Below are 57,226 nucleotides of genomic sequence, written 5' to 3'. Positions count from 1 at the left end.
ATCTCCCACCACCTCAAGGTCTTGCGCGAGGCGGGATTGCTCGACTGCGAACGACGCGGTACCTGGGTCTACTACTCGGTGATTCCCGCTGCACTGCAACAACTGTCGGCAGTGCTCAACGCTGCGGAGTCCACGGAGGTCATGGCATGAGTACGACGACCGATACTGCCGTAGTCGGCAAGCTCTCCACCCTCGACCGGTTCCTACCCGTGTGGATCGGCGTGGCCATGGTTGTGGGCCTGCTCCTGGGACGCATGATCCCCGGAATGGACGACGCGCTGTCCACCATCTCCATCGACGGCGTCTCGCTCCCCATCGCCATCGGACTGCTGATCATGATGTATCCGGTGCTGGCCAAGGTCCGCTACGACCGCCTCGACACCGTCACCGGAGACAAGCGCCTACTGATCGGATCGCTGGTCCTCAACTGGATCCTCGGTCCGGCCCTGATGTTCGCTCTCGCATGGCTTTTCCTGCCCGATCTACCCGAGTACCGCACCGGGCTCATCATCGTCGGTCTGGCCCGATGCATCGCGATGGTCATCATCTGGAACGACCTCGCCTGCGGCGACCGGGAAGCCGCCGCGGTTCTGGTGGCGATCAACTCGGTGTTCCAGGTTTTCATGTTCGCCATCCTCGGATGGTTCTACCTCTCCGTCCTGCCCGGCTGGCTCGGGTTGGAACAGACGACCATCGAAGCCTCGCCCTGGCAGATCGCGAAATCGGTGCTGATCTTCCTCGGAATCCCGCTGATTGCGGGATTCGCCTCGCGCTTCTTCGGTGAACGCGCCAAGGGCCGCGAGTGGTACGAGGAGAAGTTCATCCCCAGGATTGCCCCGTGGGCGCTCTACGGCCTGCTGTTCACCATCGTCATTCTCTTTGCGCTGCAGGGCGATCAGATCACGTCACAGCCCTTCGACGTGGTGCGTATCGCGCTGCCACTGCTGGTGTACTTCGCGGTGATGTGGGGCGGCGGCTACGCCCTCGGTGCCGCGATGGGTCTGGGCTACGAGCGCACCACCACCCTCGCGTTCACCGCGGCAGGCAACAACTTCGAGCTTGCGATCGCCGTCGCCATCGCGACGTATGGCGCGACATCCGGGCAGGCACTCGCCGGAGTCGTCGGACCACTCATCGAGGTGCCGGTACTGGTCGGCCTCGTCTACGTCTCACTCGCACTGCGTAAACGCTTCGCCCCCAGTACGTCCGCGAACACAGTGACAAAGGAGTCCTGATGTCCGACACCCCCAGCGTGCTCTTCGTCTGCGTCCACAACGCGGGCCGATCTCAGATGGCCGCCGGTTTTCTGGCCCACCTCGCCGGCGACACCGTCGAAGTGCGTTCCGCCGGTAGCGCGCCCGCGGAGACGATCAACTCCGCAGCGGTCGAGGCCATGGCCGAGGTCGGCATCGACATCTCGTCGCAGTCCCCGAAGATTCTGACCTCCGAGGCCGTGGAGACATCCGACGTCGTGATCACCATGGGCTGCGGTGACGCCTGCCCGGTGTTCCCGGGTGTGAGTTACCGCGACTGGGCTCTGGCCGATCCCGCCGGCAAAGGCGTCGAAGCCGTGCGTCCGATTCGTGACGAGATCAAGAGTCGAATCCAAGACTTGATCGCGGAATTGGTTCCAGCGAAGCAGAGTTCGGCGTCATGACGACACCCAGCGTGCTGTTCGTCTGCGTCAAGAACGGCGGCAAGTCTCAGATGGCTGCCGGTCTGATGCGCAAGGCGGCGGGCTATTCGGTGGAGGTGCACTCGGCCGGAACGAAACCGGGCGGCGCCGTCAACGCGCTGTCGGCCGAGTCTCTTCTCGAAGTCGGCGTCGACCTGTCGGGCGAAGCACCCAAGCCCATCGATCCCGATCTTCTCGCCCGTATGGACTACGTCGTCACCCTCGGTGGCGAGGCACACGTGGAACCAGTGGACGGTCCGACGTTCGAGAACTGGAACACCGACGAGCCGTCCGAGCGCGGTATCGACGGCATCGAACGCATGCGTCTGGTCCGTGACGATATTGCCGCTCGCGTCGAGGAACTCGCATCTCGCATGCGCGGCACTGACGCTTGACTCGAATGAAGTACGACGTGGTGGTGATCGGCGGCGGTCAGGCAGGACTGGCCGCCGGCTACTACCTGCGACGAGCCGGGCTCGACTTCGTCGTTCTCGACGACCAGACGCATGCCGGAGGGTCCTGGCAGGACTACTGGCCGTCGCTGCACCTGTTCTCACCGGCGGAGTACTCGAGACTTCCCGGCTGGCCGATGCCTCCGTGGCTCAACGGTTTTCCACCCGCGTCTCATGTGGTCGACTACTTGCGAGCGTACGAGAAGAAGTACGAACTGCCGGTGCACCGGCCCGTCCGGGTGACGGCCGTGCATCGGGTCCCGGGCGGCTACCGAGTCGACACCGATGGCGAATCGCACAGTGCCACAGCAGTCGTCAACGCGACGGGAACATGGTCTCGGCCCTTCTGGCCGAGCTACCCGGGCATGCGTGAATTCGGTGGGACCCAACTGCATGCCGCTGACTACCGCACACCGGATCGATTCGTGGGCAAGCGAGTAGGAATCGTCGGGGGCGGAAACTCGGCTGCTCAGATACTTGCCGAGATCTCCACTGTCGCCGATACCTACTGGTACACCAGCCGTGAGCCGAAATTCCTGCCCGACGACGTCGATGGGCGCGTGCTGTTCGATGTCGCCAGCGACCGCGCCCGAGCGCTGGCAGCGGGTGATCCCGATACCGGCGGGGTCGCAGTCTTGGGCGACATCGTCATGGTCCCGCCGGTGAAGGAGGCCAGGGATCGCGGAGTCCTGCACGCCCGTCCGATGTTCACGGCGATCACAGCCGACGGCGTGACGGACGGGCATACGACGGAGAAACTGGATGCGATCGTCTGGTGCACCGGCTTTCGGCCCGCGCTGCGGCATCTGCAACCGCTACACCTGCACACCGACGGACCTCGGATCACGTTGGAAGACAATCATATTCGCAGCGAGTCGACCCTGATGTTCCTCGGGTACGGCGACTGGACCGGGCCGGCGTCGGCAACGCTCATCGGCGTCGGCCGTACCGCACGCGCAGCAATGGACACTCTCGCTCGACGAGGAAAGGTAGATCAGTCATGAACGAATACCCCGTAGTAGTGATCGGCGCAGGACCCATCGGTCTCGCCGCCGCAGCGCATCTGACCGAAACCGGCTCTGCCGTGGTCGTTCTCGAACGCGGGCCGTCCGCAGGCTCGGCAGTGTCCGAGTGGAATCACGTGCGATTGTTCTCCCCCTGGTCCGAGGTCGTCGACCCCGCTGCGGCCCGGTTGCTCGAGCCCACCGGCTGGACTGCACCGGACGGTGACACCTATGCCACCGGTCGCGAATGGGTGGAGCGGTACCTCGCACCCCTCGCCGCCGTTCTCGGCGACGCCGTCCGAGTCGACTCCGAGGTGGTCGGCGTCGCCCGCCGCGGACGCGACCGCGTGGTCGACGCCGGCCGCGACACCGAACCGCTGTCGGTGCACATCCGCCACTCCGACGGCAGCGAGGAACGCATCCTCGCCCGCGCTGTCGTCGACGCGTCGGGCACCTGGGGATCACCGAATCCACTGGGCAGCGAGGGACTTCCGGCCATCGGCGAGAAGGCCGCTGCGGACCGGATCGACTACCGGGTCCCCGATCTGACCGATCCGGCCATTCGCGCCCAGTTCGCGGGCAAGCACACCGTCATCGCCGGCAGTGGACACTCCGCCTTGACCGCCATCATCACCTTCGCCGAACTCGCCGCGGAGGAACCAGGAACGACGCTCACCTGGGCCGTGCGCCGAGGAGTCACCGCCGATGTGTTCGGCGGAGGGGAAGCGGACGAGCTCGCTGCTCGCGGCGCACTCGGCCAACGCGCCAAGAAGGCCGTCGACGACGGCTTCCTCACCGTGCAATCCGGATTCCGCACCGACACCGTTGCGGTCGACGGTGACCGGCTGACACTCGTCGGCGACACCGGCGCTCGCATAGAGCGCGTCGACCGAGTCGTGGCGTTGACCGGATTCCGCCCGGACCTGTCGTGGCTGTCCGAGGTTCGCCTCGATCTCGATCCCACCCTGCAGGCACCCAAGTTCGTCGCAGAGTTGGTGGACCCCAACATGCATTCGTGTGGATCGGTGTCACCGCACGGAGTCGAAGAACTCACCCAACCGGAGCCCGGCTTCTACCTGGTGGGCATGAAGAGCTACGGCCGCGCGCCGACGTTCCTCGCGATGACCGGATACGAGCAGGTTCGCAGCATCGCAGCCGAACTCGCAGGCGACCACGAGGGCGCACGGAAGGTCGAGCTGACGCTGCCCGACACCGGTGTCTGCGGCGGCGCGGGCCTGTTCGACGAGCCCGACGCCCCGTCGTCCGGTGGCTGCTGCGGTGCCCCTGCTGCACCGGAGTTGATCACTCTCGGGTCGCCGTCGAGCAAGTAGCGAACAGGTGACCTGACTGTCAGCCGAAGGCCTGATACCCCAGCCATCCGGAGAGACCGAGCCCCAGAATTCCGACCGCAATACGCAGAATGATCGGCGAGATCACCTTGACCGTCGGCGGCCCGCAGGCACCGCCGACGAAGCAGCCGATCGCCAGGGCAAGCGCGGCCCACCAGTGCACCTGGCCGGAGAACGAGAAGATGATGGCGGCAATGAGATTGGCGATGCCGAGGAAGAAACTCTTCAGAACGCTTGCGCGCCAGAAAGTATCCGAGGTGCAGATCAGCGCCAGCGCAAGGAAGATGACACCGGCCCCGGCACCGAAGTAGCCACCGTAGATCGCGACCGCGAACAGCGCCAACGGATAGAGCGTCGGAAACTGTCTGCCGCCGGACAGCTTTCGGATACGCGGCTGCAGCAGTAGCGCGATGGCTGCCATCGCCACCAGGAACGGTACGACCACCTCGAACGAACCGTCCGGCGTAGTGAGCAACAGAATCGCACCGGTGGTACCGCCCAGCGCGGAGTAGATCGCATAGCGAACCAGCTGCTTGCCGTCCTTGGCGAGCTCGGCCGAGGAACTCGCCGTCGCCCCGACACCGGCCGCGACCAACGCGACCGTGTTCGTCACGTTCGCAGACACCGCAGGCAAACCCACCGCAAGCAGAGCAGGATAGGACACCAGCGACGCGAGCCCGGTGACGAACCCGATGAGCCCGGCGAAGAACCCGGCCACCACCAGAAGTCCGAAATCGAGCACCGTCACCGAACAAAGCTACCGCGCCTAACGATCCGGCCTGCACCGCAGGGCTTACTCGACGGGGTTCGCCATCTCCTGCAGCAACCGGCTCGTCATACGCACTGCCTGGTCTCCGCCGTCCGCGTCTTCGATGTACACCGCGAATGCAACGTCACCACTGGTGGCGAGCACGAAGCGATCGTCGCCACTCTCACCGGCGAATCCCTGCACACCGTCGAAGGTGTCGAGACCGCTACTGCTCGACGAGTCGGCGAGTATGCCGCGCAACCGGTTTGCCGCATCCGACCCGATTGCCTCGGACTCCCGATTTGCGACGGCGGTCTGACCGGCGACGATCGTCGGAGTCGGAGCGCTGCCCCGAGAGATCGCGGCCGCCATCTGCGCGAGCCCGAACGGAGTCACCGTCGCCTCGTCGGCGGAGGCGGTGGACACGGTCCTGATGCCGTCGATCGCGCTGCGACTGTCGGCGGGAGTTCCTGTGTAGGCGTCGAGTCCGGGCATCGAGTAGTTGATACCGAGACCCAACCTCGCAGCTGCATCTTCGGCGCTGTCGTCACCGCGATCGGACTGCACGGCCCGGACGAGTTCCGACGCGGTGCCGGCCGGGTAGGAGCCCCCGAAGACGACGTCGCCCTGTTCGTTCGCGTAACTGTTCTGTGCCGCAGCGAGAATCGCGCCGGTCGAGGTGGACAGGGCAACGATCGACGCCGACGACCCCGCCATGACGACCGCGTTCTCGGCTGCGAGTTGAACTCGCGGATCGAGCGTCGCGTGCAGGTCAGGACCGGCGGGTCCCTGGAAGCCGACACGGCGTTCGCCGGTTCCGTCGGCGGTGTAGGTGTCGACGGCCCAGCCTGCGGTGGCGTCGCGTCCTTCCTGCCAGGCGCTTCGCAACGAGTCGAGCACGGGTGAGGTGATCCGACGGTCGTCGACGATGAGCTTGGGTTGCGGAGAAACCACCACGCCCGGAACGGCGCGCAGGTCGTCTTCGAGGACGGCGAAATCGTCGTCGCGCAAGGTCACTGCGGTGATCGGTGCACCGCCGGCCGAATCGAGTTCGGCCAGCATCGATTCGGAGGTGATCAGCGGTGCCACGACGTCGATGACGTCCGCGAGTTGCGCAGTGGACGCCGCCGGATCGCTCGTCTGTGCCGGGTCGAGGGAGATGGCGTTGATGGTGCGCTCGCTCATCAGTACGTTGTTCGCGGCGTCGAAGATCAGCGGCGGAGCGGCGTCGGTCCTGGTGTATCGGACCGACCCTCCCGAGGTGAGGTCGGGGACGAGGGTGGCCGGATCCCACGCGATTCGCCAGCCGACACTGAGCTTCTTGGTCGAGCCCTGAGCGCTGTACTTCCAGTCCTTGCCCTCACCGAAATTCCATGCGGACGCGAGAGTGAAGTAGCCGCTCTCGTCGGAGAGGTCCATGTACTGGGTCAGGTCGAAATCGCCGGTGGACGTGCCCTGGGCCGACAAGCCGTCGAACATCTGGTTCAGCGCGGCCGTCGCGGCATTCGGGTAGGTCGTCAGCGCGGCAGCGGCAGCGACGTCTCGGTTGTCCAGGGCATCGACGAACTTCGAGACCAGCACCTCGGCCTCGCTCGGTGGGCGATCGACCATCCAGAACACTGCCGAGACCGTCAACGTCGCCGATGCTGCAACGGCGACGAGGTAGCGACCGCGGACCTTGCGCGGGCCACGACGGGCACGACTCATAGAACTCATGAGTCACAATATTCACTGTAGTCACACGAGTAACAAGCACGGGATTCATACGAGCCGGTCACGATTGGGATACGCCCCGGTCGGTTTCGGCCTCTACTAGCGCAGAAAACGACCCGCAGCCTCGACGGCAGGCGTCGAACTGCCCGCATCGTTCACGAACACCGCGAACGCGAGATCACCGGAGATCCCGACGAACCAGCCGTGGGCTCCTTCGTTGTTCGCGCCGAATTCGGCGGTGCCGGTCTTGCCGAGCAGCCCGGGAATGTCGTTCAGTGACGTGGCCGTGCCGCCGGTGATCGTCTCGCGCATCATGGTCTTGATCTGCTCGGTGACCTGCGGGTCCACCGCTGCCGGCTGCATGTTTCCCACTCCGGGCTCACCGGCGACGACCGTCGGTGGGCGCAATCCGTTGTTGGCGATCGACGACGCGACCAGCGCCATTCCGAACGGCGACGCGGTCACCTGACCCTGACCGATGGCTGATTCGACCCGCTGCGCGGGGGTGTCGGCCGAGGGCACCGAACCGGTGACGGTCGTCAGACCGGGGGTGACGTAGTCGACGCCGAGGCCGTACTGCGCGGCCGCGTCGGTCAGTCCGTTCGGCGGGAGTGCCACACCGAGGCGACCCATCGTCGTGTTGCAGGACTTGGCGAAGGCGGTGTGCAGCGGCACGTCGCCGAGATCGAAATTGTCGTCGTTCGGGATCTGCCTGCCCTCGATGTTCTCGGTCGCCGGGCACGGCAGCACGGTATCGGGGGTGACGGCACCGGACTGCAGTGCAGCCGAGGTGGTCACCGTCTTGAACGTCGACCCCGGCGGGTACAGACCGGTGAGAGCGATCGGGCCCTCGGCATCCGCGGCGGCATTCTGCGCCACGGCGAGAACCGCCCCCGTCGACGGCCGAAGCGCAACGATGGCCGACTGCTGCGGCAACGACGCGAGGGCATTCTCGGCTTTGAGCTGCAGTGCCGAATCCAGGGTGGTCGCGATGTCGTCTCCGGTTCCGGCGTCGCGGCCGGCAAGCGGGGTGATGGAGCCGTCCGCTGCAACGGCCTGCACAGCCCATCCCCGATTGGCTGCCTGCTCCTGCTCCCACAGAGTCGTCAGGTCGTTGAGGACCGGCGAAACGAGATTCCGGTCGGTGGCGAGCAGCCGCGTCTGCGGAGCCAGCGTGACGCCGGGGACGGTCGCGAGCTGAGCACCGATGGGATCGATGTCCGCCTGACGAAGCAACACGATGGTCGCCGAGTTACCCTGCGCTGCAGCGACAGTCGATGTGACGTACTCGGCCGTGATACCCGGGACGACGGATCCGACGAGGTTCGCGACAGCCACGGGATCGGCCGTCGCATCGGCGTTGACAAGGGTGACTACTTGCTGCGACATCAGCTCGACGCCGTTTCCGTCGAAGATGCGCGGCGCGACGAGCGCGTCGGTAGGAGTGAAACGCACCGACGAGTCGGCCGTCAGGCCCGGCACCAACATCGCCGGATCCCAGGTGATCTTCCAGCCCTGCTCGGTTTCCGCCGCTGTCGCAGAGGTCGTGTAGTTCCATTCCTTCGGCTCACCGTCGGGTTCGGCGGTGCCGTCGGTGGTCGTCGAGAAGCGCCAGCCGGCATTCAATGTGAACGTGCCCGCATCCTCGTTGGCGTCGACTGCCTCGAAATCGGGAGTTGCCGTCACCGTACCGCCGGCCGAAAGCCCGTCGTACAGCCCGGTGAGCGCTGCCGTCGCGCCGGCCGGATCGGTGGTCAACGCGGCAGCCTGATCGATATTCGCGCTGTTGACCGCGTCCGCGAACTGCTCGGCGACGGTCTGCGGCTGATCGGGCCCACTCTGACCACAGGCGGCGAGCACCAATGCCAGTACGGACACGATTGCGGCCAGAGTCGTCGGTCTTGTCGAAGTGCGCACGGGATCGATCATGCCCCAGGGCGTCCGCGAAACACTGGTGGCGCGATCCCTGAATGAGGTGTAATTATGTAATCAGTCTTACAAACACCTACTCGGGAGCTCACATGAAACCCAACGGACGCTCGTTCGGTCGCCCCGGCGGCTGGCAGCACGCAGACATTCCGGACGCCACCGACGCCGCCGAGTGGTTCGGTGGCCGACTCCCGGACACCTGGTTCGACGGTGCCGCCTCGGTCGAGGTCGACCGAGAGGAGATCGTCGTCGTCGGGACATTGCCTGTGGAGCAGGACAGTTCACCCGCAGCCAACGAGGGCCGCATCGCGCGATTCCGGGAAACGACCCGCGGCGACCGCATGCAGATCGCCGACGAGGCCGAGAAGCGATACGGACGCAAGGTCGCCTGGGGAGTGCGAACCGGATCCGACGTGGTCCTGTTCACCCACCTCGCAGTACCGGTCATGACGCGCCTTCGTCAGCCCGAGCGTCGCGTCCTGGACACCCTCGTCGACGCCGGCGTCGCTCGTTCCAGGGCCGACGCCCTGGCCTGGGCTGTGAAGCTCGTCGGCGAGCACACCCAGGAGTGGCTGGACGAACTGCGGGGCGCCATGACGACGGTCGACGAGCTACGCAAGAAGGGCCCGTCGGTTTAATTCGCTTGCGTACTCGTCGGGTTCGGGGTTAGCGTGGCCTTCGCCTTGTCGCCCACAGATTCGGAGAGGCCATTGCTCTTCCAGAGGTTCTAGACGCCTGCAGATCCATCGCACGCACACCTTTGGAGCAACCATGCCTCATTCGTCATCACTGTCCATCTCGAACCTGAGCTTCACATGGCCGGACGGCGACCCCGTGTTCGACGCCATGTCGGCCATCTTCCCCAGCGGCTCAACAGGTCTCATCGGTTCCAACGGTGCGGGAAAGTCGACGCTCCTGCGATTGCTCGCCGGGGAATTGACACCACAACTCGGTTCCGTCTCGATACCGGGCGTACTCGGCTACCTGCGCCAGGACGTCGCACTGGACCCCGACCTGCCCGTCGATCGGGTACTGGCCATCGATTCGGTGCGAAAAGCATTGCATCGCATAGAGTCCGGATCCTCCACCGAGGACGACTTCGCAATCGTCGGGTCGGCGTGGGACGTCGAGGAGCGCGCTCTGGCACTGCTGGACAAGCTCGGCCTGGGCAGCATCGTCGGCTCCCTGGACGATCTGGATCGCCGCGTCGGCACCCTGTCGGGCGGCGAGACGATACTGCTCGCTCTCACCGCACAACTGCTCGCCCAACCCGACGTACTGCTGCTCGACGAACCGACCAACAACCTCGATCACGCTGCGCGAGAACGCTTGTACACGGCGGTCGACGGCTACGCGGGTGTGCTGATCGTGTGCACTCACGATCTCGAGCTGCTCGAACGCGTCGACTCCATCGCCGAGGTGCGGGCCGAGCGCAGCGGAGTCTCGCGGCTGCGCATGTTCGGCGGCAACTATCAGCACTATCGCTCGGTCGTCGACGCGGAACAGGAGGCCGCACGGGCGACCGTCCGTGATGCCAAGAACGACGTCCGCAAGCAGGAACGCGAATTGATCGACACCCGAATCAAACTCGACAGACGCCAGCGATTCGGGAAGAAGATGGAAGAGCAGAAGCGCGTACCTCCGATCCTTGCGGGCCGACGCAAGCGGGCTGCCCAGGAATCGGCAGGCAAACTTCGCGGGACGCAGAGCGACCGCGTCGACGACGCCCGATCGTCACTGTCGGCCGCCGAGGATCTCCTGCGCGACGACCGCGAGATACGCGTCGACCTCCCGGCGACGAAAGTTCATGCGGGACAGGTCGTTCTCGATCAACCCGAGCTCAGCATCGTCGGTCCCGAGCGCATCGCGCTGACCGGACCGAACGGGAGCGGCAAGACCACCCTGTTGCGGGCTCTGGACGCCACCGGGGCAGAGGTGCCGTGGAAGTATCTGCCGCAGCGACTCGACGTCTTCGACGAATCCCGCACCGTCGCCGAGAACGTATCCGATGTCGCCCCACAGGCCACCGCCGAACAGATCCGAGGCCAACTCGCCCGCTTCCTGTTCCGCGGATCCGACGCCGACGCCGTCGTCGCGAGCCTCTCCGGTGGCGAACGACTGCGGGCCGCACTGGCACGAATTCTGCTGGCGGAGCCGGCTCCGAAACTACTGATGCTCGACGAGCCGACCAACAACCTCGACATCACCAGCCGACAACACCTCATCGACGCCCTCGGAAAATTCGAGGGTGCGCTGATCATCGCAAGCCACGATCGACCGTTCCTCGACGCCATCGCCCCCACCCGCACCATCGACCTCACCCCGACCGCCGAGCCTCCCGAGTCCGCCGAAGAAGCGCCCGCCCGTAGGGAGTCAATGTGACGTTCAGTGGCCTTTGTGGGGGTCAATGTCACGTTGAGTGGACTTCAAAGGCAAGAATCGCGGGGTGGAGTACGCCTCGAATGCAGACGATGGAACACGGATCGCGTACACGGTGGTGGGGTCCGGGCCGCCGTTGTTGATGGTGCACGGCAGTTTTCTCACGCACACGATCTGGCGGACGTTCGGCTATGTGAAGGCGCTGCGCGGCAGTCGGCGGTTGATTCTGATCGACAGTCGTGGGCACGGCCGCAGCGAGAAGCCCCATTCTCCCGACGCCTATGCGATGGGCACTATCGTCGGCGATCTGACGGCGGTGCTCGATGCGGTGGGGGTCGATACCGTCGATTACCTCGGGTATTCGTTCGGGGCTCGGGCGGGGTTGGCGTTGACGGCTGCCGCTCCCGAGCGAGTGCGATCATTGGCCGTCGGCGGCGGTAGTCACGGCGCTCAGGCAGGCGCGTTCGATCGCCTGTTCTTCCCCGGATGCGCCGATGTGTTGGAGCAGCGCGGCATGGACGGATTTCTCGAGGTCTGGACCAGCCACCGCATGTTCCCGATCGACGCGGGTACCCGAGCGGTGTTCTCCACCAACGATGCCCAGGCCATGGCCGCGTACATCCGAGCCTCCGACGGCGATCCCGGCCTACCGGACGAGGCATTGCAACGATTCACCCAACCGTCGCTGTTCTACGTCGGCAGTCAGGACGGCACCAGGCTCGACGACACCCGAGCTGCCGCGGCGCTGGTACCGAACTCCGAGCTGCATGTCATCCGCGGATTCGACCACGCGACAACGATGGCGGCGTCCACTGAAGTGCTCGGCGTCCTCGAACGGTTCTGGGACAGGTGACGTCAGCGCCCACAATTCGCCTCGAGAATCGGAATCCCGCCTCACGCAGCACATAGTGGACAGCCACATCACCTCTTCAGCGCAGGAAACTGGTCGTCGCGCCACTCGGTCTCCAGCGGTCCGACCGCCGCGTCCTCGCGAGCGCGCAGTTCCACTCGACGGATCTTGCCGGAGATCGTTTTCGGTAGCTCGAAGAACTCGATTCGGCGCACACGCAGGAACGGTGCCAGGTGCTCGCGGGCGTACTTCAGGATTTCGAATGCAGTGTCCTCGTTGGGTTCCCAGCCCGACGCCAGTGCCACGTACGCCTTCGGAACGGCCAGTCGCGTCTCGTCCGGGGCCGGCACCACTGCGGCTTCGGCAACGGCGGGGTGTTCGATCAGCACGCTTTCGAGCTCGAACGGGGAGATCTTGTAGTCCGAGGCCTTGAACACGTCGTCGGTGCGGCCGACGTAGGTGATGTAGCCCTCGGAGTCCCGTGATGCCACGTCGCCGGTGTGGTAGTACCCGTCGGCCATGACGGCGGCGTTGCGTTCGGGGTCACCGAGATAGCCGGTCATCAGGTTGAACGGCTTCTGGGCCAGGTCGAGGCAGATCTCGCCCTCGTCGGCGAGTTCGCCGGTGGTGGGGTCGACGATCACCACCGGAACGCCCGGCAGCGGCCTCCCCATCGAGCCGGACTTGAGTACCGCACCCGGCGTATTGGCAACCAGCGCAGTGGTTTCCGTCTGACCGAACCCGTCGCGGATGTTCAGGCCCCACTCCTGTTGGACCCGCGAGATCACCTCCGGGTTGAGCGGCTCACCGGCTCCGATGGCCTCGCGTAGCGAACCACCGCCACCGGCGAGATCGGCTTGAATCAGCATGCGCCACACCGTCGGCGGCGCGCAGAACGTCGTCACCTCGGCCCGTCGGATCTGTTCGAGCAACGCTTTCGCGTCGAATCTGCCGTAGTTGTAGATGAAGATGGTCGCCTCGGCGATCCACGGGGCGAAGAAGCAACTCCACGCGTGCTTGGCCCACCCGGGCGAGCTGATGTTCAGGTGTACGTCGCCCGGGCGCAGCCCGAGGAAGTACATGGTGCTCAGATGCCCTACGGGGTAGGAGATCTGTGTGTGCTCGACGAGCTTGGGCTTGCTGGTGGTACCGGAGGTGAAGTACATGAGAAGGCGGTCGGTGGGAGCCGTCACGGACTCGAACGGTACGGCCTCGACGGAGCGAGCCTCGGCATAGTCCACCCAACCATCACACGCGGACGTGGCGATACGCAGATAGTCACCGGGGACGTCATCGAATTTGCCGGTATCCGAGGGGTTCACGATCACTGCGCGTGCATTGCCGCGTACGACGCGATCGGTCAGATCTGCGGATCCGATGGCAGTGGTGGTCGGCATCAGGACCGCGCCCAGCTTCATCACGGCGAGCATCGCTTCCCACAGCTCCACCTGGTTGCCGAGCATCAGGATCACCGAGTCGCCGCGGCCGATTCCCTGCTGCTCGAGCCAGCGCGCAACTTGGTCGGAGCGACGAGCGATGTCGTCGAAGCTGTACTTGGCCTCGCTGCCGTCCTCCTCGACTATCCACAGCGCGGTGCCATCGTTGCCTCGCGCGATCGCATCGAACCAATCGATCGCCCAGTTGAACGTCTCACCGAACGACGGCCATTCGAAAGATGCCACTGCACGGTCGTACTCGCCGTAGGCGTCGAGTAGTAGATTGCGTGCATTCTTGAATGCCGTGTGTGCCGATTCGGCCATGTTTCCTCCTGCGCGTGTGATGCCCATCACCACCAAGCTAGGGGACGCGCACGGCCTCTCGCTACCCCCGAACGGGGGTGCGACGTCGGCTACCCTCGGTCACCGTGGCCATCAGATACTTCGCGATCGCATGTGCTCTGGGGATAGTCCACGCCGCGTTTTCCGGCTATTGGGCCGCAGGTGGGCGGTGGATGCTCAGCTCCGTCGGTTCTTTCGCAACAGAATGGGTCGACACCGAACCGCAGACCGCGAAGACGGCACTGCTGGCACTTGCGCTGGTCAAACTCGGCGCAGCAATTCTTCCCGCTCTCGCGTACATGAACCGGCCGCGCCTGGCAGCACAGAACCGGACCCGGCTGCCGTCGTCGATCCTCGGCATATCCTGGCCCGGCTCTGTGCTGCTGATCCTGTGGGGCGGAGCGTCGTTCGTCGGCGCGGTGATCGGCCTGATCGCCTCGGACGAGAACCGAAGCGTCAAGTACGGGCACCTGTTCTTCGACGGCATCTTCTTGCTCTGGGGTGCCGCGCTTCTGACGGCACTGATCCTCTCCCGGAAAGCCCCGTACCGACCGCGCTAGATGCGCTCCCCCGTTTCCGGGTGGAAGAGGTGGATCGCACCGTCGAGGCGCGTCAGGCCGATGCTTTCACCGATCCTCGCCGGGGCACGCACTGCCGAACGCGCAACCAACGACACCGGTCCGCCGTCGAGTCCCTTGACCTTCGGGTCGTCGAGGTGCGCGTAGACGTAGGACTCGCTGCCCAGCTCCTCGATGAGATCGACCTTGCCCTCGAAGCCCTCGCCGCCGCCGTGGACGATGCCGAGGTTCTCGGGCCGCATTCCGATGGTGACCTCGTCGATACCCAGGCTCGCGAGCTTGGTCAGCTCGTCGCGCTCGAGCGGGAGCAGGAACTTACCGATCTGGACGCCACCGGAGCCGATGGGTACCGTCATCAGGTTCATTGCCGGGGACCCGATGAATCCTGCGACGAACGCGTTGACAGGATTGTCGTACAGGTCTGTGGGAGAGGCGAACTGCTGCAGCTTGCCACCGCGCAGCACCGCGACGCGGTCGCCCATCGTCATGGCCTCGACCTGATCGTGGGTGACGTAGACCGTCGTGGTGCCGAGCCTGCGCTGCAACGCCGCGATCTGCGTACGAGTCTGCACCCGCAGCTTGGCGTCGAGGTTGGACAGCGGCTCGTCCATGCAGAACACCTGCGGCTCACGAACGATGGCCCGGCCCATGGCAACTCGCTGACGCTGGCCGCCCGAGAGCTTGCCGGGCTTGCGGTCGAGGTACTCCGTGAGATCGAGCAGACGGGCCGCTTCCGCGACGCGCGCCTGACGCTTCTCGAGGCTCACTCCGCGCATCTTGAGCGCGAAACCCATGTTCTCCCCGACGGTCTTGTTGGGGTAGAGCGCGTAGTTCTGGAAGACCATGGCGATGTCGCGGTCCTTGGACGGAACGCCCACCATGTTCTTGCCGCCGATTTCGATTGCGCCACCGTCGATCTCCTCGAGACCGGCGAGCATACGCAGGGCGGTCGACTTGCCGGAGCCGGACGGTCCGACCAGGACGACGAACTCGCCGTCCTCGATCTCGAGGTCGAGGGAATCGACGGCGAGCGAATCGGCACCTTCGTAGACGCAGGATGCCTTCTTGTACGTGATTGCAGCCATGAGACTTTCTCCTATTTGATGGCGCCGAAGGACAGGCCGCGCACGAGCTTGTTCTGCGCGAACCATCCGGCAAGGACGACGGGGAGTGCTGCGAACGTCGCAGCGGCGGAGAGCTGGGCCCAGTACAGGCCCTGGCCGGTGATGAATCCGACGAGGTACACCGGAATCGTCTGGGCCTGAACAGCAGTGAGATTGACCGCGAAGAAGAACTCGTTCCACGAGAAGATCACGCAGATCAACGACGTCGCCGCGATACCGGGAGAGACGAGCGGCAGGATCACCTCGCGGACCGACGTCCACAACGACGCACCGTCCATACTGGCGGCTTCGAGCAGTTCCGACGGCACCTCCATGAAGAACGAGCGCATCATCCACACGGCGATCGGCAGATTCATCGCGGTGTAGAGGATCACCAGTGCCCAGATGTTGTCGAGCATGCCGATGTCACCGACGATGACGTACAGCGGAACGATGACGGCCACGACTGGCAGCATCTTGGTGGAGATGAAGAAGAACAGCACGTCCTGGGTCTTCTTGACGGGCCGCAGTGACAAGGCGAACGCTGCCGGAACACCCAGCAGCAGAACGAGAATCGTCGAGACGATCGTCGCGAACGCCGAGTTCAGCAGGGTCGTACCGATACCACTGTCGAGCACACCCCGGTACTGATCGAGGGTGGGGGTGAAGATCAGCTTCGGCGGGTTGGAGTACGCATCGGCCTCCTGCTTGAAGCCGGTGATCACCATCCAGAGCACCGGGAAGAAGAATGCGATACCGGCCACCCAGGCGACGAAGGACCAGATCGTGCCCGGGCCCCATTTGCTCTTCTTGCGAATTTCCTGCCCGTCGGAGGTCTGCGCGACGGCCTTCTTCTTGCTCGTGGTTGCCGTGCTCATCACGCCGCCTCCTCGTTTGCGCTGAAGCTCTTGAAGATCAATCTCAGCGCCAGAGTGCTGAGGACGATGGTTGCCACCACGGTGACGACGCCCATGGCCGCGGCTTGACCGATATCGAAGCCGAGGAAGGCACGTTGGTAGATGTAGAACGGGAGGTTGGCCGACGCGACTCCCGGTCCACCGGAGGTCATCATGTAGACGGCGTCGAAGGTGTTGACGAGGTAGATGGCACCGAGAACCGTGCCCAGTTCGATGAACCGGCGCAGGTGCGGCAACGTCAGCTCACGGAAGAGCTTGAACGGGCCTGCCCCATCGACGCGTGCGGCCTCGGCGATGTCCTTGGGCATGGACTGCAACCCGGCGAGAATCAGCAGCATCATGAACGGCGTCCACTGCCACACCAGGTTCGTCATGACCGCGGCCAGCGGGAACCGCGAAACCCAGTCGATCTCACCGACTCCGAACGGACTCAGAGCGAAGTTGATCAGACCGAAGACGGGATCGAACATCGTCGTCTTCCAGATCAGCGCACCGGCGACCGGGGTGACAAGGAACGGGGTGATCAGCAGTGTACGGATCAGACTGCGCCCGATGAACTTTCGATCGAGCAGCAGCGCGAGGGCGAGACCCAGGACCACCGAGATGATCACGGTTCCGACGATCATGATCACGGTGTTCATCGCGACCTCGCGGAACTGGCTGTCGCGGAAGACGTCGATGTAGTTGTTCAGGCCGTTGAACTCACGCGAACCCGGACGAACGAGGTTCCAGGACTGCGTCGAGTAGTACAGCGTGAACAGGAACGGGATCTGGGTGACGATGATGGCGAACACCAACGCCGGCAACAGCGGTCCGCGTCGACGCCAGCCCTCGGCCTTGGAGATCGTTCTCGGTCGCGGTACGAACTTCTCCGGTTCGGCCGGAGCCGTCCGTTCTTCGGTGGTGGTCATCCCTGGTCCTCCTGATACGTCTTGCCGACCACTTCGGCGTATTGCTGCGCTTGGTCGAGCGCCTCGTCGACGCTGATCTGTCCGGCGATCGCGGCGCTGATCTGCTGGCTGACCCGGGTACCGAGGTCCTGGAACTCCGGAATGGTCAGGAACTGGACTCCGGTGTACGGAACCGGGTCCACGGTGGGGTTGTTCGGGTCGGCACTGTCGATGGAGTCGAGGGTCAGCTGACCGTAGGCAGCCGCCGCCTCCGCGTACTCGGGAATCTCGTAGGTCGAGAGACGACTTCCGGGAGGCACACGCTCCCAACCGAGTTCGTTTCCGACCTTGTTCAGGTACTCCTTGCTGGTCATCCACGAGACGAACTTCCACGCCTCGTCGGGAGCCTCGCTGGTCTGGGGAATGCCCAGCGCCCAGGAGTACAGCCAACCGTTGTCGCCCTTGGCCGCCGACGGGGCCTTGGCATAACCGATCTGCCCGACGACGTTGCTCGACGACGGATCCTCGAGTACCGAGACAGCCGAGGTGGCGTCGTACCACATTGCCGTGTTGCCCTGTGAGAGTTGCGTTCCGCACTCACTGAAGCCGCTGGTGGCCGCGCCGGCCTGACCGTGTTCACGCACGGTGTCGACGTAGAACTGGACGGCTTCGCGTACCTCGGGACTGTTCAGCTGGGCATTCCAGTTCTCGTCGTACCAGCGGCCGCCGAACGCGTTGATGACCGTGTCGAGCGGCGCGAGCACCTCACCCCAGCCGGGCTTGCCGCGCAGGCAGATTCCGGACAGGCCGGGGCTGTCGAGTGCGGCCGCGGCGTCTGCCACCTGCTGCCACGTCGGCTCCGCCGGCATCGTGATGCCCGCGGCCTCCATCAGATCCTTGCGGTACATCAGGAACGAGGATTCACCGTAGAACGGCACCGAGTACATGCTGCCCTCGTACGACAGCGATTCCTTCAACGTCGGGATGAAGTCGTCCTCGTCGTACCCCGGCGTGGCGTCCGCGTACTCGGAAAGGTTGGTGAGCCAGCCGTTCTCGGCCCACTGCGGGGTCTCGAAGTTGCTGATCATCACCACGTCGAACTCGCCGCCACCCGTCGCGACCGAGGCCGTGATCTTGGCCCGGGCCTCGTTCTCCGACAGCGACACGAACTTCAGATTGATGCCAGGGTTCTCCGCCTCGAACTCGGGCGCAAGCGAAATGGCGTCGGACATCTGTGAATTCGAGACGATCGCGACGGTGATCGTCGTACCGTCACCGTCACCGCCGAACGAGCCGGCGCCGGCACATCCGGACAGCACCAAGGTCGTCGCGAGTGAGCTCGCGACAACCACTTTCGGTAGAACCCTCACTGAAATACCTTTCCATTGGAGGTCGCCGTTGCCGGAGCTTGCGCAACGAGCCAACGTGCACTTTCGATATCGGTGACCAGGATCGAGGCCAGTCCACCCCGCAACGCACCGAGCAGCGCTTCGTGTTTTCGTTTTCCGCCGGTGACGAGCACGGCCCGATCACAGGCCCTGATGGCGTCGAGCCCCACCGACACGGTTCGGCCGGGGAGCGATCCTCCGGTGTCCTTGCCGTCTGCGTCGTAGAACCGTCCGCCGATCTCACCGACCGCACCCAGGCGGCGCAGTTCGTCGAGCACCTCGAGGTCGATGAAGCTGCCCTCGAACAACGTGGTGGACGTGGAAACGGGACCGATGCCGTACATCATCACATCGGCATCGGTCCCGGCCTTGAGGGCACGCGAGATCACGGAATCCTGCTCCAACGCAACCACTGTCGCCTGATCGGCATACAGCGGCGCATTGAGCCTGACGGGTGTCGCCTGCAGGTACGCAGCGCAGCGTCCGAGTGTGTATTCCACACCGGTCTGGTAGTCGGCCGAGGTGATGGAGCCGTCGAGTTGCACCACCGCAGCACATTTGGTGGATCTGGTCTTGAGCGAGCTGGCCACCGCAACCGTTTCGGGCCCCCAGGTGAAGCCGAGAACGTCCTGATCCTTGAGGCGACGCGAGAGCAACGTCGCCGCTGCGCGACCCAGCGACCCGTAGCCTGCGTCCGTGCCGTCGATGACGTCCGATACGACGAGTACCTCGGTCAGCCCGTAGCGAGCCTCGAGTTCACGTTCGACGTCGGCGTGGACGGTGCCCTGCAGATCGTCGGGAACGTTGATCTCGATGGTGACGAGACCCTGGGTGCGGGCACGAGCGACCAGCCGTCCCGCGGTCGGGCGCGAGACGCCGAGCTTCACGGCGATCTCGGCCTGCGTCGCGCCTTCGAGGTGATACATGGTGGCGGCGCGCAGCGCCAAGCGGAGGTCCTCTCCCGAGCGCGGAGACTTCGACCCCGCTGGACCGGATGACGATCCATCCATGTCGCCTCCCCAAGTTGTGAGCAGATGCTCAGCTCGTGTTCATCTGCTCACTAAGCTAACATTAAGGTGTGATCTACACAACACCCCCTCGCCACCAGCGACCCGTGCCACAGTCCATGCAGGCCAGCGTCCTGACCGGAGTGCAGGAGATACGACTCGAAGAACGGCCCGTACCCACGCCCGCGCACGACGAGGTCCTCGTGCAGGTCACAGCAGTCGGGGTGTGCGGTTCCGACGCGCACTACTACCGCGAGGGACACATCGGCGACTACGTGGTCGACGGTCCCCTCGTACTCGGACACGAGGCAGCGGGCGTCATCGTGGCCGTGGGCACCGACGTCTCCGACACCCGCGTCGGGCAGCGCGTGTCCATCGAGCCGCAGCGCCCCGATCCCACCAGCGCTCAGTCTCGCGCCGGCCGCTACAACCTGTGCCCGGCCATGGAGTTCTTCGCGACGCCGCCCATCGACGGAGCGCTCGCGGAGTACGTACTGATCCAATCGACCTTCGCCCACGACGTCCCCGACGACATCTCCGACGAGGCCGCAGCCCTCTTCGAGCCGCTGTCGGTCGGCATCGCATCGGCCCAGAAGGCACGTATCTCCGCGGGATCGAGTGTGCTCATCGCAGGAGCGGGCCCCGTCGGGCTCGTCACCGCTCAGGTCGCGCGCGCATTCGGAGCCACCGAAGTGATCGTCACCGACATCGACGCGTCCCGCCGCGCCAACGCGGCGAAGTTCGGCGCGACTCGCGTCCTCGACCCCACGGCCGAGGACGTGCGCTCCCTGACGGTCGACGCCTTCATCGACGCATCCGGTGCGGCCCGAGCCGTGATCGACGGCATCCACGCGGTCCGACCCGCAGGAACGGTCGTCCTCGTCGGCATGGGCGGATCGGACTACCCGCTGCCGATCTCGCGGATCCAGAACCGAGAATTGCTGCTCACCGGCGTCTTTCGATACGCCAACACATGGCCGATCGCACGCGCGCTGGTGGCGTCGGGCATGGTTGATCTCGACGCGATGGTGACGGCGCGCTTCGGACTCGAGGGCGTCGAGGATGCATTGAACGCCGACAGGCAACCCGGAAGCATCAAAGCCGTAGTGATCCCAGGACTTTCGAAGGAGACGAACGCATGAAGTTGAACTCGCAGAACCTCGCCGACTTCATCGAGGACGTCGCAGTTCCGACGTACGACCGATCCGAGGTGACGGTCGGCATCGTGCATTTCGGTGTCGGCGGCTTCCATCGTGCCCACCAGGCGATGTACATCGACCGTCTGATGCAGCAGGGGCAGGCGCTGGACTGGGGAATCTGCGGCGTCGGCGTACTGCCCGGTGACCGTCGAATGAACGACGTCATGCAGGCACAGGACTGCCTGTACACGTTGGCGCTCAAGCATTCCGACGGCACGTGGGACACCCGCGTCATCGGTTCCATCGTCGAGTACCTGTTCGCACCGGACGACGCCGAGGCCGTGATCGAGAAGATGGCCGCCGACACGACGAAGATCGTCTCGCTCACCATCACCGAAGGTGGCTACAACTTCTCCGCGACGACGGGCGAGTTCGACGCGGACAATCCAGCCATCGTCGCCGACCTCGCCGACGGCGCAGTTCCCGCAACGACATTCGGACTGGTCATCGAGGCGTTGGCTCGGCGCAAGGAGCGCGGCATGACCCCGTTCACCATCATGTCCTGCGACAATATCGAGGGCAACGGTCATATGGCGCAGTCGACGTTCACGACGTTCGCGCGCCTGAAGGACCCGGCGTTGGCCGACTGGATCCAAGCCGAAGGCGCGTTCCCCAATTCGATGGTCGATCGCATCACGCCGGTCACGACACCGGAAGTGAACGAACAGCTTTCGCTTCGATACGCCATCGACGACCAATGGCCCGTCGCGGGCGAGCCGTTCACACAGTGGGTCCTCGAGGACAACTTCACCCTCGGCCGTCCGCCGCTGGAAGAGGTGGGCGTGCAGGTGGTCGAGGATGTCACGCCCTACGAGCTGATGAAGCTGCGGTTGCTCAATGCCAGCCACCAGGCGCTCGCGTACTTCGGCTATCTCAGTGGCTATCGCCTCGTCCACGAGGTGTGCCAGGATTCGCTGTTCGCGGACTTCCTGCTCGCCTACATGGACGAGGAAGCAACCCCGACGCTGCAGCCGGTCCCCGGCATCGATCTGACCGACTACAAGCGGACGTTGATCGAGCGGTTCTCCAACCCCGAGATTCGCGATACCGTCGCCCGCCTGTGTGCCGAGTCCTCGGACCGAATTCCCAAGTGGCTCTTGCCTGTCATCCGCAAGAATCTCGAGACCGGCGGTGACATCACCCGCTCCACCGCAGTGGTGGCCAGTTGGGCTCGCTACGCCGAGGCCGTCGACGAGTCCGGCGAGCCCATCGAGATCGTCGACCAGTTGAAGGATTCACTGGTGCCGATCGCGCAGAGTCAGCGCGAGAACCCCACGGCGTTCATTGCCAACCGCGCGGTGTTCGGGGATCTGATCGACAACGAGCGGTTCGTCGCCGAGTACACGAAACAACTGTCGTCTCTGCAGGAGCACGGAGCACGCGCGACGCTGGAATCGCTCAGGTCGACTCACTGAATCGTTCGGCGTCTCGAACCTGACCGGAGACGATGACGGTATCGCCCGCGCCGATCACCGTGTCGGCCGTGGCGTAGGTGAATCCTTCGCCCTGACGCTTGACCGCGACGACGGTGACACGATGCTTGGTGCGTATCCCGCTTTCGCCCAACTTCTTTCCGATGATGGAGGCGGGCGGAGAGGTCTTGATCATGGCGAAACCGTCGTCGAATTCGATGTAGTCCATCATCCGACCGCGCACCAGGTGGGCGACGCGCTTGCCCATGTCGTGCTCGGGCCGCACCACATGGTGCACGCCGATCTGGGTGAGAATCTTGGCGTGCGCGTTGCTCAGAGCCTTGGCCCAGATCGTCGACATCGACAGATTCACCAGAGCCGATGCGGTGAGCAGGCTGGCTTCGAGATTGGACCCGATGCCCACGACGGCACGGTCGTACTCGTGCACCGACAATTGCCGAAGAGACTCCTCGTCGGTGGTATCGGCCACCACAGCATGCGTCAGACGGTCTGCCACGCGTTGTACTACGGCCTCGTCGCTGTCGATGCCGAGCACCTCGACTCCCTGGCCCATCAGTTCCAGTGCCAGCGACTTGCCGAAGCGGCCGAGCCCGAGAACGACGACGACGTCGGAGGATGGTTTCCTAGCCAATGAACGGCCTTTCCGTGGGGAGCGTGTAACGCCGACCGCGGTCGCGGGCGGCAAGGGCGCTGACCAGAGTGATGGAGCCGATGCGTCCCAGGTACATCAGAACGATCAGGATCACCTGCCCCCACCCGGGCAACTGTGCGGTGATTCCGGTGGACAGGCCCACCGTCGCGAACGCGGAGACGACCTCGAACAGGAGGACGTCGAGGTCGAAGTCCGTGCCCGCCAACAACGCGACGACCGGGAGCATGACCAACGCGACACCGATCAGTGCCACCGTCAACGCCTGACGCTGCACGCGCGCGTCGATCCGACGATCGAACACCGTCACTTCCCGGTCTCCGCGGATCTCGGCCAGGATGACGAATAGAAGGAGCGCGAAGGTGGTGACTTTGATGCCACCCGCCGTGCCGCCGCTGCCGCCGCCGATGAACATCAGGACATCGGTGACCAACAGGGTCGCGTTGTCGACATCGGCGTAGTCGACACTGTTGAATCCTGCGGTTCGAGGCATGACGCCCTGGAACGTCGCGACGAGCATCTTGTCCCAGAAGCCGAATCCACCCAGCGTTCTCGACCACTCGAACAACATCACCACCGTCGGCCCGAGCACCAGAAGAACGCTGGTGACGGTCAAGGTCAGCCGAGTGTGCAGTGACCATCTCTTGCGTGCCCGAACGCCGCCGGCACGTGCGCGGAGGTGGCGGGCGATCTCGAAGAGAACCGGAAATCCGATGCCGCCCAACACGACCGCGATCAACAGTGGAATGCAGATCCACGGATCGGTGGCGAACCCGATCATGTTGTCGCTGAACAGGGCGAAGCCGGCGTTGTTGAACGCGGAGACCGCATGAAAGGTCCCCAGCCAGAGTGCGCGCCCGAGAGGCTCGTCGTATCCGAGAAAGAACCGCGCCGCGAGGGCGAGCGCAACGACGCTCTCGATGATCAGACTGGTACGGAACACCCCGACCACGACGCTTCGGACATCGCCCAGACCCGACGTACGAACCTCCGCAGCCGCATTGAGCCTGCCGCGCAGACCTATTCGATCGGCCAGGACCAGCCCGACGAGGGACGCGATCGTCATGATCCCGAACCCACCGATCTGGATCAGGCCGAGAATCACGCCCTGCCCGAAACCCGACCAGTACACCGGGGTGTCCACCACGATCAGACCCGTCAGACTGACGGCGGAGGTCGACGTGAACAACGACTGCAGGAACCCGGTCTCGCTGCCGGGAACGGTGGCCGCAGGCAGCGACAGCACGCCCGCACCTATCGCAATGGCGAGCGCGAAGCCTGTGGCCATGACCCGGACCGGCGTCGGCCTGAAGATCGCGGCCCATCGCGATGCCTGGTGAGCGTCTGTCACCCGAGAAACAGTACTGTGCACCCCGCGCAGTGGTGTGGCAAAGCCCGCGGGTCGTTCCGCAAGCTCCACTCTCATGAGCCCCGGGCGGCATCCAACCGCACAGTGCCTACGGTACGAGACCCACCCAGTGGTGATCTGCACGTCCCCGGGCCGAACTCGCGCAGGGCGGGTAACGTCGAAAACGAGCTGAAAATCTATTGTTCGATCGCGAAGAAAGACACCTTCATGCCGGACGACGCTGTGCGCGAGCGTTCCTCGCACGAGGCGATTTCCTCTGCCCTTGCCGATGTGAGCGCTGTCCGACCGGTATTCCAACCCGTGGTCGAACTCGGCACCGGAACCGTCCTCGGGTACGAGGCTCTGGCGCGGTGGCCCGAGTGGCCCCAATTGGACCTGGATTCCGTGTTTTCGACGGCCGCAGATCTGGGTGTGGTGGACGATCTCGATTGGGCTTGTCGCACAAGCGCGGTCGACGCAGCACTCGCTGCAGGGATGGCACAGGAACTGTGTTTGTTCGTCAACGTGGAACCCCACACCGCAACCGGACCGACCGACGCCGCCAAGCGCGTGTTCGCATCGGCCGAGGGCCGATTCTCCGTGGTGCTCGAGCTGACAGAGAGGTCACTGCTGGCCGATCCCGCAGTGTTGTTGGCCGTTGTTGCCGACGGTCGGCGGGCAGGATGCCGTATCGCTCTCGACGACATCAGCGTGCATCCGGACACGGTGACCATGCTCGAGTTCGTCGCACCGGACATCATCAAGCTCGACCGTTCGTTGGTCCAGCAAGATCCGAATCGAGCGCAGGCGCGCGTGATCGCCGCGGTACGAGCGCATTCCGAGGCGACCGGGGCGACTGTTCTGGCAGAGGGCATCGAAAACGACGAACACCTCGCCCGCGCCCACTCACTCGGGGCGGTGCTGGGCCAGGGCTGGCTGTTCGGAAAGCCCGGTCCGCTGCCCGAGTCGGTGCGGACGGCACCGGGTGCGCTGTCGATTCTGAGCGAACCCGTTTCGAACTCCGGTCTGGTCCCGAACCTGCCATCGGATCTCTTCGAGCTCGTGGCTCCGTCGATCGGAACCAAAGCCTTCATCCGCGCCATCTCCCGCCAGATCGAGGACTACGCCCGCGATACCAACGATTCGCTGGCCCTCATGTCCACCTTCCAGCATTCCCGATGGTTCAGCCCACCTGTCGCCGAGCAGTACGCCTTGCTGGCCACCAAGCACGCATTCGTCGCGGCCGTCGGCGTCGGCTTGGGAGGGGCACCTGCGCCTGGTGTGCGCGGAGCAGATCTCGATCCCGCGGAGGAGTTCACCCGAGAGTGGACGATCACCGCTGTCGGTCAGCACTATTTCTCGGCGCTCATCGCCCGCGATCTGGGCGACACCGACTGCGCCGACGCGGATCGACGATTCGAGTTCGTGCACACGCACAATCGGCAGCTCGTCGTCGCCGCAGCCAGATCGCTCATGCGCCGCATCATTCCTATGTGACTGCGGCTGGTACCAGCTAGCGCACCACCACCCTCGCCACTGTCCAGGCCCGACCCTGCTCGCTCAACGTGAAGCCCAGTCCCGGACGTGAAGACAGATGCATGCGTCCGTCTCGGGTCTCGAGATTCTCGTCGAACAGCGGGTCCAGCCAATCGAAGTGCTCCACCCACGTCTGCAGTGGATACACCGCCGCGAGGTGCAGATGGATCTCCATGGCGAAGTGCGGGGCGAGTTGCAGATTGTGGTGCTCTGCCAGCGTGGCCAACTTCAGGAATTGCGTGATCCCGCCGATGCGGGGAGCGTCGGGTTGCAGAATGTCGACCGAACCGGCCTCGATGAGGCGGACGTGCTCGCCGACGCTCGCCAGCATCTCTCCCGTTGCGATCGAGGTATCCAGGCTACGAGCGAGCTGGGCATGCCCCTCGGCGTCGTACGCGTCGAGGGGTTCCTCTATCCACACGAGGTCGAATTGCTCCAGGATTCGGCCCATGCGCTGCGCCGTCGGGCGGTCCCACTGCTGATTGGCGTCCACCATCAGCGGGACATCGTCACCGAGGAATTCACGGACCGCGGTGACGCGGGCGATATCGGTACGCCAATCCGGTTGGCCCACTTTCAGTTTGATACCGCCGATGCCGTTGGCCAGGGAGATGGCGGCGTTCTCCATGACCTCCTCGAGGGGAGTGTGCAGAAAACCACCCGAGGTGTTGTACGTCTGCACCGAATCGCGCGCCGAGCCGATCAGTTTCGCCAGCGGCAACCCCGCCCGCTTGGCTTTGAGATCCCACAGCGCGATGTCGATCGCGGCAATCGCCTGCGTCGCAACACCGCTCCGGCCCACCGACGCTCCGGCCCACACGAGCTTGGTCCAGATCTTGCCGATGTCGTTCGGGTCCTCGCCGATGAGAACTGGGGCGATCTCCTGGGCGTGCGCAAATTGGGCGGGCCCGCCGGCGCGCTTGGAGTATCCGAAACCGATTCCCTCATGCCCCTGTTCGGTACGAATCTCGGCGAACAGGAACACCACCTCGGTCATCGCCTTCTGCCTGCCGGTGAGCACCTTGGCGTCGCTGATCGGCTTCTTCAGCGGTAACACGATCGAGGACAGCGTGACTTCGGCGATGCGATCGATACTTGCGACACCGGGAACCAGTGCCATGATTGCCGCATCGGGGGCAGTGAGGCCGCTTGTCGGTTTTTCTGTGGCGATGGTCATCTCGAGCTCCTGGGATCGTCGATTTACTGTGTCTCACAGACTATTTCGACGATCGATGTGGGTCCAACACCAATTATCGACCGATCGATGCCGCCAGAGCATCGATGTTCGACGCGATATCCGCGACCCGTCCCACGAACGTATGATGCGTGACGCCCGACGAGTGGGGCGTCATCAGCACATTGTCGAGATCGCGGAACGGCAACACACTCGGTTCTCCCACGCCGTCCGGCCCGGGGTACTGGTACCAGACATCGATTGCGGCAGCGGCAATCTTGCGGGAAGACAACGCGTCGAACAGTGGCTGCTCCTGTACCAAGGGTCCACGACCGACATTGACGAGTACCCCGTCGCGACCGAGTCTGCTCAGCTCTTCGGCACCGATCATCCCGCGCGTGTGCTCGTTCAGCGGTGCGGAGACCACGAGAACATCCGCGAAATCGGCGAGCCTCGTCAAATCCGCGGCATCCGAGACCCATTGGAGTCCCTCATCCGGAGCTCGCCCGCTTCCGGTGACCGCAGCACCGGTCGCCCCGTAGGCCTGAAACAGCTGCCAGGTTCGCCTGCCGATGTGTCCGAAGCCGACGAAGCCGATGCGGGCACCGCTCAGCGACAACGGTTGCGGGATGCTCGGGTCGTAGACGGCGGTCGCGAACCGCCCCTCGCGCAGTGCCCGATCCTGTAGCAGAAACTGTCGGCGCAGCATTACCGTTGCTGCCACCACGTACTCGGCAATCGACTGTTCGTGGTGAAAGGTGTTGCACACCTGCACATCGGGGCCCAAACCGGAGCGATCGACGTTGTCCGTTCCGGCACCGGCAACGTGCACCATGCGTAGCTTCGGCGCTGCGGCACCCATGGCCGCGCTGAACTTGCCACCGACGTAGACGTCCGCATCGGCAAGTTCGTCGATGACCCGGCTCTCGTCGAACGGCACGCACCAGATCACCTCGGCATCGGCGGGCAGGCCCGCCTCGAACTGCTCCCGATGGGGCAGCACATTTCGATCACCGACGACGATCTTCATCAGCGGACCAGGGCCGGCCGCTTGCTGTCGAACGTCCACCCCTCGATCAGATACTGCATACCGATGGCGTCGTCGCGGGAACCGAGACCTTCCTTCTGGTACAACTCGTGCGCCGCGTCGATCTGCTCGAAGTCGAGTTCGACACCCAGACCCGGCTTGTCGGGCACGGTGAGGTAGCCATCCTCGATCGTGAACGGCTCCTTGGTCACTCGCTGTCCGTCCTGCCAGATCCAGTGCGTATCGATGGCCGTGATCGTCCCTGGAGCGGCCGCGGCCACGTGGGTGAACATGGCCAGCGAGACGTCGAAGTGGTTGTTGGAGTGCGAACCCCACGTCAGACCCCACGCATCGCACAGCTGCGCGACGCGTACCGAACCGGCCATCGTCCAGAAGTGCGGGTCGGCGAGTGGGATGTCCACCGCACCGGATCGGATGGTGTGGCCCATCTCGCGCCAGTCGGTGGCGATCATGTTGGTCGCGGTCTGCAACCCGGTGGCGCGCTTGAACTCGGTCATCACTTCTCGGCCGGAGAATCCGCCCTCCGGGCCGACGGGGTCTTCGGCGTAGGCCAGGACATCCCGCAGGCCACGACACGTCTCGATCGCGTCCTTCAGCAACCAACCACCGTTGGGATCCAACGTGATTCGAGCCTCGGGGAATCGCTCGGCCAGAGCACGTACCGCGGCGGCCTCCTCGGCGGCGGGCAGCGCACCCCCCTTGAGCTTGAAGTCCTGGAAGCCGTAGCGTGCCTGCGCCGCCTCGGCGAGGCGCACGATCGACTCGGGATCCATGGCCTCCTCGTGCCTGATGCGCATCCAGTCGTCTGCTCCGGCGGCCTCGTCGGCTGCACTGCGGTACGCGAGGTCGGTCTTGGTCCGATCGGCGACGAAGAACAGGTAGCCCAGAGCCTGAACCTTCTCGCGCTGCTGTCCGTCACCCAACAGTGCTGCAACACTGACGCCGAGATGCTGGCCGAGCAGATCCAACAATGCCGATTCCACTGCGGTCACAGCGTGAATCGCGATCCGCAGATCGAAGGTCTGCGCTCCGCGGCCTCCGGCATCACGATCCGCGAACGTGCGGCGCATGTCGGCCAGCACAGCGTTGTACCGACCGATGCCCTGGCCCTCGACGAGTACCCGCGCATCCTCGAGAGTCTGCCGAATCGCCTCTCCTCCCGGCACTTCACCGACGCCGATGCGCCCGTCCGAATCGGTGAGCACCACCAGATTGCGGGTGAAGTACGGGGCGTGGGCTCCGCTGAGGTTCAGCAGCATGTCGTCGTGACCCGCGATCGGAATGACACGCATCTCGGCGACGACGGGTGTGCTGGTGTGGACGTTCATGCCCGACCTTTCTCACATACTTCTGGTGACTCGGCTCACAGACGACAGTAGGGCTGTCGATCGATTCCTGTCCAAGACCATCTGCGCATCGACCGATGCAGTAGTGGCATCGGTAACGACACCGAGAGCGCATCGGTCCTGGCAGTGAGATCGATACCGAGACTGAATCAAATGCGACATTTTTAGACTTGGACATGTATCGATCGGCCTTCTACCGTGGTGAGCTATGAGCCAGGTCACGCCTCGGCGTCAGCGTACGTACCGCACCACAGCCTTAGGAGTCACCCCATGACAGCGTCGACGACACAGTCCACCCACCTCACCGGCCGGATGATCATCGCCGGCGTCCCGGTCTTCGGTGGCGGTACGCAGATTCACGGAATCGACCCCAGCACCGGCGCGAACCTCGACCCTGCCTACGGACACGGCGACAATGCCGACGTCGAAAAAGCTTGTGCCGCAGCGGCCGAGGCGTTCGCCGATTACCGGGCCACGTCCTCGGAGACCCGCGCTCAGTTCCTCGAGACCATCGCCGACAACATCGCGGCTCTCGGCGACACGCTGATCGAGCGCGCCGTCGCCGAGTCAGGACTTCCGTTGGCCCGCATCACCGGCGAGGTCGGCCGCACCACCGGCCAACTCCGCCTGTTCGCTTCCGTTCTGCGCGAGGGCAGTTGGAACGGTGCCCGCATCGATCCGGCCCAGCCCGATCGCACGCCACTCCCCCGCGCCGACATCCGCCAGCGGCAGATTCCGTTGGGCCCGGTTGCAGTGTTCGGAGCCAGCAACTTCCCGCTCGCCTTCTCCGTCGCCGGCGGCGACACCGCCTCCGCTCTCGCAGCCGGATGCCCGGTGGTCGTCAAGGCCCACGATGCCCATCCGGGAACGTCCGAACTGGTCGGTCGAGCGATCGCCGATGCGGTGTCGTCCACCGGAATGCCCTCGGGCACATTCTCTCTGCTGTTCGGCTCCGGCCGTGGACTCGGCACCGCTCTGGTGACCGACCCTCGCATCAAGGCAGTCGGCTTCACCGGATCACGTTCGGGTGGAACTGCTCTCGTCGCCGCCGCGGCCGGTCGTCGTGAGCCGATCCCGGTGTACGCCGAGATGAGTTCCATCAACCCGGTGTTCGTCATGGACGGCGCTCTCGCCACCCGCGGAGCCGAGCTCGGCCGCGCCTTCGTCGCATCACTGACGATGGGCTCGGGCCAGTTCTGCACCAACCCCGGTCTCGTCATTGCCGTGGACAGCCCTGGACTGCAGTCCTTCACCGAGGCAGCGACGGCGGCGGTAGAGGAATCCGCCCCCACCACGATGCTGACCCCGAACATCGCCTCCAGCTACGCGGACGGCGTCGCCACGCTGTCCGATGCAGTCACCGTGGTCGCGCGAGGATCCGACTCCGATGCTCCGAACGCCTGCCGCGCAGCGCTGTTCGAGACCGATGCCGATACGTTCCTGACCTCCGAGGACGCGCAGGCCGAGGTGTTCGGGGCGTCGAGCCTCATCGTTCGGTGCACCGACGCGCAGCAGGTTCGCGACGTCGCCGCGCTACTCGAAGGTCAGCTCACCGCCACGATTCACGCCGACGAGAAAGATCACACCGAGGCAGGCAAGCTCCTCTCGGTTCTCGAACTCAAGGCCGGCCGCATCCTGTTCGACGGATGGCCGACCGGAGTCGAGGTGGGCCACGCAATGGTCCACGGCGGCCCTTTCCCTGCCACCTCCAATTCCCGCACCACTTCGGTCGGATCTCTCGCCATCGAGCGCTTCCTGCGTCCCGTTTCTTACCAGGACGTTCCGAAATCATTGCTGCCCAATGCAATTGCCGACGGCAACCCAGAGGGAATCTTTCGCCGCATCGACGGCCAGCTCACCCAAGACTGACTCACCCCACCAAGTTCTCGAGGAGACCACCATGCTCGACGGAGTCCTGTTCTTCCCCGTCACCCCGTTCACCGCCGCCGGTGAGGTCGATTACGACCTGCTGGCCGCGCACATCGCGAAGGGCGTCGATGCCGGACCAGGTGGGGTGTTCATCGCCTGCGGCACCGGCGAATTCCATGCCCTCGAAGGCGAGGAATTCGGCAAGATCGTGCGCACTGCAGTCGACGTCGTGGCGGGCCGTGTGCCGGTGTACGCAGGCGCAGGCGGATCCGTGGCGCAGGCAAAGGCGTTCGCGGCGAGCGCGAAGACCAACGGAGCCGACGGCATCCTGCTGCTACCTCCGTACCTGGTGACGATGCCGCAGGCCGGTCTGGTCAACTACACCAAGGCCGTGGCCGCCGCGTCCGATCTGCCGTTGATCGTCTACAACCGCGGCAATGCCCGTTTCACCGAGGACTCGGCCGTCGAGGTAGCGCAGCTGCCCACCGTCGTCGGGTTCAAGGACGGCACAGGCGATCTCGATCAGGTCGGCCGGATCGTCCGCGCAGTCCTGGATGCACTCGAGCCGTCGGGCAAGCCCTTCCAGTTCTTCAACGGTCTGCCCACCGCCGAGGTCTCACAACAGGCGTACCGGGCCATCGGTGTCACTCTGTATTCCTCGGCCACGTTCGCATTCGCTCCCGAGCTGGCGCTGGCGTTCTACCGGTCTCTGGACAGCGGCAACGAGAAGCTCACTGCCGCACTGCTTCGCGAGTTCTTCCACCCACTGGTGCGTCTACGCGACAAGGTTCCCGGATACGCCGTCGCTCTCATCAAGGCAGGCGTGACGATGGAGGGTATCGAGGCCGGACCGGTGCGCCCGCCGCTGGTGGACATCAGTGCGCCGCACCTCGAGGAACTGACCGCGATCGTCGCCGCCGGCCGGGCCGTGCTGGCGAACGAGCTCGCGGTGCGCTGATGCAGGATCCGGTTCTGATCACCGGCGCTCGGATCACGCCGATCGCCTTCGTGGACCCTCCGTTGCTCAACACAGTCGGGGTGCATCAGCCGTACGCACTGCGCGCGATCATTCAGCTGGACACCGATGCCGGCGTAGTCGGACTGGGTGAGACCTACGCCGACACTGCGCATCTGGCTCGTCTCGACGCGGCGGCTCAGGCCATCACCGGCCTGGACGTGTTCGCACTCAACGAGATTCGAGATGCCGTCGATACGGTACTCGGGACGCTGTCCATCACCGGCGGAGACGGCGTCGCGGGAATGATCACCACGGCCAGTACCACCGACCGCGTCTTCTCGCCGTTCGAGATCGCGTGCCTGGACGTGCAGGGCAAGGTGCTGGGGCGACCGGTGTCGGACCTGCTCGGGGGCAAGGTTCGGGACTCCGTTCCGTTCAGCGCGTATCTGTTCTACAAATGGGCAGCACATCCCGGTGGCCGACCGGACGAGTGGGGCGAGGCCGTCGACCCGGCCGGCCTGGTACGCCAGGCCCGAAAGATGATCGACGAGTACGGCTTCGAGGCCATCAAGGTCAAGGGCGGCGTCTTTCCACCCGACGAGGAGATAGCCGGGATCAAGGCGCTCCGGGAGGCATTCCCGGAGTTGCCGCTCCGGCTGGACCCCAACGCGGCGTGGACGGTCGACACATCCATCCGTGTCGCCGCCGAGCTCGACGGCATCGTCGAGTATCTCGAGGACCCGACACCGGGACTCGACGGGATGGCCGAGGTCGCGCGAGAGGCGAAGATGCCTCTCGCGACCAACATGTGCGTCGTCGCCTTCGATCATCTGAAGCCCGCGGTGGTGAAGGACTCGGTGCAGGTGGTGTTGTCCGACCATCACTACTGGGGCGGGCTGCAACGATCGAGGTTGCTCGCCGGCATCTGCGACACCTTCGAGCTGGGTCTGTCGATGCACTCGAACAGCCACCTCGGAATCAGCCTGGCCGCCATGGTTCACCTCGCCGCGGCGACGCCCAACCTGACCTACGCCTGCGACACGCACTGGCCGTGGAAGAGCGAGGACGTCGTCGTACCCGGGGTGTTGAACTTCGTCGACGGCTCGGTGGCAGTTCCCACCGGGCCCGGCCTCGGCGTCGAGATCGACAAGGACGCGCTCGCGGCGCTGCATCAGCAGTACCTCGACTGCGGTATCCGCGACCGTGACGACACCGGGTACATGCAGAGCATCGATTCGAGCTTCGAAAACACCTGCCCGCGCTGGTAGGACTAAGCTCGCTCCGGGTCGTGGGGATCCGTGCGAGAGGTCTGTCGTGTGAACACCGGTTGGCAATATTCCCCCGCGCCGGTCGCGCGAACGTCCGGGGTCAACTGCCTCGTCAGTGGACTGGTGGGTGTCGTCACCGTCGTCGGGGCTTCGCCTCGGGCGGCGACCGTGTTGCTCGTCCTCGCGGTGGCATGGTGCGCACTGGGCATCTACATGATCGCGGCGGCACCGGTGCTGTCTCGACGCCTCTACCTGGCGATGCACCTGTCCGGTCTGACGAGCATCGCCCTGTTCTGCAGCGCGGCGGGCGGGGCGATCGCGGCCATGTCCGGCATCTTCCTGCAGCTACTTCTGGTGACGCCTGCGTTCATCGTGCTGCCCAACCGCATCGCCTGGCGGACGACGGTTCTCAACGCCGTGTACGTCGCGTACCTGGGTGCCGTCGTCGGCGGTATCCATCCCGTCCTGGTGATCAACGCCCAACTGGTGCTCGTCGCCATCGCGATCTCCGCGGCCTGGGTCCAGAGCGTGGCCTCGACCTCCGAGATCGACCACCTCACCCAGCTCCCGAATCGACGGCGCCTCACCCGTGAGTTGGACGCTCGGCCGGGAACGGTGGCGAGCGGAAAGATCGACGCCATCGCAGTGGTGGACATCGATCGCTTCAAGGTGATCAACGACGACCACGGTCATGCGGCCGGTGATCGCGCGCTCGAGATCGTGTCGTCCGCACTACGCACCTGCCTGCCGCGGCAGTACCTGCTGAGCCGCTCGGGCGGCGATGAATTCACGGTGCTGTGCATCACGGGCACAGCCGCCGAACTACGCGACGCCGTCGATCGCGTTCGGACGGAGCTACCGAAGGACGTGACGATCTCGGCGGGAGTGGCGAGCCGGCAGGACGGCGAAGCCGCCCGCGCCACCCTCGCGCGCGCCGACCGAGCGTTGTACGAGTCCAAGAATCTCGGGCGGAACCGCACAACCGTCCACGAGTAGGTCAACGTCGGACGCCGACCTTGCGGAACAGCAGATCGATCATGGCCCGTTTCGACGCCTCGTCCTGCGGGTGCGTCAGCATGGCCTCGATGACGAAGACGATCATTCGTGTCGTCGGTTCGATGTCGGCGTCATCTACGCCGGCGTTGCGTAGCTCGACGGCGATCCACTGTTCCCACAACGCATGGAAATCGTTGTGCCACTTGTCGATACAGGCAGCTACCGACGTTCGCGAGTGCACCGTATCGACCAGTCGATGATATTTCTCCAGCTCGTCGACCACCCAGAGGACCTGCTCGTTCACCGATTGCGCCGCGAGAGCACCGAATCGACCGAGGGCCTCGGTGTGAATGTCGTCGAGCACCCCGACGAGCAGCTCGTCCTTGTCGCCGAAATACCAGTAGATCGTATTGGTGGTCACTCCGGCAGCGGTGGCGATTCGCCCCATCGGGGTGTGCTCGTAGCCGTCGTCGACGAACAGCGAGCGGGCGGCGTTCACGATCTCGGAGCGCTTCTCGGCGCGATCGACGGGTCGACGGTTGCGCGGCATTGCATCATCGTATCTTGATCGACATTCAAGACGGTGCTATTTTCTTGAATGACGATCAAGAGAACGAAGAAGGACAACCACATGAGCGCCGACGACCAGCCCGAATACCGCCGTACCGACGAATGGTTCGATTCGGAGGGAGTCCGCTGCGCTGTCGCGGTGTATCGGCCCACGGGCACGACGGCCGACGCTCCTGCCGTGGTCATGGCCCACGGATTCGGCACCCCACGTGTCATTCGCCTCTTCGCCTACGCGGAGGTCTTCGCCCGCGCCGGCTACACGGTTCTCGTTTTCGACTACCGCCACTTCGGTGACAGTGACGGTGAGCCGCGGCAGCTGCTCGACATCGGCAAGCAACTCGTCGACTGGCGCAACGCCGTCGCCTACGCCCGGACACTCGACGGTGTCGACTCGGCTCGCATCGTCGGTTGGGGTACCTCCTTCGCCGGCGGACACGTGCTCACCCGGGCCGGCACAGGAGAGAACTTCGCCGCCGTCATCGCCCAGATCCCGCACGTGGACGGGATCGCAGCCGTGCGCGCGACCGGACTTCGGCGCACCATCAAGCTCGCCCCGTCAGCGGTGATCGACCAGATCCGCGCAGTGCGCGGGAAATCACCCCTGTACGTCGACTCGGTCGGCAACCCCGGCGATCGAGCCGTGATGACCTCACCCGACGCCGTCCCCGGCCGCGACCTCCTCCTCGCCGAATCCGGATTGACCGACGGCGACTACCCGGAAACCGTTGCTGCGCGGATACTCCTGCGCATCGGGTTGTACTCGCCGGGCAAGACCGCGTCGAACATCACCTGCCCCGTTCTGATGCAGATCATGTCCGAGGACGTGGTCACGCCGGCGTACGTCACCGTGAAGATCGCAGCGAAGATTCCCGACGCCACCGTGCACATCCACAAGGGGGGCCACTTCGACCCCTACGTGCAGCCGTTGTTCCCGATCATCATCGAAGAGCAGCTGAAATTCCTGAAGAGGACTGTGCCGGTGCGCTAACTCTCTCGACCCTCGAATTCTGTGTTCGTCAGCGGCGCAACGATATTGGCAAGCATGGTCGCGATGGTGGCGACGACGATGCGACGCTCTGCGACATAACCGCTCTGATACCAGGTCATGGCCGTGTGGCTGATTCCGCCGATCGCAGCGGTGGCGAGCAGGTCGACATCCAGATCGGGGCCCGACGGTACGTCGCCGGCGAACGTGCGGAGGTAGCCGAGCAACAGCGTCCCGAACTGCTGCATCACTGTCAGGTACGTCTGCTCCACGCGAGGGCTGACTCCGAGCACCTCCATCCACACCACACGAGCGAGGTGCGGGTCCTCGACGACCCGAAAGAACGGCTCGAGCAACTGCTCGGCGACAGCCCTGATCTCGCTGCCCGTCTCCACCTCCGCGATGGCCCCGGACACCGAGTCGGTCAGGTGTGCAATGCATTCCGCGTAGACAGCGAGCAGGAGATCCTCGGTCTTGTCGAAATACTGATAGAAGTGCCGGTCGGCGATCTTGGCCTCGCGGCACAGTCCGCGGACGGTCGCGGCGCGGTACCCGGTGCTGCCGAACACCCGCAGGCCGGCGTCCAGAAGCTGCCGCCGCCTACGGTCGTCGCGGTCGGCCGCGCTCTCACCGCCGTAGGCGCGGCCGGCGGCTTCCGGCGCTGCACTCATGACCGTCGGGCATCCAGTTCGGCAGTGAGACGGATCAATTCGGCGTCCCGCTCCATCATGGCGTCCATGACCGGGTTGACGATGCCACGCAACAGCGAGATCGGGATCCAGCGACCGGGCACGGCGATGCGCGCAGCCCGCCGTCCGATCCCTCGAACGGCCACGCGCGCGAGCTTGTCCGGTGTGATCGGGCGGAGCAGCGGCGTGGGGAAGGCGCGGTCGATCATGGCCGTCGCGACGTCGTCGCCGCCGAACGCGACTTCGGCGATCGGAGTTGCCACCCACCCCGGATACAGCACTCCGGCAGTCGCTTTCGTGCCCGCGAGTTCCGCACGCAGAGCACGACCGAGCTGTTCGACCGCCGCCTTCGATGCCGCGTACGGCGCATTCGCCAGGCCGTTGAGGTACGCGTACGTCGACGAGGTGAGCAGCACGTAGCCCCCGGACTCGACGATGTGCGGAAGGGCGGCACGCACCGTGTTCCAGACGCCGATCAGGTTGACGCCGATGACCCGCTCGAAGACTCCGTCCTCGATCGACCGAACGGTCGATGCCTGTGCACCGCTGGAGATTCCGGCGTTGGCCATCACGAAATCGAGCTTGCCGAAGGTGTCTATCGCGGTCGCGACGGCCGCATCGAGCTGCTCCCGCACGGTGACGTCGGCATAGGCGATCGCCACGCGTTGGTTGCCCAGCTTCGCCGCCACGGCCTCGAGGTCGGTCGACGCCATGTCGACGAGAACGATCGAGGCGCCGCGTCGATGCAGTGCGGTCGCCACGGCGGAACCGATTCCGCCTGCCGCGCCGGTGATCAGCGCTACCTGTCCGGTGTGCTTGCTCATGCCGAGACCTCGTCCTTCGTCGTCACCTCGGTGGATGACCGGTGGATGTGATGGGCTTCCGGCCGAAAACGCTTGGCCCAGCGGCGGAACGTGAAGCTGAATCCCGGGAACATGGCAACCACGTGTCCCGATTTCGATTGGTACCAGCTGTGGCAGCCGCCGTCCTTCCAGACGGTGCCTTCCATCTCGCGGTGAATGGTGTCGGTGTAGTCCTGCTCGGCGGCTACGGTGACCTCGATGGCGGTCGCACCCACCTGTCGGACGGCGTCGATGGCCCGCACGATGTACTCCATCTGCGCCTCGATGAGGAAGATCGCGGAGGTGTGACCGATTCCGGTGTTCGGTCCGGTGACGACGAACAGGTTGGGAAAGCCGGGAATCGTGGTGCCGAGGTAGGCGCGCGGGTACGGATCCCAGACCTCGGACAGCGCTCGGCCGTCGCGTCCGATCACCGGGTACGAGATGACGCCGTCGGTGGCGTCGTATCCGGTGGACCACACCAGCAGATCGACGTCGACGTGTTCGCCGGTGGTGGTGACGATGCCGGTTTCGGTGATCTCCGCGATGCCGTCGTTCTTGTCGTGCAGGGTGACGTTCGCCTGCCCCAGCGCGGGATAGAGCGCGTTGGACAGCAGAACCCGCTTGCACCCGATGACGTAGTCCGGGGTGACCTTCGCTCGAAGCTCGGGATCCGGAACCTGAGACTCGATGTGCTTCACCGCAGTTCGCTGGGCGACGGCCTTCAACATCGTCCGTGAGTACTTGAAGCCGAGGATACGAGTTTCGAGACTCCAGTAGATCCCGGCGCGGACCAGCCTGCGGATCGGTTCCAACTTCAGCAGCCTGCGCTGCAGCGGCGTGAATTCGCGATCGTGACGTGGCATCACCCAGTGCGGGGTGCGCTGGAAGACGTGCAGCTGCGCCACGTCGGGTTGGATCGCGGGAATCACCTGCGCGGCACTGGCTCCGCTGCCGACGATCGCCACTCGCTTGTCTGCGTGGTCGTAGTCGGTGTGCCAGTCGTTGGTGTGGAACTGGGTGCCCTGGAACTTCTCTCGGCCGGGAAACGGCGGTATGACGGGCGTACTGAGTGGTCCCGACGCGTTGACGACGAACTTCGCCGCGTAGTCGCCCCGCGAGGTGGTGATGGTCCAGTGGTCTCCGGCCCATTCGATCTTCTGAACGTCGGTGTCGACATGCGTCCGCGCCGGCAGACCGTTGGATTCGAGCACATGGTCGGTGTACCGCTCGAGCTCCTCGCGTTCGGCGAACATGCGCGTCCACTCGAACGGTTCCGACGCGATCGAGTACAGCGGACTCTGCACGTCGACGGCTGCGCCCGGGTAGCGATTCTGCTTCCACGTGCCACCCATGAAGGATCGTCTCTCCAGAACGACGAGGTCGTCGATGCCTCGATCGAGCAATGCCTTCGCTGCGCACTGGCCACCGAAGCCGCTGCCGATGATCACCACGGTGTGAATATGCATGCTGACGAACCCCTCCCGCACGAGACGCAATCCGATGATGCGTGTCATCACTTTAAAGTGATGACGCGTGATTCCGCAATGGTTTCGGCGGTCGATGTCCCCTTCGGCGGACGTTCACGTGAGAGGGCCACAATGGGTGGGTGCCTCTTGCGATCACGTACGACGACGTCGTCGATGCCCAATCACGTATTGCCGGCACCGTCAGACCGGTCACGATGATCGCGGCCGAGCCCCCGGACCTGCTGTACGCGGCCGAGTTCATGCAGCACACGGGAACGTTCAAGGCACGCGGAGCCGTCAACTTCGTCACCGCGCACCGGCAGGCGGGAACGATGCCCGACGCGGGGATCGTGATCGCCTCGGGAGGAAACGCAGGGTTGGCCTGTGCGTGGGCGGCGACGAAGTACCGCGTGCCCGCGACCGTGTTCGTGCCCGCCACGGTGCCCGAGTTCAAGAAGGCGAAACTGATCGCCCTCGGCGCAGACGTTCGAGCCGTCGGGACCGAATACGCGGAGGCGTTCGAGGCCTCGACGGACTACGCCGCGGACACCGGAGCTCTGGCCTCCCATGCCTACGACAACCCGCTGATCGCTGCGGGTGCCGGAACTCTCCTGCTCGACATGCTGACCGCCGACGCGTTCGACACCGTTGTGGTCTCGGTCGGTGGAGGCGGACTGTTCGCCGGCATCGCGACTGTCGCGGCGCAACGAGGTGTTCGGGTGGTGGCCGTCGAACCCGAGAAGTGTCGAGCCTTCGCAGCAGGGTTGGAGGCGGGCTTCCCTGTCGACGTACCGGTGGATTCGATTGCCGCAGATTCTCTGGGCGCGCGGCGGGTCACGCCGCTCGCTCTGACTGCGGCCGCGGCGTCGGACACCATCTCCGTTCTTGTCGACGACGCCGCCATCGTCGAAGCGCGACAACATCTGTGGGATTCGCGGCGGCTCGTCGTCGAGCATGCGGCTGCGGCAGCGGTCGCTGCGATCAGAGCGAAAAGATACGAACCGAAACCGGGCGAGAAAGTCGCAATCATCCTCTGCGGAGCGAACTCCGATCCCTCCGACCTGGGTTGACCCGGGCCGACCAGCCGAAGCCGGTAGGCACCTGACATCACGCCCTCGGCGGGGAACAATATGCAAATCTTCGGACCGGGGTCGAGACCAGGTGAAGAACCCCCCGTAGCGTAAGAGGCATGTCGAGATCACCACGGAACCGCAGATCCCCCGCCGCACCGAGAAAGCGATCCTCCTCCGCGCTTCAGGCAGGGCACCTTCGCGTGATCGCGACCGGCGGTCTCGGCGAGATCGGTCGAAACATGACCGTGTTCGAGTACGACGGAAAACTGCTCATCGTCGACTGCGGCGTCCTGTTCCCCGAAGAGCACCAGCCCGGCGTCGACGTCATCCTCCCCGACTGGAGTTGCATCCGGGATCGTCTCGACGACGTCGTCGCGATCGTCCTCACCCACGGACACGAGGACCACATCGGGGGCGTCCCCTACCTGCTGCGCGAGCGTGGCGACATCCCCGTCATCTCGTCACGGCTGACACTGCACTTCCTGGCTGCCAAGTTCGAGGAGTTCAAGGTCTCGACAAAGCTGATCGAGGTCGAAGCGGGGCAAACCCGTCAGGAAGGCCCGTTCGAGCTCGAGTTCATCGCCGTCAACCACTCGATCCCCGACGGTCTCGCCATCGCCATTCGCACCGATGCCGGGCTGGTGCTGCACACCGGCGACTTCAAGATGGACCAGTTCCCGCTGGACGGCCGGATCACCGATCTCCGTAGCTTCGCACGCCTCGGCGAGGAAGGGCTCGATCTCCTACTCGTCGACTCGACCAACGCCGAAGTTCCCGGGTTCATGGTGTCCGAACGTGATCTGGTCCCGGCCATCGAGAAGGTGTTCCGTGAAACGACGGGGCGGGTGATCGTCTCGAGCTTCGCCAGTCACGTGCACCGCATTCAACAGGTACTCGACGCCGCGCATGCGCAGGGCCGCAAGGTTGCGTTTGTGGGCCGATCCATGGTGCGCAACATGAAGATTGCGACCGATCTGAATTACCTCGATGTGCCCGACGGGCTCGTCGTCGATCTACCGAAGCTCAATCGGCTTCCGGCCAACAAGATCACCTTGATCTGCACCGGATCGCAGGGCGAGCCCCTCGCCGCGCTGTCGCGGATGGCGTCGGGTGAGCATCAGATCAAGGTGGGCGACGGCGACACCGTGCTGATGGCGAGCAGTCTCATTCCCGGAAACGAGAACGCGATCTACCGCGTCATCAACGGTCTCGTCGACAAGGGTGCACGTGTGGTGCACAAGGGAAATGCGAAGGTGCACGTCTCCGGTCACGCCAGCGCAGGCGAGTTGGTCTACTGCTACAACATCCTCGAACCCGCCAATGTGCTTCCCGTACACGGTGAGTCGCGACATCTGCGCGCCAACGCCGATCTCGCGATCAGGACCGGCGTTCCCCGCGATCGAGTGTTGATCGCCGAGAACGGAAGCGTCATCGACCTGTTCGACGGCGTCGCGCAGATCACCGGCTCCGTCCCCATCGAGCTCGTCTACGTCGACGGCAGTGCCGTCGGTGGTGTGACCGAGGATTCGCTGGCCGAGCGTCGCTTGCTCGCGAACGAGGGCGTGCTGACCGTCATCGCGATCGTGGATCCAGACACCGGCCTGCTGGTCGACGACGTCGACTTCATCGGACGCGGATTTGCCCACGAGGCCAACGCATTCGACTCGCTGGCCAAGGCGATCGGCAAGACCCTCACGCGCGAGAGCGACGTCAAGGTTGCGTCTCGCGAGAACATCGAGAAGCGCATCGTGCAGGAATCGGCACGCTGGGCCAAGCAGACCCTGGGCCGTCAGCCCCTCATCGTCCCGGTGGTCGTGGACGGCTAGAGCCGGTCCGGTCAGATCTGGGCTGCCGCACCACGGGTGGACAGCACATCGGTCAGTTCCTCGGCGTAGGCGAGCTGCCGCCGCAACGTGCGGCAGCTTTCCTCGGCCTTGGTGTGACACTCACGAACGAAGGCCGCGGCCGAGGACTTGGCGTCGTCCGTCGCGTTCTCGTCGCCCAGAACGTCGAGGGATTCGAGTAGTTGTTTCATTTCGGCCAACGTGAAGTCGAGGGGCTTCATCCGACGAATGACGAGCAGTCGTTCGACGTCGGACTCGGTGTAGAGCCGGAAGCCGCCGACGGTCCGAGCAGAGGGCGTGACGAGGCCGACGTCGTCGTAATGACGAACCGTGCGGATGGACAGCTCGGTTCGTTGAGCTACCTGTCCGATCTGCATGTGCATGCCGTCGTCTGCCATGTGCCGCCTCTCCTCGACAGCCCACCCTAGTCAGTGCTCGGCACCGAGGTTTCCACTGAGGCGGTCGTGCCGCTCGGTGGACGGCGCGTTCAGCCCCACGATCTTCACCGTCTTGCCCTTGGCGGCGTATTTGGTCGTGATGGCGTCGAGGGTCGCCACGGTCGATGCGTCCCAGATGTGCGACTCGGACATGTCGATGACGATGTTCTTCGGATCTCCGACGTAGTCGAACTGATAGATCAGGTCGTTGCTCGACGCGAAGAACAACTCGCCCTTCACCGCGTACACCCTGGTGTCCTCGTCGGGATGGGCCACGTCGACCACCTCGGTCAGATGGGCGACCCGTCGGGCGAACAGCACCATTGCAGTGATGACACCGACGAGCACGCCGTACGCGAGGTTGTGGGTGACGACGGTGACCGCAACCGTGGCGACCATGACGAGGGTCTCGCTCTTGGGCATGCGGCGCAACGTCTTCGGGTCGATGCTGTGCCAGTCGAAGGTGCCGATCGAGACCATGATCATCACTGCGACGAGCGCGGCCATCGGAATCAGCGCGACGATGTCGCCGAGAACGACGACCAGGATGAGCAGGAAAACACCGGCAAGGAACGTCGAGATTCGAGTGCGGGCTCCGGAGACCTTGACGTTGATCATGGTCTGGCCGATCATCGCGCAACCGCCCATGCCGCCGGTGAATCCCGTGACCAGATTCGCCACACCCTGACCCCAGCCCTCACGGGTCTTGTTGGAGTGCGAGTCGGTGATGTCGTCGACGAGCTTGGCCGTCATCAGAGATTCGAGCAGCCCAACGAGGGCGATGGCGAGTGCGAACGGGGCGATGATGCTCAGCGTGTCGAACGTGAACGGCACATTCGGGATCAGGAACGACGGCAGCGAGGACGGCAGTTCTCCTTCGTCACCCACATCGGGAACCGCGAGAGCGAAGACGAGTGTGACGCCGGTGAGTATCACGATGGCGATCAACGGAGCCGGCACAACGGTGGTGAGCTTGGGCAGGAAGAACATGATGAGCAGGCCCACGGCAACCATCGGATAGACCAGCCACGGCACTCCGATCAAGTACGGCACCTGCGAAGTGAAGATCAGGATCGCCAGCGCGTTGACGAATCCCACCATGACGCTGCGCGGGATGAACCGCATCAGTTTGGCGACGCCGAGCACGCTGAGCACCACCTGCAACACTCCGCCGAGGATCACCGCCGCGATGAGGTAGTCGAGGCCGTATTCACGCGCCAACGGGGCGACAACCAGGGCAATCGCTCCGGTGGCGGCGGAGATCATCGCCGGCCGACCACCGACGATGGAGATGGTGACGGCCATCGTGAACGACGCGAACAGCCCGACGCGCGGATCGACCCCGGCGATGATCGAGAACGAGATGGCCTCCGGAATCAACGCCAGCGCCACCACCAGGCCCGCCAGAACTTCGGTCTTGAGCCGCCTGGGTGAGCGCAACGCACCCAGCACCGAAACGTCTTCGACGGCGGTGGCAGGCACCTGGGCAGCTCGAGACACGACAACTCCGTTCGATGGGTGCGAGGGACTGTGACCGATGTGGCGTCCACTCCGCGGGCAACTCTACTCTTACCGGAGAGAAGGTTGTCAATCGTCGGGTCGCGGCTTGTGAGTTAGATTGATCTACAGAGGCACAACAGAACTCACTCCGCGATGCAAGGAATGAATCGATGTTCTCGCTCAACAGGCTCTCCTGCTTCATCGCCGTCGCCGAGGAATTGCACTTCGGCCGTGCTGCCGAACGGCTGCACATGACTCAGCCGCCCCTGAGCAGGCAGATCCAACAGCTCGAGAGCGAAGTCGGCGTGCAGCTGATCGACCGCACGAGCCGGTCGGTGACCCTGACGGCCGCGGGATTGGCCTTCCTACCCGAGGCCCGACGCATCCTCGACCTCGCCGAGGGCGCATTGCTGACGGTGCGACGCGTTCCCACCGGGGACCTGGGTACCGTGGTCGTCGGATTCACCGGCGCATCGGCCCATGCAGTACTCCCGCAGTTGCTCGACGCCGCGCGCGAAAAGCTACCGGACGTGAAACTCGTTCTACGCGAAATGGTCTCGGCAGTACAGATGGAGTCCTTGGCCGTCGGCGATCTGGATCTCGGTTTGGCCAGGCCACCACTCAAGCGACCGGGGATCGCGTCCCGGCCGGTGCTGCACGAGTCGTTGATCGCAGCGATGCCCGACTCTCACCCGCTGGCTGAGAAGGACGAACTGTCGGTGGAGGACTTCGACGACCAGCCGATCATCATGTACTCACCGGTCGATGCGCGGTACTTCCACGAGTTGCTCATCAGTACGTTCACCATCGTCGGCGTGACCCCGCGCTACGTGCAGTACGTGACCCAGGTGCACACGATGCTGGTGCTCGTTCGTTCCGGCATCGGATTGGCATTGGTACCGGAATCGGCGTCGACCATGCGGCCGGAAGGTGTTGTCTTCCGGCCGGTTCGGACCGTGAAGGAACGCCCCGTCGAGCTCGACGCGGCCTGGCGCGTGGACAACGACAACCCGGCACTGCACCGCTTCATGACCGATGTGCTCCCGACGCGGGAGTGGTCGTGACGCGCCGGTGATCGAGCCGTACGCCTCGAAGGCCCGCCCCATGGTCGGTGGCGGGCCTTCGTCGGTTCGTAGGTTGCTCAGTCTTTGGGCGGCTTGGTGTCTTTGCCAGCTGCGACGTCACGGAGCCATTGCGGGACGGGCTTATCGTCGTACTCGCGGAGCTTGATGGATGCTTCGGCGGCTGCGGACCGGACTTTCATCGAGCGTCCACGGCCCGCGGGGCGGTTCTCGGTGGTGGTCATCGGGGGTCCTCCGTCTCTGTGTCGTTTTCATTGTCGCCGGTTTCGGCAGGTTCCGCCAGGTCGTCCTGTGGCTTCACGGTGAGATCTGCGATCGCCTGCAGCGTGTCGCGATCGGTGCGCGCGATGAACGGAGTCGTGGCAACGGTGCCGAACACTTTCCAGCCGAGTGCGGCTTCGTCGTCGTTCTCGCTGACGGTCCTCTCGAGGCACCAGGTGATGCGTTGCCAGGATTGAGAACGGTTGTCCGCCCGAGTGCGCTGGCTGACGGTTCCCACCACGCCTACGACGGCAATCAAACCGACGATGAGGGTGATCCAGGCTTGTGCTGGCACTGGCCGGGTTCCTTTCGGGTGCGGTCGAGACATGCGGGTGGGGACCTTGCCGAGTGGTTGGCCTCAGACGGCCCGACACCCCCCGCCATGCTCTCCCCCGCGAGTATTGAAACCGTAGCCGGACCCACCGACACGAAATCGACATGCCAGTTCGAGCACCACTGAATTCCAGAAACCGCTACGCCAAATTTTTGGAGAGATGGATCAGCGCGTAACCGCCCGAAGTTTCGTGCCTACGAGTTTCTGGGCGGCGTGCTGCAACGTCCTCGACGACATCCTCCGCCGGCCGCCGACCGAACTACCGCGGTGTCCCCACCGGCGGCTTCACAGCCGTCACCGGGCAGTGCGCCTCGAGGAGAACGCGCTGAGAGATGCTGCCCATGAACAACTTTCCGACGGGCGATCGACGCCTGATGCCGATGACGACCAATTGCGTCTGTTCGTCGAACGACAGGTCGATCAGATTGTCTGCATGTGAGCGACCGGCCTCGTTGTCGTGGACTTTCGTCGTCACGCCGATCGCGCCCGCCTCGTCGCGGGCAGATTCGACGACGGCACCGAACTCGGCGTCGGACGCGCTGTTGTCCTCGGCGACGACGATCAGATCCGTTCCACGCATGTGGGCCTCGCGGAATGCGAAGGGCAGCGCGCCTTTTCCTTCGGTGGTCGGCGAGTAGCCGACGACGACGGTCACTGCGTCACCGGGGTGACGAGGGTGCCGTCGGACAGAAAGCGATCGAGGTTCTCGAGCGTGAGCGCTTCCATCGCGGCGCGGGTCTCCACCGTTGCGCTGCCCACGTGCGGCAGCAGCACCACGTTGTCCATCGCCAGCAGGGCGTCGGGCACGTTCGGTTCGTGGGCGAAGACGTCCAGACCGGCTCCGGCCAGCTGCCCGGCGGCGAGCAACTCGATGAGTGCTTCCTCGTCGACGACGCTTCCGCGGGCCACGTTGACCAGATATCCCTGCGGTCCCAGCGCTTCGAGCACCGCGCGATCCACCAGATGTGCAGTTCCCGAACCGCCGGACGCGGCGATGATCAGTACGTCGACGTTCTCCGCCAGCGCTGTCGGACTGGCCGCGTAGACGTAGGGAGAGCCGTCGATCGCGTTTCGATTGTGGTACGAGATTTCGCAGCGAAATCCGTTGAGCCGATCGGCAATTGCCGAGCCGATGCGGCCGAGCCCGATGATTCCAACGCGCTTGCCGGTGACCTGGCGCGTCAGTGGCGTGTTGCCCTCGGCAGGCCAGCGGCCGGCGCGCACAAAACGCTCGGCGGACGAGAGCCCACGCACGGTGTCGATCACCAGACCGACAGCGAGGTCCGCCACACAGTCGGTCAACACGTCGGGGGTGTTGCTCACGGCGATGCCGCGGTCTGCTGCGGCGTCGACATCGGTGGTGTCGTATCCGACGCCGAAGTTCACCACGGCTCCGAGCTGCGGCAATCGCTCCATCAACGCGGCATCGACGCCGGTGCGGCCGGAGGTGACCACTGCGGTGATCGATTCGCCGTGCGCATCGAGGAATTCGTCACGACCATCGCCTTCGGGCAGTTCCAGCGCGTCGTACTCGGCAACCAAGGTGTCCATCAGCGACGGTTTGAGCGGCCCGACTCGGAGCACTCGACCGCCCTGTTGCGAATCCGGTTGAGACACAGAGGAACTCTGCGAGCTGACGGTGACCATTGTTCTCCTCGCGAGATGGTGGAACGTGCGCGTTTCCTGTACGGTATGCCGCTCCTCGAATACCTGTCCAACACGGAAATAACATGGACCGATACCCAAACGGCATGAACGACGCATTGCCGATGCAGACCCGTCCGGTCTTCCTTACATCCGACCTGGTCAGTCCACTGCAGATGTGATTCAGGCCTCATCGAAACTGTCCCTGTGACCCACAAAACTGGCCGGGAAGGGCAATTCGTCCGGTTGACGGTGAAGACAGCCCGCTCATACCGTGTGTCTACCGTCACAGATTCGGCTGCGACTCGCAGACGCGGATCCTTTTCCCACTGGAGGCCACCATGAGCCCTGCACTCTTCGTGCAGCAGGGACGGACCCATCGCGTCGCCGCAATAGCCGTTTGCGCACTGTCATTTTCACTTGTAGTGAGCGGTTGCACCGTCGCCAATTCCAACAACGGTGGACCGAGCCGCGCAGATACTCTCCGCATCGTTCTGCCGCAGGAGCCGCCGACCCTCGAAGCCTGCGATGTCTCACTGACATCGGTGGGTGTGGTGACGCGCTCGAACATCACCGAGCCGCTCATGGAGCGCAATCCCAGCACCGGCGATCTCGAACCCAAGCTCGCCGACTCGTGGAAGCAGACCTCCGATACCGAATGGACGTTCGCGATCCACCCCGGTGTGACGTTCAGCGACGGCAGTCCCTTCGAGGCCGAGGACGCCGCGTTCTCCATCGATCGCACGGTCAACTCGGAACTGGGCTGCAACGTCGAGGGGTACGTGTTCGGCGACGCGAATCTGGTGGTCACGGCGGTCGACCCGATGACGCTGACCGTGCAGTCGCCGGAACCCGACCCGATTCTGCCGCTGCGCCTGTCGTTCGTGGAGATGGTCCCGCGCACAGCCAGCTACACCGAGCGGGTACGCGAGCCCATCGGAACGGGACCGTTCGCGATCGAGCGGTGGGACTACGGCCAGAAGCTCTCGCTCGTACGCAACGAGACCTACTGGGGTCCGAAGCCCGAGTACGCCAGGGCCGAGTACCAGTGGCGCAGCGAGGGCAGCGTCCGCGCCTCGATGGTGACCAACGGCGAGGCCGAGATCGCAACCTCTGTCGGACCGGAGGACGGTGCAGGCGACCTCGGGGTCGCGTACCCCAACAACGAAACGACGGCGCTCCGCATCCAGGCCGCCCAGCCACCACTGGACGACATGCGGGTGCGGCAGGCGATCAACTACGCGATCAATCGCGACGGCGTCGTCAAGGCACTCTTCCGCGGACTCGGTTCACCTGCAGCACAGCTGATTTCCGAGGGCGTCGTCGGCTACAACGAGGACCTGACGCCGTGGCCATACGACATGGACCAGGCCCGCACGCTGATCGACGAGGCACGGGCAGACGGGGTACCGGTGGACACCGAGATCCGCCTGATCGGACGCACCGGACAGTTCCCCAAGATCAACGAGACAGTGGAGGTCATCCAGAACTCACTGTCCAAGATCGGCATGAACGTCAAGATCGAAATGATGGACGCCGCCGGTACCGCCGAATACCAGGAACGTCCGTTCCCGGACGTCGGTCCGTATCTGCTGGTGATTCAGCACGGCAACCAGGCCGGCGACTCCGCCTTCACCGTCGATCAGTACTTCACCAGTGACGGATTCCAGAGTGCCTACGGCACAGCGGAATTCGACAAGGAGATCGCTGCCGCCGGTGCCCTCACCGGAGAAGACAGGCAGGCCGCATACGCCCAGGTGTTCGCCGACGAACCGAAGGACATCATGCAGATGGCCTACATCGCGCACATGAACGGGGTGCTCGCCAAGGCCGCCTCGGTCGACTACACGCCGAACTCGGCCACGGTCGACGAAATGCACCTGGCCGCGATGACGCGCGCCGATACCGAGAGGCCCTGACATGTTCAGATTTCTGCGCCGACGGATCTACACCAGCCTGATCCCCTTGTTCGTCGTCCTGCTGGGCGTGTTCTTCCTCGCTCGTCTCACCGGCGACCCCACCAGCCTGTACCTACCCGAGTCGGCCACCCAAGCGCAGCGCGAGGCGTTCCGTGCCACCAACGGCTTCGATCAGCCGGTGCTGACGCAGCTGATGGACTACTTCAAGGGCGTCGTCCAACTCGACTTCGGGCAGTCGCTCCGCACCGGTGAGGACGCGTCGGCGATGGCATTGCGCGCCTTCCCCGCAACGCTGCAGCTCGCCTTCGCGACGATGTTCCTCGCCATCCTCGGTGCCGTGATCATCGGCTGCTGGGCTGCGTACCGACCGAACTCGTTGGCCGATCGCATCTCGAGCCTGTTGTCGATGACGGCCGCGTCGATCCCCGACTTCTGGTTCGCCATCATGGGCGTCTACGTCTTCGCCATCGTGTTCGGCTGGCTACCCACCTCGGGCGTGGACAGCGGAATGCTCTCGTGGGTGTTGCCGATCGCCACACTGCTCATTCGACCCCTCGGCGTGCTGACTCAGGTGGTGCGTGGCGCGATGGTCTCCGCACTGTCGGCACCGTACGTTCGGCTCGCGAGAAGCAAAGGGGCAGGAGATCTTCGGGTCGTCACCCACCACGCCCTACGCAACGCCGCGGCACCGGCGCTCACGGTTGCAGGCGACCTGATGGTCGGACTCGTCAACGGCGCGGTGGTCGTCGAGGCCATCTTCGGGTGGCCCGGCATCGGAAAGTTGATGATCGACGCCATCCTGCAGCGCGACTTCGCCGTTCTGCAGGCGGCCGTGCTGTTGACGGCGGTGAGCATCTTCGTGCTCAACATCGTCATCGATGCCTGTTATGCATTGCTCGACGCCCGGGTTCGCGACAAGGTGAAGGTCTAGGTAAGAACATGTCACTCGACTTCGAAGCACCGAAAACGTCCGAGCCCGAGGATGTTCCACCTACGGTTCCGGTGGAAGCCCGCAAGGCATCGGCCCCGTTGTGGAAGCTGCTCCTGCGAGACAGGGTCGCCACCGTCGCCGCCGCGATTCTGGTGCTGGTCTTCCTCACCGCGATCTTCGGCCCGATGTTGGTCGGTGATGCTGCTACCGATCAAGATCTCGACCGCTCGAACCTGCCGCCGTTCACCCTCGACACCGGCTGGATGAACATCCTCGGTACCGATCCACTGGGGCGCAGCATGCTGGCCCGGTTGATCGTGGCCAGCAGAACCACACTGTCGGTGGCCATTCCGGCGGTGATCCTCTCGGCGATCATCGGGTCGTTCATCGGGATGTGGGCCGGCTTCCATCGCGGTTGGCGCGAGACCGCGGCGATGCGCGTCGCCGATGTCATCCTCAGCTTCCCGTCGCTGCTGATGGCCGTCGTCGTGCTCTACGTCTTCTCGCCCAGTGCCGCGAACATCGTTCTGGTCCTGACGGTCACGCGTATCCCCATCTACCTGCGTACCGCCCGCGCCGAGTCCGCCGAACTGCAGAGTCGATTGTTCGTGGATGCCGCCCGTACGTTCGGCGCGAAGAGCGGATCGGTGATCCGACGCCACGTGGCCCCGATTCTGCTGCCGACCCTGCTCACCGTCGCCACCCTGGACTTCTGCTTCGTCATTCTCGCCGAATCGTCACTGAGCTTCCTGGGCATCGGCATTCAGCCACCCGACGTCTCGTGGGGCCTGATGGTCTCGCAGGGCCGTACCTACCTGCAGACCGCCTGGTGGCTCTCCTTCTTCCCCGGCCTGGCCATCGTGTTGACGACCGTCTCGGCCACTGTCCTCGCCGCGTGGGCCCGCATCGCCACCGATCCGGCACAGCGGTGGCGACTCAATGTCCCCCGCTCCAAGCGGTCTCGCCTGATCCCCGCACGAAAGGTCGTCTCATGAGCGCACCGGCAACCGCACCTCGGCGTTCCGATACCGGCAGCATCGCTCTGGACGTCCGCGGACTGACGGTCGATCTGCGGACACCGTCGGGCGTCATTCGCGCCGTCGACAACGTCACCTTCTCCGCACGCCGCGGCGAAACCCTCGCTCTGTTGGGTGAATCCGGCTGTGGTAAGTCGATGACCGCCCAGGCCGTCGTCGGGTTGCTCGAACCGATCGCCGACATCACCGGCGGCTCGGTGGAGCTGGGCGACGTCGATCTGGTCACCGCCAAGACCAAGGTGCGACGCACCATCGCGGCCACCGAACTGGCCATCGTCTTCCAGGATGCACTGACGGCACTCAATCCCGTCTACACCGTGGGAACGCAACTGGCCGAACCGTTTCGGATCCACCGGGGCATGTCGGCCAAACAGGCACGCGTCGAGGCGATCACACTCATGGCCCGCGTCGGCATTCCCGAGCCCGAATCGCGCGCCGACTCCTACCCGCACCAGTTCTCCGGTGGCATGCGTCAGCGACTGCTGATCGCGATGGCCGTGGCCCTGAGTCCGTCGGTACTGCTGGCCGACGAACCCACCACTGCGCTCGACGTGACGGTGCAGGCGCAGATCATGGCTCTGCTGAAGGAACTGCGCACCGAGCACGACATGGCCGTCGTCCTGATCACCCACGATCTCGCCCTGGTGGCAGAGGAAGCCGACCGGGTCGCGATCATGTACGCGGGCAACGTCGTCGAGACCGGACCGGTGTCCGAGGTGTTCGGCGAACCGCGCCACCCGTACACCAAGGGACTGCTCGACTCGGTCCCTGTACACGCCGTCCGCGGTGAGGATCTGAAGTCGATCGGCGGCACCCCGCCGGATCTCCATTCGATCCCCGACGGGTGCGTCTATCAGGCCCGTTGCCCCATCGCCCGCGACATCTGCATCAGCACACGCCCTCCGCTCGAATCCGTCGGCGACGGCCGAATGTCGGCGTGCCACTTCCCGAACGAGGTATCCAGCCATGTCTGAACAACTGTTGACCGTGCGCGGCCTGAACAAGACCTTCGACGTCGGCCGCGGCAAGCTCCGCGCCCTCGACGCCATCGACCTGGACCTGCGACGCGGCGAGACCCTCGGACTGGTGGGTGAATCCGGCTGCGGCAAGTCCACTCTCGCGCGCACGCTGATGATGCTCGAACGACCCGACTCTGGAACCGTGGCCTTCGACGGCATCGATCCGTTCGCCCTGCGCGGCAAGGAACTCCTCGCGTGGCGTCGACGAGTACAGATGGTGTTCCAGGACCCGTACGGTTCACTGAACTCGCGAATGACGGCAGGTGACATCATCGGCGAGCCGTGGCGAACTCACAAAGGCCTGTACAAGACTCGCCGCGATCGCTCCGCACGAGTGCGTGAGCTGTTGCATCTGGTGGGCCTACGACCGAGCGACGAGAACCGATTCCCGCAAGAGTTCTCCGGCGGTCAACGCCAGCGCCTCGGCATCGCGCGGGCCCTGGCGTTGAACCCCGACGTGATCATCTGCGACGAGCCGGTCTCGGCACTCGATCTCTCGGTCCAGGCGCAGGTGCTCAACCTGCTCAACGACCTACAGAAGCAACTCGGCATCTCGTACGTGTTCATCTCGCACGATCTGTCGGTCGTCCGACACGTCGCCGACCGCGTCGCCGTGATGTACCTGGGCCGCATCGTCGAATCCGGTGCTACCGAAGCAGTATTCGAGCGACCCGCGCACCCGTACACCGCGGCGTTGATGTCGGCCGCACCCACACTCGACGCGTCGAACCGCGGGACGAAGATCCTGCTGAAGGGCGAGGTACCGTCGCCGCTGAACCCGCCGTCGGGATGCCGATTCCGCACACGCTGCTGGAAAGCGACCGAACTGTGCGCCAGTGAGGCACCCCCGGTGGCGCTCGACGCCGACGAGGCCGATCACATCGCCGAATGCCACTATCCGCTCGCCGCAGGCAATCTCGGCCTCGTCGCTGCCGGGACGTGATGGCGACAGACCTGAGCGTCACCGGATTCGTCGTCGTCGCGCTTGCCATCTTCTTCGCGTCGGCGATGCAGGCGTCCATCGGATTCGGCATGGGCATGCTCGCCGCGCCCATCGTGGCCATCGTCGACCCCGGACTCATCCCAGCGACGCTGATCATGCTCGCCGTGGTCGTCAGTGTGCTCGTCCTGGTTCGTGATCGCACTGCCCTCGACCTCTCGGGCGCGGGGTGGGCGCTGGCCGGTCGCCTACCCGGATCGGCGGTGGGCGCACTGCTGCTCGTGCTGTTGCCCGAGCGCGGCCTGGCCATCCTGCTCGCGCTGGTGGTGCTGAGCGGCGTCGCACTGACGTCCTTCGGTTGGGTCCCGTTGCCGCACAGACGAAACCTGGTGGTGGCCGGGGCCGCGTCGGGAATTCTGGGAACGGCCACCTCCATCGGCGGACCGCCGATGGCCCTGGTGTGGCAACGCAACACCGGAGCCGAACTGCGCAGCACCATGAGCTGCTTCTTCCTCGTCGGATCACTCATCTCGCTGGCGGTACTGGCGGTGGCCGGCGCAGTGGACGCCCATACCGCGACGCTGTTCGTGTTCCTGGCCCCGGCGACAGTTCTCGGTTTCCTGCTCTCTCGCGTGGTCAATCGCGTTCTCGATCGTCGACGCCTGCGCATCACCGCGATCGGTGTCTCCGCAGCCGGCGCACTCGTTCTCGTCGCCCAGCAGGTACTCGCTCTGATGTGAGGGCCGTGTCACGTGTTGCATCGGCTCCAGTGGGTAGTCGGTGCGGATGACTACGAACACCACGCGCGCGCTGATCGTCGGTGCCACCGGCATTTCCGGCCAGGCCCTGTGCCACGCAGCACTCGATGCAGGCTGGACCACCTACGGACTGAGTCGCAGCGGAAGTACCCCCGTCGACGGCGTCGTGCCGGTGGCCGCGGACCTGCTCGATCCGGCCTCGCTCGAGAAGGCTCTGAAGGACGTTCGCCCCGAGGTCGTGTTCTTCACCGCATGGATGAAGAAGGACTCCGAGCAGGAGAACATCGAGGTCAACTCGGCGACCCTACGCAATGTGCTGAATGTTCTCGGGCCCCTCGAGTCGGTGAAGCACGTCGCGCTGATGACCGGCCTCAAGCACTACCTCGGACCGTTCGATGCCTACGGTGAGTCAGTGATGGCCGAGACGCCGTTCCACGAGACCGAGGATCGCCTCGACACCCCGAACTTCTACTACGCGCAGGAAGACGAACTGTTCGCCGGTGCCGAGAAGTTCGGATTCGGTTGGAGCGTGCACCGCGCCCACACCATCTCCGGCTTCGCGGTCGGCAACGCGATGAACATGATGCTGACGCTGTCCGTGTACGCGTCGATCTGCAAGGAACTCGGTGAGAAGTTCGTCTTCCCCGGTTCCGAGACCCAGTGGAACGGGCTCACCGACCTCACCGACGCCGACCTGCTCGCCGAGCAGATGGTCTGGGCCGCAACCGATGACAATGCGCACAACGAGGCCTTCAACATCGCCAACGGTGACGTGTTCCGTTGGCGCTGGCTGTGGCCGCAGTTCGCCGCGCACTTCGGCGTCGAGCCCGAGGGCTTCGACACCGAACCGCGTCCCCTCGAACCCCGCATGTCCGACGCGGCTGCCGCGTGGAAGCGCATCGCGGAGAAGCACGATCTGGTGGAGAGCGATGTCTCCCGTCTGGCGTCGTGGTGGCACACCGACGGCGACCTCGGCCGCGACATGGAATGCCTGACCGACATGAACAAGTCCAAGAAGGCCGGCTTCCTCGGCTTCCGGTCCACGCCGGATGCCATCGCCTCGGTGATTCAGCGCTACCGAGACGCGCGCCTGATTCCCTAGAGCGTGAGAGCGGCTGCGCCGCACGTGCGCGTGGAGCCTGCGGTCGTTCCGCAGGCTCCACTCCGAACTCGACCTCTGCTACGAGGTTCCGCTCACCTGGGGGCGGCGCCCTCGGTCAGATCCCGCACCTCGGCGTAGCGTTCTCGCACCGCCGGGGTCGGGTCTGCCTCGTATGTCTTCGACGCGGCCTGCGCCCAGGTCGGCGGCTCAACGGTCCCGGCCAACGTCCATGCAGCCTGGCGCGCGGCACCGTCGGCGACGTATTCACCCGGCTCGGGCACGATCACCGGGACCCCGAGAATGGCCGGGGCCAGCTCGCGCACCGCAGCCGATTTCGCGCCGCCGCCGATGAGCAGCACCCGCTTCGTCTCCACCCCCTGTGCACGCAGGTGATCGATGCCGTCGGCCAAGCCGCACAGCAGTCCCTCGATTGCCGCTCGCGCCAGGTGACCGGGCGTCGAATTGTTCAGTCGCAGGCCGTGAATCGCACCGGATGCATCGGGGCGGTTGGGGGTGCGCTCACCTTCGAGATACGGCACCAACACCAGACCTTCGCTGGTCGTCGACAGCGCCAATCGAGACAATTCGTCATGATCGACGCCCAGCAGACGCGCCGTGGCATCGAGCACCCGGGCAGCGTTGAGCGTGCACACCAACGGCAACTGACGGCCGGTGGCGTCGGCGAATCCGGCGACGAGACCCGAACCGTCGGCTGCCGCAACCGAGGTCACCGCCGATACGACGCCGGAGGTCCCCACCGACACCACCACGTCACCGGGCTGGGCATCGAGAGCAAGGGCCGCGGCGGCATTGTCTCCGGTCCCCGGTCCGATGAGGGCCCCGCTCGGTGTGCGGCCGATGGTCTCGTTCGGTGCGGCGACCCGCGGAAGCTGCGGGTTACGCCCACGAAAACCGAACTGCAACAGGTCGGTTCGATACTCGTTCGACGCGGCGGAGAAATACCCGGTGCCACTGGCGTCGCCTCGATCGGTAGCCAGAGCGTCGAGCCCCGATGCCCCGCCGAGCTGCCAACTGAGCCAATCGTGTGGAAGGCACACCGCCGCAGTGCGATCGGCGTTCTCCGGCTCGTGGTCGGCGAGCCATCGCAACTTGGCGACGGTGATCGAGGCCAATGGAACCACTCCGACGGCGTCGGCCCAGGCCTGCCCGCCGTCGACGCCGGTCTCCTTCCCCAACTCCGACACCAAGTCCGTCGCGGCCTGCGCCGACCGAGTGTCGTTCCACAACAACGCTTTACGGACCACTGATCCCGCGTCGTCGAGGCACACCATGCCGTGCTGCTGCGCGCCCACCGACACCGCGTCCACGTCGTCGAGTCCGCCTGCTGCTGCCACCGCCTCGTCGAGCGCGTCTTTCCATCGCTGTGGGTCGACCTCGGTACCGTCGGGATGGGCGGCTCGCCCCTGGCGCACCAAATCTCCCGATTCGGCGTCACGAACGAAGACTTTGCACGATTGGGTGGAGGAGTCGATCCCTGCAACGAGAGCCACGATGAGCCGGTCCTTTCCTACGCAAGTGTGACTTGGACCCTACCCGCGAGGCGCGGTTGCCTCGGTCACCAGCGTGCGCGCGTAGGCGATGGCCTGCGGCGTGGTCTCGAAAACACGGCGCGCTTCGTCGTCCTTGGTGGTGAACACGCCCAGCGCCGTCAACGGACGCAGGTGTTCGGGTTTGGCCGCGGAGATGAGGACGGTGATGCGGCGGTGTTCGAGTTCGGTGATCGTGTCCTTGAGGACGATGGCTCCGGTGGCATCGATGGTGGTCACCCGCGACATGCGCAGGATCACCACTTTCACGTCCGACACGTCGGCGAGCTCGAGCAGAAAGCTGTGCGCGGCTCCGAAGAACAGTGCACCGTCGATCCGGTAGGCGACGATGTGCTCGCGCAGCAGGTCTTGTTCTTCCTTCGAGACCGCGTCGAGTGCATCGAGGGGCACCTGCTCGACGGTGGCCGATCGCGCGACGGCGCGCAGTGCCAGCACCGCAGCGAACCCGACACCGACCGCCACCGCCGTCACCAGGTCGAAAACGACCGTGACGAGAAAGGTCGACAACATCACCACGGTGTCCCCACGACCGGCGCGGGAAATTGCTCGGATGGACGCGGTTTCGACCATGCGCACCGTCGTCGCCAGGAGCACCCCGGCGAGGGCAGCGAGTGGAATGTCGGCCACCAGACCCGCGG

At 64.8% G+C, this 57,226-nt stretch carries 54 protein-coding genes (2 of these 54 running past the window's edge); 28 read left to right on the top strand and 26 right to left on the bottom strand.

Annotated features, from left to right (window positions below; all coding sequences use genetic code 11):
* The 6 genes in view from CH302_RS17995 to CH302_RS17970 are tightly spaced (at most 5 nt apart) and all read left to right on the top strand, a layout consistent with a single transcriptional unit that may run on beyond the window.
* Positions 1–150 carry the end of an ArsR/SmtB family transcription factor gene (locus tag CH302_RS17995; protein ID WP_037195982.1) on the top strand. 216 nt of this gene lie to the left of the window's left edge, so 150 of the gene's 366 nt are visible here — the last part of the coding sequence; its start codon lies beyond the left edge, outside the window; its stop codon occupies positions 148–150.
* Positions 147–1,235, top strand: a complete 1,089-nt coding sequence (gene arsB, locus CH302_RS17990; RefSeq protein ID WP_037195985.1) for an ACR3 family arsenite efflux transporter — start codon at positions 147–149, stop codon at positions 1,233–1,235. The genes CH302_RS17995 and arsB overlap by 4 nt, the downstream gene beginning before the upstream one ends.
* The gene (locus CH302_RS17985; protein WP_037195987.1) at positions 1,235–1,657 is read left to right on the top strand and encodes an arsenate reductase ArsC; all 423 of its coding nucleotides are present in this window, start codon (positions 1,235–1,237) and stop codon (positions 1,655–1,657) included. The genes arsB and CH302_RS17985 overlap by 1 nt, the downstream gene beginning before the upstream one ends.
* Positions 1,654–2,070, top strand: a complete 417-nt coding sequence (locus tag CH302_RS17980) for an arsenate-mycothiol transferase ArsC (RefSeq protein ID WP_037195989.1) — start codon at positions 1,654–1,656, stop codon at positions 2,068–2,070. Before CH302_RS17985 ends, CH302_RS17980 begins: the two co-directional genes overlap by 4 nt.
* 5 nt (positions 2,071–2,075) lie before the next feature.
* Positions 2,076–3,131 carry an ArsO family NAD(P)H-dependent flavin-containing monooxygenase gene (locus tag CH302_RS17975; RefSeq protein ID WP_052048119.1) on the top strand — a complete coding sequence of 352 codons (1,056 nt, stop codon included), beginning with the start codon at positions 2,076–2,078 and terminating at the stop codon, positions 3,129–3,131.
* A complete protein-coding gene (locus CH302_RS17970; protein WP_037195994.1) occupies positions 3,128–4,462 on the top strand; it encodes an FAD-dependent oxidoreductase in 1,335 nt (444 codons plus the stop codon). Before CH302_RS17975 ends, CH302_RS17970 begins: the two co-directional genes overlap by 4 nt.
* Positions 4,463–4,481: 19 nt before the next feature.
* Here the strand turns inward: CH302_RS17970 and CH302_RS17965 are convergent, their stop codons facing one another.
* The 3 genes from CH302_RS17965 to CH302_RS17955 all read right to left on the bottom strand — a co-directional run bounded on the left by CH302_RS17965 (position 4,482) and on the right by CH302_RS17955 (position 8,870).
* On the bottom strand, positions 4,482–5,228 hold the full coding sequence (locus CH302_RS17965; protein ID WP_037195997.1) for a sulfite exporter TauE/SafE family protein: 747 nt from the start codon (positions 5,226–5,228) through the stop codon (positions 4,482–4,484).
* A 45-nt stretch (positions 5,229–5,273) separates the two neighbouring features.
* Positions 5,274–6,935: an NTF2-like N-terminal transpeptidase domain-containing protein gene (locus CH302_RS17960; RefSeq protein ID WP_176460733.1), complete on the bottom strand. Its 1,662-nt coding sequence runs from the start codon at positions 6,933–6,935 to the stop codon at positions 5,274–5,276.
* 105 nt (positions 6,936–7,040) lie between these two features.
* Complete coding sequence (locus CH302_RS17955) at positions 7,041–8,870, bottom strand: penicillin-binding transpeptidase domain-containing protein (RefSeq protein ID WP_037196000.1); 1,830 nt, start codon at positions 8,868–8,870, stop codon at positions 7,041–7,043.
* 92 nt (positions 8,871–8,962) lie between these two features.
* On the opposite strand from CH302_RS17955, the gene CH302_RS17950 reads away from it, so the two are divergent.
* From CH302_RS17950 to CH302_RS17940, 3 genes are all read left to right on the top strand, one after another.
* Positions 8,963–9,508, top strand: a complete 546-nt coding sequence (locus tag CH302_RS17950) for a hypothetical protein (RefSeq protein WP_037196003.1) — start codon at positions 8,963–8,965, stop codon at positions 9,506–9,508.
* A 133-nt stretch (positions 9,509–9,641) separates the two neighbouring features.
* Positions 9,642–11,252 carry an ABC-F family ATP-binding cassette domain-containing protein gene (locus tag CH302_RS17945; RefSeq protein ID WP_037196005.1) on the top strand — a complete coding sequence of 537 codons (1,611 nt, stop codon included), beginning with the start codon at positions 9,642–9,644 and terminating at the stop codon, positions 11,250–11,252.
* A 37-nt stretch (positions 11,253–11,289) separates the two neighbouring features.
* A complete protein-coding gene (locus CH302_RS17940; protein WP_371828465.1) occupies positions 11,290–12,102 on the top strand; it encodes an alpha/beta fold hydrolase in 813 nt (270 codons plus the stop codon).
* Between the two features lie 68 nt (positions 12,103–12,170).
* Here CH302_RS17940 and CH302_RS17935 read toward each other — a convergent pair whose 3' ends face one another.
* Positions 12,171–13,859 carry an AMP-binding protein gene (locus tag CH302_RS17935; protein ID WP_037196239.1) on the bottom strand — a complete coding sequence of 563 codons (1,689 nt, stop codon included), beginning with the start codon at positions 13,857–13,859 and terminating at the stop codon, positions 12,171–12,173.
* 104 nt (positions 13,860–13,963) lie between these two features.
* Between CH302_RS17935 and CH302_RS17930 the strand changes: the two genes are divergently transcribed.
* The gene (locus tag CH302_RS17930; RefSeq protein WP_037196007.1) at positions 13,964–14,437 is read left to right on the top strand and encodes a DUF3995 domain-containing protein; all 474 of its coding nucleotides are present in this window, start codon (positions 13,964–13,966) and stop codon (positions 14,435–14,437) included.
* On the opposite strand, the gene CH302_RS17925 is transcribed toward CH302_RS17930, so the two are convergent.
* Genes CH302_RS17925 through CH302_RS17905 form a run of 5 tightly spaced genes read right to left on the bottom strand, consistent with a single transcriptional unit; the run spans position 14,434 to position 19,763 of the window.
* Entirely contained in the window at positions 14,434–15,540 is a 1,107-nt protein-coding gene (locus CH302_RS17925; protein ID WP_037196008.1) for an ABC transporter ATP-binding protein, read from the bottom strand. The two genes, CH302_RS17930 and CH302_RS17925, sit on opposite strands and share 4 nt — an antisense overlap.
* A gap of 11 nt (positions 15,541–15,551) precedes the next feature.
* Positions 15,552–16,436 carry a carbohydrate ABC transporter permease gene (locus CH302_RS17920; protein ID WP_037196010.1) on the bottom strand — a complete coding sequence of 295 codons (885 nt, stop codon included), beginning with the start codon at positions 16,434–16,436 and terminating at the stop codon, positions 15,552–15,554.
* Entirely contained in the window at positions 16,436–17,386 is a 951-nt protein-coding gene (locus CH302_RS17915) for a carbohydrate ABC transporter permease (protein ID WP_037196012.1), read from the bottom strand. Before CH302_RS17915 ends, CH302_RS17920 begins: the two co-directional genes overlap by 1 nt.
* Complete coding sequence (locus CH302_RS17910) at positions 17,383–18,735, bottom strand: ABC transporter substrate-binding protein (protein ID WP_230596525.1); 1,353 nt, start codon at positions 18,733–18,735, stop codon at positions 17,383–17,385. Before CH302_RS17910 ends, CH302_RS17915 begins: the two co-directional genes overlap by 4 nt.
* Positions 18,732–19,763, bottom strand: a complete 1,032-nt coding sequence (locus tag CH302_RS17905) for a sugar-binding transcriptional regulator (protein WP_037196016.1) — start codon at positions 19,761–19,763, stop codon at positions 18,732–18,734. The genes CH302_RS17910 and CH302_RS17905 overlap by 4 nt, the downstream gene beginning before the upstream one ends.
* A gap of 116 nt (positions 19,764–19,879) precedes the next feature.
* On the opposite strand from CH302_RS17905, the gene CH302_RS17900 reads away from it, so the two are divergent.
* Positions 19,880–20,902, top strand: a complete 1,023-nt coding sequence (locus CH302_RS17900; protein WP_037196018.1) for an NAD(P)-dependent alcohol dehydrogenase — start codon at positions 19,880–19,882, stop codon at positions 20,900–20,902.
* Positions 20,899–22,374: a mannitol dehydrogenase family protein gene (locus tag CH302_RS17895; RefSeq protein ID WP_037196021.1), complete on the top strand. Its 1,476-nt coding sequence runs from the start codon at positions 20,899–20,901 to the stop codon at positions 22,372–22,374. Before CH302_RS17900 ends, CH302_RS17895 begins: the two co-directional genes overlap by 4 nt.
* On the opposite strand, the gene CH302_RS17890 is transcribed toward CH302_RS17895, so the two are convergent.
* Both CH302_RS17890 and CH302_RS17885 read right to left on the bottom strand, forming a co-directional pair.
* Entirely contained in the window at positions 22,358–23,023 is a 666-nt protein-coding gene (locus tag CH302_RS17890; protein ID WP_037196024.1) for a potassium channel family protein, read from the bottom strand. The two genes, CH302_RS17895 and CH302_RS17890, sit on opposite strands and share 17 nt — an antisense overlap.
* Positions 23,016–24,329, bottom strand: coding sequence for a TrkH family potassium uptake protein (locus tag CH302_RS17885; RefSeq protein WP_052048121.1), 1,314 nt, complete (start codon positions 24,327–24,329; stop codon positions 23,016–23,018). The genes CH302_RS17890 and CH302_RS17885 overlap by 8 nt, the downstream gene beginning before the upstream one ends.
* A 288-nt stretch (positions 24,330–24,617) precedes the next feature.
* On the opposite strand from CH302_RS17885, the gene CH302_RS17880 reads away from it, so the two are divergent.
* On the top strand, positions 24,618–25,886 hold the full coding sequence (locus tag CH302_RS17880; protein WP_082323878.1) for a sensor domain-containing phosphodiesterase: 1,269 nt from the start codon (positions 24,618–24,620) through the stop codon (positions 25,884–25,886).
* Between the two features lie 16 nt (positions 25,887–25,902).
* Here the strand turns inward: CH302_RS17880 and CH302_RS17875 are convergent, their stop codons facing one another.
* From CH302_RS17875 to CH302_RS17865, 3 genes are all read right to left on the bottom strand, one after another.
* Entirely contained in the window at positions 25,903–27,045 is a 1,143-nt protein-coding gene (locus CH302_RS17875) for an L-talarate/galactarate dehydratase (RefSeq protein ID WP_230596534.1), read from the bottom strand.
* Between the two features lie 130 nt (positions 27,046–27,175).
* Positions 27,176–28,129, bottom strand: coding sequence for a 2-hydroxyacid dehydrogenase (locus CH302_RS17870; protein WP_037196030.1), 954 nt, complete (start codon positions 28,127–28,129; stop codon positions 27,176–27,178).
* Positions 28,129–29,475, bottom strand: a complete 1,347-nt coding sequence (locus CH302_RS17865) for an enolase C-terminal domain-like protein (RefSeq protein ID WP_037196032.1) — start codon at positions 29,473–29,475, stop codon at positions 28,129–28,131. Before CH302_RS17865 ends, CH302_RS17870 begins: the two co-directional genes overlap by 1 nt.
* A 288-nt stretch (positions 29,476–29,763) precedes the next feature.
* Between CH302_RS17865 and CH302_RS17860 the strand changes: the two genes are divergently transcribed.
* From CH302_RS17860 to CH302_RS17845, 4 genes are read left to right on the top strand one after another with little or no spacing between them, the layout of a single operon-like run.
* Entirely contained in the window at positions 29,764–31,362 is a 1,599-nt protein-coding gene (locus CH302_RS17860) for an aldehyde dehydrogenase (NADP(+)) (RefSeq protein WP_037196034.1), read from the top strand.
* 31 nt (positions 31,363–31,393) lie between these two features.
* Positions 31,394–32,320: a 5-dehydro-4-deoxyglucarate dehydratase gene (locus CH302_RS17855; RefSeq protein ID WP_037196036.1), complete on the top strand. Its 927-nt coding sequence runs from the start codon at positions 31,394–31,396 to the stop codon at positions 32,318–32,320.
* Entirely contained in the window at positions 32,320–33,588 is a 1,269-nt protein-coding gene (locus CH302_RS17850) for a glucarate dehydratase family protein (protein WP_037196038.1), read from the top strand. Before CH302_RS17855 ends, CH302_RS17850 begins: the two co-directional genes overlap by 1 nt.
* Positions 33,589–33,636: 48 nt before the next feature.
* Positions 33,637–34,584, top strand: a complete 948-nt coding sequence (locus CH302_RS17845) for a GGDEF domain-containing protein (RefSeq protein ID WP_037196040.1) — start codon at positions 33,637–33,639, stop codon at positions 34,582–34,584.
* Position 34,585: 1 nt separating this feature from the next.
* Here CH302_RS17845 and CH302_RS17840 read toward each other — a convergent pair whose 3' ends face one another.
* On the bottom strand, positions 34,586–35,134 hold the full coding sequence (locus CH302_RS17840) for a TetR/AcrR family transcriptional regulator (protein ID WP_037196042.1): 549 nt from the start codon (positions 35,132–35,134) through the stop codon (positions 34,586–34,588).
* A gap of 81 nt (positions 35,135–35,215) precedes the next feature.
* On the opposite strand from CH302_RS17840, the gene CH302_RS17835 reads away from it, so the two are divergent.
* Positions 35,216–36,142: an alpha/beta hydrolase gene (locus CH302_RS17835; protein WP_037196242.1), complete on the top strand. Its 927-nt coding sequence runs from the start codon at positions 35,216–35,218 to the stop codon at positions 36,140–36,142.
* On the opposite strand, the gene CH302_RS17830 is transcribed toward CH302_RS17835, so the two are convergent.
* From CH302_RS17830 to CH302_RS17820, 3 genes are read right to left on the bottom strand one after another with little or no spacing between them, the layout of a single operon-like run.
* A complete protein-coding gene (locus CH302_RS17830; RefSeq protein ID WP_052048122.1) occupies positions 36,139–36,810 on the bottom strand; it encodes a TetR/AcrR family transcriptional regulator in 672 nt (223 codons plus the stop codon). The genes CH302_RS17835 and CH302_RS17830 overlap by 4 nt on opposite strands.
* Entirely contained in the window at positions 36,807–37,652 is an 846-nt protein-coding gene (locus CH302_RS17825; RefSeq protein ID WP_037196044.1) for an SDR family NAD(P)-dependent oxidoreductase, read from the bottom strand. Before CH302_RS17825 ends, CH302_RS17830 begins: the two co-directional genes overlap by 4 nt.
* The gene (locus tag CH302_RS17820; protein WP_230596526.1) at positions 37,649–39,187 is read right to left on the bottom strand and encodes a flavin-containing monooxygenase; all 1,539 of its coding nucleotides are present in this window, start codon (positions 39,185–39,187) and stop codon (positions 37,649–37,651) included. Before CH302_RS17820 ends, CH302_RS17825 begins: the two co-directional genes overlap by 4 nt.
* 92 nt (positions 39,188–39,279) lie before the next feature.
* On the opposite strand from CH302_RS17820, the gene CH302_RS17815 reads away from it, so the two are divergent.
* Positions 39,280–40,209, top strand: coding sequence for a serine/threonine dehydratase (locus tag CH302_RS17815; RefSeq protein ID WP_037196047.1), 930 nt, complete (start codon positions 39,280–39,282; stop codon positions 40,207–40,209).
* 203 nt (positions 40,210–40,412) lie between these two features.
* Positions 40,413–42,038 (top strand): ribonuclease J, encoded by a 1,626-nt coding sequence (locus CH302_RS17810; protein ID WP_037196049.1) that lies wholly within the window; start codon positions 40,413–40,415, stop codon positions 42,036–42,038.
* A gap of 11 nt (positions 42,039–42,049) precedes the next feature.
* Here the strand turns inward: CH302_RS17810 and CH302_RS17805 are convergent, their stop codons facing one another.
* On the bottom strand, positions 42,050–42,454 hold the full coding sequence (locus CH302_RS17805; protein WP_037196051.1) for a MerR family transcriptional regulator: 405 nt from the start codon (positions 42,452–42,454) through the stop codon (positions 42,050–42,052).
* Positions 42,455–42,484: 30 nt separating this feature from the next.
* Complete coding sequence (locus tag CH302_RS17800) at positions 42,485–43,993, bottom strand: SulP family inorganic anion transporter (protein ID WP_037196052.1); 1,509 nt, start codon at positions 43,991–43,993, stop codon at positions 42,485–42,487.
* Positions 43,994–44,163: 170 nt separating this feature from the next.
* Here CH302_RS17800 and CH302_RS17795 point away from each other — a divergent pair, with 170 nt between their 5' ends.
* Positions 44,164–45,057 carry a LysR substrate-binding domain-containing protein gene (locus CH302_RS17795; RefSeq protein ID WP_037196054.1) on the top strand — a complete coding sequence of 298 codons (894 nt, stop codon included), beginning with the start codon at positions 44,164–44,166 and terminating at the stop codon, positions 45,055–45,057.
* Positions 45,058–45,134: 77 nt separating this feature from the next.
* Here the strand turns inward: CH302_RS17795 and CH302_RS30165 are convergent, their stop codons facing one another.
* The 4 genes from CH302_RS30165 to CH302_RS17780 form a co-directional block, all read right to left on the bottom strand.
* The gene (locus tag CH302_RS30165; RefSeq protein WP_155292955.1) at positions 45,135–45,299 is read right to left on the bottom strand and encodes a hypothetical protein; all 165 of its coding nucleotides are present in this window, start codon (positions 45,297–45,299) and stop codon (positions 45,135–45,137) included.
* Entirely contained in the window at positions 45,296–45,631 is a 336-nt protein-coding gene (locus tag CH302_RS17790; RefSeq protein ID WP_037196056.1) for a hypothetical protein, read from the bottom strand. Before CH302_RS17790 ends, CH302_RS30165 begins: the two co-directional genes overlap by 4 nt.
* Before the next feature lie 298 nt (positions 45,632–45,929).
* Positions 45,930–46,325, bottom strand: a complete 396-nt coding sequence (locus tag CH302_RS17785; RefSeq protein ID WP_037196059.1) for a universal stress protein — start codon at positions 46,323–46,325, stop codon at positions 45,930–45,932.
* Complete coding sequence (locus CH302_RS17780) at positions 46,322–47,317, bottom strand: 2-hydroxyacid dehydrogenase (protein ID WP_176460728.1); 996 nt, start codon at positions 47,315–47,317, stop codon at positions 46,322–46,324. Before CH302_RS17780 ends, CH302_RS17785 begins: the two co-directional genes overlap by 4 nt.
* A gap of 338 nt (positions 47,318–47,655) precedes the next feature.
* Between CH302_RS17780 and CH302_RS17775 the strand changes: the two genes are divergently transcribed.
* Genes CH302_RS17775 through CH302_RS17745 form a run of 7 tightly spaced genes read left to right on the top strand, consistent with a single transcriptional unit; the run spans position 47,656 to position 55,020 of the window.
* Complete coding sequence (locus CH302_RS17775) at positions 47,656–49,233, top strand: ABC transporter substrate-binding protein (RefSeq protein ID WP_037196061.1); 1,578 nt, start codon at positions 47,656–47,658, stop codon at positions 49,231–49,233.
* A 1-nt stretch (position 49,234) separates the two neighbouring features.
* On the top strand, positions 49,235–50,164 hold the full coding sequence (locus tag CH302_RS17770; protein WP_037196062.1) for an ABC transporter permease: 930 nt from the start codon (positions 49,235–49,237) through the stop codon (positions 50,162–50,164).
* 8 nt (positions 50,165–50,172) lie between these two features.
* Positions 50,173–51,159, top strand: a complete 987-nt coding sequence (locus tag CH302_RS17765; protein ID WP_037196064.1) for an ABC transporter permease — start codon at positions 50,173–50,175, stop codon at positions 51,157–51,159.
* Entirely contained in the window at positions 51,156–52,175 is a 1,020-nt protein-coding gene (locus CH302_RS17760; protein ID WP_037196067.1) for an ABC transporter ATP-binding protein, read from the top strand. Before CH302_RS17765 ends, CH302_RS17760 begins: the two co-directional genes overlap by 4 nt.
* On the top strand, positions 52,168–53,163 hold the full coding sequence (locus tag CH302_RS17755; RefSeq protein WP_037196069.1) for an ABC transporter ATP-binding protein: 996 nt from the start codon (positions 52,168–52,170) through the stop codon (positions 53,161–53,163). Before CH302_RS17760 ends, CH302_RS17755 begins: the two co-directional genes overlap by 8 nt.
* Complete coding sequence (locus tag CH302_RS17750) at positions 53,163–53,900, top strand: sulfite exporter TauE/SafE family protein (RefSeq protein WP_082323879.1); 738 nt, start codon at positions 53,163–53,165, stop codon at positions 53,898–53,900. Before CH302_RS17755 ends, CH302_RS17750 begins: the two co-directional genes overlap by 1 nt.
* Positions 53,901–53,946: 46 nt before the next feature.
* Entirely contained in the window at positions 53,947–55,020 is a 1,074-nt protein-coding gene (locus tag CH302_RS17745; protein ID WP_037196072.1) for an SDR family oxidoreductase, read from the top strand.
* A 92-nt stretch (positions 55,021–55,112) separates the two neighbouring features.
* On the opposite strand, the gene CH302_RS17740 is transcribed toward CH302_RS17745, so the two are convergent.
* On the bottom strand, positions 55,113–56,531 hold the full coding sequence (locus CH302_RS17740) for a xylulokinase (RefSeq protein ID WP_037196075.1): 1,419 nt from the start codon (positions 56,529–56,531) through the stop codon (positions 55,113–55,115).
* A 39-nt stretch (positions 56,532–56,570) separates the two neighbouring features.
* Positions 56,571–57,226 carry the 3' portion of a SulP family inorganic anion transporter gene (locus CH302_RS17735; RefSeq protein ID WP_037196077.1) on the bottom strand. It continues 1,042 nt past the right edge of the window, so the window shows 656 of its 1,698 coding nt (coding positions 1,043–1,698); its start codon lies beyond the right edge, outside the window; it ends in the stop codon at positions 56,571–56,573.

It is taken from the genome of Rhodococcus sp. 15-2388-1-1a, from assembly GCF_002259145.1.
Taxonomy (GTDB): Bacteria; Actinomycetota; Actinomycetes; order Mycobacteriales; family Mycobacteriaceae; genus Rhodococcoides.
This window is presented reverse-complemented; position numbering and strand designations above follow the sequence as displayed.

Excerpts from the sequence above, each read along its gene's own strand:
- arsB (WP_037195985.1), top strand. The coding sequence starts at position 147 with ATGAGTACGACGACCGATACTGCCGTAGTCGGCAAGCTCTCCACCCTC.
- CH302_RS17985 (WP_037195987.1), top strand. The coding sequence starts at position 1,235 with ATGTCCGACACCCCCAGCGTGCTCTTCGTCTGCGTCCACAACGCGGGC.
- CH302_RS17980 (WP_037195989.1), top strand. The coding sequence starts at position 1,654 with ATGACGACACCCAGCGTGCTGTTCGTCTGCGTCAAGAACGGCGGCAAG.
- CH302_RS17975 (WP_052048119.1), top strand. The coding sequence starts at position 2,076 with ATGAAGTACGACGTGGTGGTGATCGGCGGCGGTCAGGCAGGACTGGCC.
- CH302_RS17970 (WP_037195994.1), top strand. The coding sequence starts at position 3,128 with ATGAACGAATACCCCGTAGTAGTGATCGGCGCAGGACCCATCGGTCTC.
- CH302_RS17960 (WP_176460733.1), bottom strand. The coding sequence starts at position 6,935 with ATGAGTCGTGCCCGTCGTGGCCCGCGCAAGGTCCGCGGTCGCTACCTC.
- CH302_RS17955 (WP_037196000.1), bottom strand. The coding sequence starts at position 8,870 with ATGATCGATCCCGTGCGCACTTCGACAAGACCGACGACTCTGGCCGCA.
- CH302_RS17950 (WP_037196003.1), top strand. The coding sequence starts at position 8,963 with ATGAAACCCAACGGACGCTCGTTCGGTCGCCCCGGCGGCTGGCAGCAC.
- CH302_RS17945 (WP_037196005.1), top strand. The coding sequence starts at position 9,642 with ATGCCTCATTCGTCATCACTGTCCATCTCGAACCTGAGCTTCACATGG.
- CH302_RS17935 (WP_037196239.1), bottom strand. The coding sequence starts at position 13,859 with ATGGCCGAATCGGCACACACGGCATTCAAGAATGCACGCAATCTACTA.
- CH302_RS17925 (WP_037196008.1), bottom strand. The coding sequence starts at position 15,540 with ATGGCTGCAATCACGTACAAGAAGGCATCCTGCGTCTACGAAGGTGCC.
- CH302_RS17920 (WP_037196010.1), bottom strand. The coding sequence starts at position 16,436 with ATGAGCACGGCAACCACGAGCAAGAAGAAGGCCGTCGCGCAGACCTCC.
- CH302_RS17915 (WP_037196012.1), bottom strand. The coding sequence starts at position 17,386 with ATGACCACCACCGAAGAACGGACGGCTCCGGCCGAACCGGAGAAGTTC.
- CH302_RS17905 (WP_037196016.1), bottom strand. The coding sequence starts at position 19,763 with ATGGATGGATCGTCATCCGGTCCAGCGGGGTCGAAGTCTCCGCGCTCG.
- CH302_RS17900 (WP_037196018.1), top strand. The coding sequence starts at position 19,880 with ATGCAGGCCAGCGTCCTGACCGGAGTGCAGGAGATACGACTCGAAGAA.
- CH302_RS17895 (WP_037196021.1), top strand. The coding sequence starts at position 20,899 with ATGAAGTTGAACTCGCAGAACCTCGCCGACTTCATCGAGGACGTCGCA.
- CH302_RS17885 (WP_052048121.1), bottom strand. The coding sequence starts at position 24,329 with ATGGCCACAGGCTTCGCGCTCGCCATTGCGATAGGTGCGGGCGTGCTG.
- CH302_RS17880 (WP_082323878.1), top strand. The coding sequence starts at position 24,618 with ATGCCGGACGACGCTGTGCGCGAGCGTTCCTCGCACGAGGCGATTTCC.
- CH302_RS17875 (WP_230596534.1), bottom strand. The coding sequence starts at position 27,045 with ATGGCACTGGTTCCCGGTGTCGCAAGTATCGATCGCATCGCCGAAGTC.
- CH302_RS17870 (WP_037196030.1), bottom strand. The coding sequence starts at position 28,129 with ATGAAGATCGTCGTCGGTGATCGAAATGTGCTGCCCCATCGGGAGCAG.
- CH302_RS17865 (WP_037196032.1), bottom strand. The coding sequence starts at position 29,475 with ATGAACGTCCACACCAGCACACCCGTCGTCGCCGAGATGCGTGTCATT.
- CH302_RS17860 (WP_037196034.1), top strand. The coding sequence starts at position 29,764 with ATGACAGCGTCGACGACACAGTCCACCCACCTCACCGGCCGGATGATC.
- CH302_RS17855 (WP_037196036.1), top strand. The coding sequence starts at position 31,394 with ATGCTCGACGGAGTCCTGTTCTTCCCCGTCACCCCGTTCACCGCCGCC.
- CH302_RS17850 (WP_037196038.1), top strand. The coding sequence starts at position 32,320 with ATGCAGGATCCGGTTCTGATCACCGGCGCTCGGATCACGCCGATCGCC.
- CH302_RS17840 (WP_037196042.1), bottom strand. The coding sequence starts at position 35,134 with ATGCCGCGCAACCGTCGACCCGTCGATCGCGCCGAGAAGCGCTCCGAG.
- CH302_RS17835 (WP_037196242.1), top strand. The coding sequence starts at position 35,216 with ATGAGCGCCGACGACCAGCCCGAATACCGCCGTACCGACGAATGGTTC.
- CH302_RS17830 (WP_052048122.1), bottom strand. The coding sequence starts at position 36,810 with ATGAGTGCAGCGCCGGAAGCCGCCGGCCGCGCCTACGGCGGTGAGAGC.
- CH302_RS17825 (WP_037196044.1), bottom strand. The coding sequence starts at position 37,652 with ATGAGCAAGCACACCGGACAGGTAGCGCTGATCACCGGCGCGGCAGGC.
- CH302_RS17820 (WP_230596526.1), bottom strand. The coding sequence starts at position 39,187 with ATGACACGCATCATCGGATTGCGTCTCGTGCGGGAGGGGTTCGTCAGC.
- CH302_RS17805 (WP_037196051.1), bottom strand. The coding sequence starts at position 42,454 with ATGGCAGACGACGGCATGCACATGCAGATCGGACAGGTAGCTCAACGA.
- CH302_RS17795 (WP_037196054.1), top strand. The coding sequence starts at position 44,164 with ATGTTCTCGCTCAACAGGCTCTCCTGCTTCATCGCCGTCGCCGAGGAA.
- CH302_RS30165 (WP_155292955.1), bottom strand. The coding sequence starts at position 45,299 with ATGACCACCACCGAGAACCGCCCCGCGGGCCGTGGACGCTCGATGAAA.
- CH302_RS17780 (WP_176460728.1), bottom strand. The coding sequence starts at position 47,317 with ATGGTCACCGTCAGCTCGCAGAGTTCCTCTGTGTCTCAACCGGATTCG.
- CH302_RS17775 (WP_037196061.1), top strand. The coding sequence starts at position 47,656 with ATGAGCCCTGCACTCTTCGTGCAGCAGGGACGGACCCATCGCGTCGCC.
- CH302_RS17770 (WP_037196062.1), top strand. The coding sequence starts at position 49,235 with ATGTTCAGATTTCTGCGCCGACGGATCTACACCAGCCTGATCCCCTTG.
- CH302_RS17765 (WP_037196064.1), top strand. The coding sequence starts at position 50,173 with ATGTCACTCGACTTCGAAGCACCGAAAACGTCCGAGCCCGAGGATGTT.
- CH302_RS17760 (WP_037196067.1), top strand. The coding sequence starts at position 51,156 with ATGAGCGCACCGGCAACCGCACCTCGGCGTTCCGATACCGGCAGCATC.
- CH302_RS17755 (WP_037196069.1), top strand. The coding sequence starts at position 52,168 with ATGTCTGAACAACTGTTGACCGTGCGCGGCCTGAACAAGACCTTCGAC.
- CH302_RS17750 (WP_082323879.1), top strand. The coding sequence starts at position 53,163 with ATGGCGACAGACCTGAGCGTCACCGGATTCGTCGTCGTCGCGCTTGCC.
- CH302_RS17745 (WP_037196072.1), top strand. The coding sequence starts at position 53,947 with ATGACTACGAACACCACGCGCGCGCTGATCGTCGGTGCCACCGGCATT.